The following is a 45,530-nucleotide window of genomic DNA, read 5'->3' as shown; positions in this document are numbered from 1 at the left end:
ATGATGTTCTCCCGTTCTTAAATCGTATGGTCAGTATAACGAGGATTTCTAGTAATGAAAATAGAAAAAACCCGAATAGGTCACTTTTTTTTAAAGTGTCCACTATTCGGGGTTCAGTTCACCCTTTGAAATAACTAATTTTCAATTTTATTACTTCCCCAATAAGGATTTTCACTTTTAAGCCACCATAAGGAAAGGATAAACCAGCTATAGCCAAGTAACCAGCCTGCTATCACATCAGAAGCAAAATGACGAGCCTCTGCTATACGTGAAAGCCCGATTAATATAGCCAATAGGATGGCTATGATCCAAATGATAAACGACGCGCTCTTAGAAGTGATAACTCGGTTCAATACATAGGCGATGGTGATTAAATACAGCAAACCATGCACTGCATGTCCTGAGGGAAAGCTATAAGTTGAGAGTTGATCCACAATATCTGGACGAGGCCGTTCAATTACGCGTTTTAATAACTGATATAATGCATAACCTCCACCTACGGAAAAAATAACAAAAACCATCAATTTAAGGTCTTTTTTACGAATCAAAATAAAAATCCATAAAACGATTGTGACAGCAAAAATAAACTTAGTTTCACCTAAATAATGAAACATTGTAATAAATTTATTACCAAATAATAAATCCGATGCTTTACTGTCAAAAGCTTGAATGAATGAAGTTTTATACGTAGCCCATAAAATACAGAATACAACGAAAGAACAAACTGCTAACACATATGGCATTTTGTTTATTTTTTTATTCCTCTGCACTTGTGTCCTCCATTTCTGGAAATAGATCTTATTATGGCTTAGTTTGAATGAAATATACTATTATTTATCACGTATTGGTATTCCAAATTATAAAGGAATATTGAAATGTTTAATTGAAAACAACATGATATAGACAATGGAGGAATGTTGAGGATGAAATTGATAATCGCTTTTTTAGCACTGATCGGTGGTGCGGCAGTTGCCATACAAAGTCAGATAAATGCACAGTTAAGTAAAAAAGTTGGCTTATTGGAAGGTGCGACTACTTCATTCTTGGTGGGGGCTGTTGCGCTATTCTTTTTAGCTTTCTTTTTTGGGAAAGGAAATTTTTTAAATGTATTTAATGTACCAAAATGGCAGTTAATTGGTGGATTACTAGGAGCATTATTTATTGTCGTTAACATTTTTTCTGTCAACCTTATCGGTGTTGCCGCAACCCTTATGGCAGTCGTTATTGGTCAGATTGTAGTCGGTGCAATTATTGATCATTTTGGACTCTTTGGTGGGGAAGTATTTCCACTAAATACCACCAAATTCATTGCCCTTACGTTAATGTTCGTCGGAATATATTTGTTTAATAAAGCATAATGACGAATGGTGGTTTGGAAGAAAATCGATTCCATTTTATACTTACATATCTTGAAAATAGAATAATTAGAAAGGTCCTGTATCTGATGTATAGGGCTTTTTTGTCATGTACTAAATAACTACCTTCACCTACAAAAAAGGGATGAAAATCCGCTGAATGAATTACCTTATAAATATCATTTTTGTAAAATTTTATGAAACTTTATTTATTTCTGTCCGTAGATATAGTTAAGGGAGACATTGTGCTAATGAAGAGTTAACGTAAGGTGGTATTCTTTTGAAAAAAATATTTTTAATTTTAGCTGTTTCCGTCGCTGTTTGTTTTATATATTTTTATAAATCACCCGTACTAAGTTCAGACGCAGCTTTATTCCATGCAGAAAATTATTTATTAAATCCTGATGAAGAATGGGGAACGGTATCATTCAATGGGCTGGAAGGAATTCCGGAAGAAAATATCGGTGTAAATCTTTCGCAAAAATCTGGATTTTGGAATGAATTATTAAATAGAATGCAGTGGGAAGTGTCGATAAAATCACCTGAAATGAATTCAACTATTGTGTTAGATGCACATACTGGGAAATTCATAGATTATTTTGGGGCATTTAGCTAATTTCAAGTTGAATTTTAGTGATTATATGAAACCATGTTAGATCTTTATTTAAATTAAAGGGGGAATTAAAATGAAGACCAATTACTCGCCTCGTCTAGTTTTATCAATAATAGCCATATTAATTCTGATCAGTACACCTGTTTTCGGACTAATCTTTCCTATTTTTTATGTTCAAACATTTATTTATGATCCATCGACAATTGTACTCTATCCAGGTAGTACAAATTATAGAATAGTAATGGCTGCCTGTTTAATATTAATTATTGGATTGATGATCCCTATAATTAAACAGAATAAATTTACTTATAGCCTCATGACTGCTTTTATAGCTGGTGGCCTCTTTGTTTTTTATTTATCGATTTTAACTTATACCTATATAGGAAAAGAACAGGTCGTTTCAAATCATTTGTTCGATGAAAAAACGTTTCAATGGGCTGAAATTGATGAAGTAGTATTAGAATTTTATGCGGATGACATCGGTAACCATGAAGAATATATCTTTACTTCAGTTGATGGGAGTTCTCTTCGAATTCCTGTAACTAAACAGTATCTACAGGAAGATAAAAGTGAAATTTATAGGATAGCTAAAGAAAATAATGTCCGGTTTATTGAACAGGAAAAGAAGTAAGGGCTTTTCAGTTTGTCATATTTAGCTTTATAAATTTTTAGGAGGTCATCATGGAATTTTATAAATTTAATAAAGAGAGTGGCAAAAAGATTTCACAATTTAATTCGGATTTTATTATTTCCCGTATTATTGAAACAACTAAAGTAACGAACATTGGGTGTATGCACTTCGATCAAAATGGAATAGTAGGCTATCATAAAGCAGTAGTTCCTCAACTCCTCTTAATTTTGAACGGAGAGGGATATGTTCGGAATGAAAAAGAAGAATATTTTAAAGTTACGACTGGGGATGCTGTTTTTTGGGAGAAAGACGAATGGCACGAAACGAAAACGGATGCGGGGTTAACGGCTATAGTCATTCAAAGTGAGGAATTGACTCCTGGTTTATTTATGCCCCTAAAGTACGATAGTAAAAGTTTGAATTCTTAATGCCAAAAGGAGATTCATATGGAGGAATTATTAAATAAAGCGCGGGTAGTAGCAACTAAGGCTGTAATAGATGCTGGGAATATAGCAAAAGACCGTTTTGGTAACGTTACGAGTATGGAAGAAAAAGATGATTTTGGGGATATAATAACTGAAGTAGATCATTTAGCTGAAGCTGTAATATTAAACTCATTAACTAGTGCTTTTCCTGATCATAAAATACATAGTGAAGAAGCAGGGGATAATGGCTTACAAAGTGAGTGGTTATGGCAAGTGGACCCATTGGACGGAACGAATAATTTTGCTATTGGGCTACCTGTATTTACTTCTTCTATAACGCTATTATATAAACACGAACCGGTTCTTGGTGTTATCTATGAACCTATGGTAGATCGGTTATTTATATCTAGTGTAAACGGTGGTTCATTTTGTAATGATACAGCATTAAAAGTTATGAAGAGAGATCATCCGAAAAAGTTTACGATTGCTTGGATACAAGGTCACAAAGTGCAGAATGATGAAAAGGCTGTAATATTACGACAATATATCGATGTGAATTGTAAAAGGATGATGAGGCTCTGGGCTCCTACTCTGCAGTGGTGTATGCTTGCAAAAGGCGATATAGACGGAATTATCCTTTACAACTCTGAAGGGGATGATTTGTATTCTGGCATACTGATGGTAAAAGAAGCAGGGGGTATTGTCATTGACTTTGAAGGTAATGACTTTACAGGTATGAGCAATGAACCTTACCTGATTGCTTGCCATCCAGACAATAAGGATTATTTCATAGATATGGTTAGAAAAGGATTAAATAGTTCTAGATAATCGCTACATATATTTTAAAAAATATGGGCTGTTTCTTAAAGAGTGGTGCTATTAGACAACCCTTTTTTAAAATCAAGGAGGTTGGATATGACACAGCAAAGAAGTGTTAAAGGTCTATTAATTTATCTCTTTATTGGAATTATTGCAATGTTTCCCTTATATCTTCTGGCACTATCGACATTAACGGCAAACCCGATCCAATTAGAACAATTACGTGAAATGATGGGGATTTCTGTACAACCTAAATTGTTAGCGTTAATCTCCGTAATCCCCAATTATATTTTATTAATTATTGCACTTGTTATTGGATTTTTTACTGCACATAAAGTTGGTTTGAAATCTGTGATTATTCATCCGAATGCTAGAGCACAGTCAAAGGCAGAGTGGATAAAAGGGATTAAACTAGCCATAATATTAGGTTCGATTGCAGGTGTCGTTATAAGAGGATTCGATTATCTTTTAGAACCTCTCTTAACAGAAAGTATAAAAGAATTAATACGACCTTATAGTGCTTCAGAATTTATGACCGCTTTACTCTACGGAGGGATTGTTGAGGAACTACTAATCCGGTTTGGTTTTATGAGTTTGCTAGTTTTTATTCTCTGGAAACTATTTGATCGAAAATCAGTAAAACCTGCTAACTGGATCTTTATCATTGCCATCTTTGTTAGCACATTATTATTTGCATTAGGTCATTATGGCGCAACCGCAAATGCAACAGAAATGACAGCATTCATTTGGTTCCGAATGATTTTCTTGAATGGTTTTGCCGGCTTGTTCTTTGGGTGGATTTATTGGAAGCACAATCTGGAGCTTGCCATGCTTGCACATATGTTTGCACATATTTCCATGAATTTACTTATGTTGATTTACTCTTTTTTTATATAAAAATATCAATAAAGGACATAACTTTATCACCAAATAAGTTATGTCCTTTAATATTAGCTGAAATAAGCATCTCTATAAGCGCTAATCATAAGTCTGAACTAAAAATCCATTTTCCTCATCCCATTCAGCATAATATATTTTCTTGAGGTTTTCATAGCCTTCATCTTTTAATGACTTAATGACCCATTGCTCATCTTTCCCTATTTTATCCAGGGCCTTTTCTTTTACACTACCTTTATCAACAAGAAGATGGGACAAAACATTACTTGAATTCTCCTTGGCTGATTCCTTTTTCATTATACTAATTTGTCCGCCAGGCTCTAAAAGAGCATATTTCACCTCTCTAAGAGTAAAAACCCCTTGCTGTCGCAATAAGGAGCGAAGCTGTTCGGGATCAATTCTCTTTTTTTGTAATTCTTTAATCTCAATGCAGCCATTATTAACGACAATGGCTGGTTCCCCTTTAATGACCGGGCGCAGTTTTTCAAACATCCGGACAAGGAAATTGACTATAACGTTAAGTACAGTCCATGCTCCAATAGTGATAAGAATAACCCAAATACTAACCTTATCATCATAAATAGCACTCGTAAGTATTCCACCGAGAATAATGATAAAGACAAAGTCGAAAGGGGTAACTTCAGAGAGTTCCTTATTCCCTAACAAGCGGATGACTAGCATAAGAGCTAAATATCCGACAATGACTTTAATGATAATCGTTGTTATCAATCCTCTTCACTCCTTTATCATCTTTGAATACCCTAGAAAAACTTCCTTTAATCTATTTTATTTTTTGGGAATTAAATGGGGTTAACTTAATTCTCATTTAGCCAAGCAATTAAAAAACAAAGGTTAACTCTCGCTATTTTGGGAAAGTAATTAAATATGACCGAAAAATATAAATAGGCTCTCTAACTGGCAAGTTAGAAAATCTATCAAGGAGGTTCATATTTTATGGATAATAAAGAGAGAACAGTTGGTGAATTGATGCTGGACCAACTATCTATGTTTGGCGTTAAACGGATATACGGGGTAGTGGGAGATACTACTTTCGGACTCATAGATGCACTGGCTAAGCAGAATAAAATACAATACATTGCTGTTAAGCATGAGTCGACAGCTGCTTTTATGGCGTCTGCAGAAGCAAAACTGACGGGCGGGCTTGGGGTATGCACCGCGACGATGGGACCTGGTGCAGCTAACCTTTTAAATGGGCTTGGTGATGCACATGCAGATAGAGCACCTGTACTCGCCATTACGGGACAGGCCCAAAGCGATAAAATCGGGACGGAATATCCACAATATATTGACCAACAGGAGCTAATGAAGCCCTTTGCTGCTTATTCTGCTAATCTGGCAAATCCAGATGCGACGATTGAGGTTCTGCAAAAAGCGGCAAGAACATCACTTGGACAGCGTGTAGTCACACATCTATCCATACCGAAGGACATTTTCATGATGCCGGCTAAAGGGGAGCCGCGTCCATTGCCTAATGTAATAGAAGGGGCTTCCAACTTCACGAAAGAAAGCTTGGAACACGCAATCGGAATAATGAAAACAGCCAAGCAGCCAATGATTCTAGCAGGCTTAGGCGCCACGTCCGTATCAGAGGAGTTGGAAAAATTAGCAGATTTGTGGGGAGCTGGAATTCTGACAAGCTTAGGTGGCAAAGGCTTATTTAATGAATCTTCAGAGCTCGTTCTGCAAGGTATAGGCGAAGGCGGTAATCCTTATGCTGCGGATTTATTTAAAGACTCAGATGTAGTACTTCTTGCGGGCACAACTTGGTGGCCAGAAGGGTATGTGCCAACTAATGCAAGGATTATTCAGATTGACCGCCAATTCGATAAGTTTGTAAAAGAAATTCCAACTGAGCTTGGCATCATGGGGAAAACAGAAGAAGTTGTACCATTCTTATTGGAGAGCATGCAAGAATTCTCCCATTCTGAAGATTGGGTAATCCGTTGCAAGAAAGTTAAAGAAAAATGGGCGGAGCAAAATGAGAAGGAAGGTAGTACTTCTGGTTATCCTGTCCATCCTTCCCGAATTATGCACGCATTGGACAGAACAGTGGCACCGGATGCCATTCTTGCACTGGATACAGGAGATAATACAGTGTGGACGAATCGGAACTTCCGACAAAAGGGGCAATCTGTTTTATTCTCTGGCTACTGGCGGACACTAGGTTTTGGACTTCCAGCTGCAATGGCAGCCAAGCTTATCCAACCTGAAAAACAAGTAGTGGCAATTGTCGGTGACGGAGGACTACAAATGGTACTTGCTGATTTATTGACAGCTACCCGATATGGACTCAATATTACGGTCGTTGTGTTAAATAATGAGAGTCTGCAAATGGAAAGAGACAAATTAAAAGTAGCTGAGAAGGAAGAAGTAGGGGTAGATTTAACCAACCCAGATTTTGTGAAATTGGCAGAAGCTTGCGGTTGGAAAGGACTACGCCCCGCTTCAGATTCTGAACTGGAATCGGTAATGGAAGAGGCACTTAATACAAATGCGCCTACACTGGTAGATGTTCGTACAGCCCAGGTATTTTTCCCAGAAACAAACTAAAAAGAGGTGGTGATCGAATGGATGGTCACCACTTCACTTATTAGAGATATTATCTATTTCAATACAATGCGTAGGATAGCTTTTAGCTGTTTAAAGTGAATGAACACAGGGTATTCAAAGGAATGTAACACAAATTAGTAAAGGAATAGGTTTTCAGATTTTTCCTTACTATCAAAACTAGATTAGGAGATGATTTTTGATGGGAAACACACATCTAACAGATCCACGTAAGAAATATCATACAGGAAACTTCCCGGATCAAGAACAGAACACTCCAGCGCTCCAAAAAGATATGAGCCCAAAACCTGATTGCGGAGAACAATCTTATAAAGGTCACAATCGCCTAGAAGGGCGCAACGCCTTGATTACAGGTGGTGATTCCGGAATTGGCCGTGCCGCTGCTATTGCCTATGCACGTGAAGGGGCAAATGTAGCGATCCAGTTCTTCCCTGGTGAAGAAAAGGATGCTAATGAAGTGAAAGAATTAATTGAAAAAGAAGGCAAAAAAGCATTACTGCTACCTTATGATCTGCGAGAAGATGGCGCAGCGACTGAAATTGTAACAAAAACAGTGGAAGCTTTTGGCGGTTTGGACACGCTCGTATTAAATGCGGCGCAGCAAATTGCACAACCTTCCCTAAGTGAAATAACAATCAAACAAGTGGAGGATACTTTCAAAGTAAACATTATCAGTATGTTTGAGACGGTTAAAGCAGCTGAAGAGTATCTAGAACCAGGTAGTGCCATTATTACAACGACATCGGTTCAATCATTTAATCCGTCCACACAATTACTAGATTATGCCTCTACAAAAGGTGCAATCAGTAACTTTACGGTAACGCTCTCCTCATACTTTGCTTCTAAAGGAGTACGTGTTAATGGGGTGGCACCAGGACCAATTTGGACACCGCTTCAGTTAGATAACGGACAATTGGAAGGTAGTATCCCTGAGTTTGGCCAAAACTCTCCACTTGGTCGTGCTGGACAGCCGGTAGAACTTGCACCGGTATATGTTCTTCTAGCTTCTGATGAAGGAAGTTATATTACTGGTCAAATTTATGGAGTAACAGGTGGCGAGTCAATAGACTTGTAATCTTAATTGTAAGACACAGTAAAAAATCTTAATAAATAGTAGGAAAAATAGTGCTACTTTTTTCTGCTTCAACAAAAGGGCGTTAATCCAACAAGGATTAATGCCTTTTTTGTGGAATTTATTATATTAATGAAATTCTTTGGCTTCCCTAGAAAGAGGTGTGGTAGGCGTTAAGGATTTAACCCAACTTATAAAGAATCTTCAAAAGTAGAAAAGGAGCTAGTTGATGTGTATGGGACTTGAAAACAGACATCTAGAAAGTGATACATTATTACCAAATCATCGAGATATTTTATTGGTAAATGCTTTAAAAGACTTAACATCTGATTCGGATGTTTTAGCAATTTACTTAGCGGGTTCATTAGCAAGAGGAACCTTTGACAATTAACGTTGATTTCTACTTTTCCAGAAATTCTTAGACTGAATAAATATTTGAGTAGGCAAGTTGGTATAGAAGAAAATGAAGAGCATATCAAAAAAATTCTTAAACTGGTGTATTAGGGGGAGCAACAAATTGAACTTATTCAATATCATCAAAAACGATCCGAAATATTGGCTTGTTGATCAAATCAATAAAGAGGATATTCCAAAAGAAGAATACATACATCAATTCACAAAAATCCTGGAGGAATGGGATCATCTGGGGATTGGCTATTTATCTTTACTGATGGATGAACATTTTGAAAGCTGGCTGCTTCAAAAAAAGTTCAGCAAGATTTCCAGTATTGTCGAGTACACAAGGAAACTTGAAGATTTACCACAAATAGATGATCAAATTGTTTGGCATTCACTTTCTGAAGGAATAATGGATGACCGAGAATATGCGGAATTGTATGATCTATGTCGAATGGGTTCTGCCAATAAAAATATAAAGCAGCCCATTGATCAAGTTATGCATTCTATTAAAAATGAGTTGGGACCTGAGTGGCGCAAGTATTGCTATTATTTCACGAAGAATGAAACTTTAATAGGGATAAGTATTCCTCATATTGAAATGGGGACAGATGACGAAGGAAGATTGTTTTACTTCGGCGTAGTGCCGAATTTAAGAGGGCAAGGCCTGGGAAGAACTATTCATAAAATTACTCTCGCATTACTCAAGAATTTCCATGCCAGCTATTACGTCGGCAGTACCGACGTAAGTAATTCTTATATGATTAAAATCTTTGAGGAAAATGGATGCGAACTCCGTGATCGGAAAGGGATTTATAAAATAGATAAAAACAAATTATAATTTTTTAGGGGAGGCATATGCAGTTTAGGGATACACAAGTAGTTGAAAAATGCTGAGAAACCAACAATTCTTGGCTGCTATAACTTAATGTACAAGCGATTTTAGAGAAAGTATAGAGCGGGGGAACACACATTGCTTAGATTATATTTAGTGAGACATGGTCAAACAGAGTGGAATATTCAAAAAAGGATGCAAGGCTGGAAAGATTCAGCGTTAACTGAGCAAGGGGTTAATAACGCAATTGCATTAGGAAAAAGGTTAGAAGGGGTAGAATTTGTTGCTGCTTATTCAAGTACCAGTGAAAGAACAATTGAAACAGCTAAATTAATTATTGGGGAAAGAAATTTACCAATTAGTACGAATGAAAACTTGAGAGAAATGTATTTGGGTGAATGGGAGGGTAAAACTCATGAAGAAATAAAGGTTTCATACCCTGAGCAATATAAAAATTTTGGGAAGAAACCAGCCCTTTATGAACCAGCTGGTGGTGAGACCTTTGAGCAGCTTACAAACAGGGCTATTAATGTATTAAATTACATTATTTCAGAACATGAATCTGGAAATATATTGGTTATTACTCATTCTGTTATTCTAAAATCTTTATTAATGCATGCAAAAGGAAGGAACATTACAGATTTATTGGCACCACCATTTATACACGACACAAGTCTTTCAATAATGGAAATAAAAAATGGAGAATATTGTATTTTATCTGAAGGGGACATAGCGCATTTAGATAAAGTCACTATTTCATAACATTTGAGTGAGATTGGTTAAAAAGATGGGGGGAAATAATTGGAATGCGCAAAGGATAATGGCTTTCAATTTCTGAATTCCTTGTTGTAAAAGAGACAGAAATATATACCTATCACCGATTGGCTGGATCATATGCTGTTATTAAATGTGATGACAAATATCTTTTATGTTATAACACTTTAAGAAAACAATGGGAATTACCAGCCGGGAAAAGGGAGATGGATGAAACACCAAATGATTGTGCAATAAGAGAACTTTACGAAGAAACTGGTCAAATAGTTCTGGATATAGAATTTAAAGGTTTGTTAAAAGTAAAAAACGTAATAAATAATGAAATTAAGTATAATCCTGTCTACTTTACTACTCTTGAAAAACTCCAACCATTTCAGAAAAATAATGAGACATTCGAAATTCGATTATGGGACTTAGAACAAAAGATTGGTCCAATAGATGAAATAGATTTAAAAATATTCGATTTTATAAATTAAGATAGTTCTTACCGGCTTTTGTGCTCACAGAATTTTACTTTTAACAATTTTATCCTACATAAGTCTTAAGAGATTTCATTGCATTTTTTTATAGATTTAATATTACTTGATTTTTCGCTCTTTTTAGAATATTTTTACATCCGTTAAGGGTAAAACTTATTCCAATATATACTATTGACCTTTTAAATTATACTTGATATTATTCTCCTATTGTTTTAAAAAAGAATAGATTTACCTTGTATAAATTCAAGAAGACGGCTTGAAAGTTTCTACCAGCTACCGATATTAGCTGACTACAAGGAATGGGAAATTATTGATTTTTTATTCCGCTTTATTGTAGAAAAAACTTTGGCCGATTGTGGTCAAAGTTTTTTTTTTATTAATAGAAAAATGCAATAGCTGAATACTAACATCAGAATGATTTCCGTTCATTCTTAACTTTGGCAAATAGGAGATTACAACATGAGAAACTTTTTTAAATTTGCAGAACGGAACACTTCCTATAAGCAGGAATCACTCGCAGGAATAACAACCTTCTTATCGATAGCTTATATATTAGTGGTAAATCCAATTATTCTAAGTCAATCCGGGATGGATAGTGGTGCTGTATTTACTGCAACTGCGCTTACTGCAATTATCGGAACACTACTTATGGGCTTACTTGCGAACTTTCCAATCGCTATTGCACCGAGTATGGGATTAAACTCATTCTTTACATTCACAGTATGTATTGGAATGGGTATTGATTGGCAAGTCACTTTAACAGGTGTATTTGTTGCCGGAATCATCTTCTTGATTTTAAGTTTATTTAAAATTCGCGAAAAAATTATTAACATTATTCCAAGTGATTTAAAGTTCGCAATCGCTGCTGGTATTGGATTTTTCATCACTTTTATCGGATTAAAAAATGGTGGCATTGTGCAAGCAGATCCAGACACATTTGTTAAGATTGGTGATTTAACTTCACCGATGACGTTATTAGCAATTCTAGGTATTTTCCTTACGATCATTATGTTAGTAAAAGGCATTAACGGCGGTATTTTCTACGCTATGGTCATTACTACAATTGTAGGTATGCTGTTCGGTAAAATCGAAGTACCATCTTCAATTGTTGGTAGTATCCCAAGCCTTGAACCGACATTTGGTGTTGTGTTTGGTCATTTAGATGAGATTTTCACGCCAGAAATCCTTACAGTTATTTTCACGTTTCTAATTGTAGCCTTCTTTGATACAGCGGGTGCATTAATTGGATTAACGAGTCAAGCAGGCATGATGAAGGACAATAAAATTCCGAATATCGGTAAAGGTTTACTTGCCGATTCTGCAGCGGGGGTAATTGGTGCTATTTTAGGTACATCAACACCTGCGACAAGCGTTGAATCTTCTGCAGGTATTGCTGTCGGAGGGAAAACCGGCTTTACATCTGTAGTCATTGCTGCTTGTTTTGTTGTTGCTTTATTCTTCTCGCCACTTGTTAGTGTTATTTCAGCGGAAGTAACTTCAGCTGCATTAATTATTGTAGGTGCACTAATGGCTATGGAGATCCGTAGAATTAACTGGACGAAGTTAGAAATCGTGATTCCTTCATTTTTAACAATTATTATGATGCCGTTAACTTCTAGTGTCGTTATCGGAATCGGATTAGGTTTTGTTCTATATCCAATTTGTTTAATCGCACAAAAGCGTTCTAAAGAAGTACATCCAATAATGTACGTGCTTTGTTTATTATTCATTTCATACTTTGCGTTTATCGTTTAGGAAAGAGAGTAAACAGCGCTAAATAATTTAAGGTTTCGTTACAAATATAGAAGAAAAAAGTACGGATAGATGAACAGGAAATAACTCCTGCATACATCTATCCTTTTTTTAGCTTTACGGAGACTACCTCAACAGTTAGCTACGTGTAGTCTTTCTCCACCCCTAAACCTTCATAACTTCTTTTAAACATAAAAATCATTTCAATTCAAAATAAAAGGATTTTAATATTTAGGAAAGAATATAACTATCAGGCACGATATTAATTAGCAGAAGAGGGCTCAAATGTGGAAAAAATTAATAAAATTATAAATTTATTAAAAAGTAATTATTTAATTAGTACAGATTTAAAGGCAGAAAATCTTAATAGCGGTACTACAAATAGCATTTTATATTTACTACTTGTCAATAAAAAACCAACATATGTGGTAAAAATGGATACAGCAAATATTATAAAGCCGACGCAACAATTTCTTACGGCTTATAGTGATACGAACTTACTTCCTAATATTATTTACACAGATCCAGAAGAACAATTTATTGTGTATGACTATATTGCAGGAGAAACACATTTTAATCGAGGCTCTAAAATAGACTGGATGACAATTTTAATAAAGCAACTATTTGATAAATATAGGAAGGTAGATGAAGATACCCCTTGGGGAAGAATAAACGGTACTTCTAAAAGCAGTTGGTCTGATTTTAATCAAAGTAGTCTGGAATATGCGCAGCAAAATATAGGAAAGGTTCTTTCATTAGATGATCATAAAAGGGTAGAACTTTTAGTAAATAAGTTAAAAGGATATAGCCATTTGGAAGAAAAATATTATTTACATGGAGATACTGGTGTACATAATTTTGTTTATTTAAATAACCAATTAAAAGGTGTGATTGATCCTTCACCAATAATTGGACCGAAAATTTATGATTTTACATATGCATTTTGTTCATCACCAGACAATCTAGATTTGAATACATTGCTTACATTGTTTGAGATGTGGAACAGTGATCTTAGCTATACCGAAGAAAGACTTTTAGATGAAGTGATTTTTCAATTATATACACGTATAGGGATATGTATTAAAGTGCACCCACATGATTTGCCGGAATATTTGGAAGTATGGGATCAATATAAAAAATATTTACCAAATAATTGAGTGTAACAATTAACTATTTACTTCCTCTATTTTGAAGCGACAAAATCCCTGGAACCTTTGTTATTTATTTCCGTCAAAATTACCAGTGATTTGTTAAATAATTATATAGGGGGAGTGTAGTTGTTTAAGTATGCACTGCAAATTATAATAGGAATCTTAACTTTTATGGTAGCAACTTTTATTGCATGGTATGAAGGAAGTGCACTTATAAATAATTCAATCGAATGGAAGTATTCCACACCGTTCACCAAATTGTTTAATATAGAGATAACGGCTGGACAGGATATTAGCCAACTTGATTATTTTGTTTATGCAGTAAAATTTCAACCTTTATTTCCAACTTTAATGATAGTAAGTATACTTTATATTCTAGGTGTAACTGGCTATTATCTCATCAAAAGTAAATCTAAATGGGCAATTGGTTTTTGGGGATTTATAGGTTTTATAATGATATTATTTAGTAGTTTGACTTTTAATGCATCAACGACTGGAGGTAGTATTTTCTTCTGGATTACTTCAATAAGCGGACTTTTATTTATAGCAGGTGCCGTTTTACTATCGTTAAGAAAGTTCAAACATAAAGGGTCGGGTCCTAACTTAATTAGTTAGTTTTACTAATATCAATTCTATGAACGGAAAAAGGTGAGTATTAAATGGAGTGTAAATCTTCGTTGAAAGAACAGTTATTTGCACTAGAGCAAAAATTGTTAAAACCAGAAATCAGGACATCAAAAGATGAGCTAACGAATCTGCTTGCAGAAACTTTTTTTGAATTTGGAAGTTCGGGGCAGGTATTGTACAAAGATGCGAATATTGGCGAGATGACACTAAGTTTAGTACGAATGAAAATAAGTGATTTTGAAATTCATTCATTATCTGAAGAAATAATTTTAACGACCTACCGAATTTATAATGAAGTAAATAACCAACATTCACTACGTAGCTCGATTTGGAAATTAATCGACGGACATTGGAAAATGCATTTTCATCAAGGGACAAAGGTTATTTCTTAACTTTAGCTTTGCAAGAAGGAGACGGGCTATGAAAAAGTTAGCGATTATTACAGTGGGTAAAACCCATTCTGGAAAAACGACATTTGCTCATGCTTTGGAAAAACAGTTAAGTAACTCTTTTGTGATGGATCAATGATAACCATGCTGAATTTATTAATACATACTATAAGAATTTACTACCGACACAAGGCCCTAATATACTTTAGCATTCCATCTCAAAGCATATACAAAGTTTGAGGAAGTACTTGCTAGACAACAGGCTGAAAAGGAAGATATAGTTAATCCAACAGAAGATGAAGCGGATTATTTATTTGTCATAAGAGACAATGATCAAGTTAATACAGTTATTCAAAAGATTATTCATATTGCTGAAAGGATGTGATGACTTTGAAAGCAGTCAAAAAAAATGAGTTTTTGGAATGGATAAAAGTGATCGGGATCGCACTTTTATTTGCCGTGGGAATTCGGATGTTCATATTAACACCTATTGTGGTGGATGGTGCTTCTATGATGCCAACAGTTGAAGATGGGGACAAAGTAATCGTAAATAAGATTGGGCCAAAATTAACAGAGTATAACCGATTTGATGTGATTGTATTTGAAGCAAAGGAAGATACAAATTATATCAAGCGTATTATCGGTATTCCTGGTGATCACATTGCCTATAAAAACGATGAACTTTTTATTAACGGTAAGAAATATGAAGAACCTTATTTAGAGGAATATAAAAAGGCGTTGATGGACAATGGTACACTCACTGAAGATTTTACAATGGAAGAGTATTTAGGTGAGGCAATCGTTCCAGATGGATACCTTTTTGTGCTAGGAGATAATCGTCGGAAAAGTATAGATAGTAGAGACCCAAACGTTGGTTTTGTTTCAAAGGATAAAATAATAGGTACAACAAATATTGTTTTCTTTCCATTAGATAAATTAAAGTTAATAAAATAATACAAAAAAGCTGTGTTAAATCTGGTAATGCCAGATTTTTTGACACAGTTTTTTTGTACTTTTAAATTGGATAGTTCGCGCAGCTTAACTTATCCCCATTCAACACGTGACCCATAGCAGGGAATTGGATATTTATGTTAAAATGTTGGAAAGTAGTTATGGGGGTACGGAAATGGAGAAACTACATGAAAAGATAAAGGAAATAGAATCAGATGAAGTGGGGAATACAAATGTGGAATTATGTATGGATGAAAAACGGAAGGAAGAACTGAATATTAAAGAAAATAGATTAATGATGAGACAAGCGGGCTTTATAGCTTTAATGGTAATCGTTTTTATACCATACTTTAAATTTTGTGCATACTTGTCAAATTTATTTTGGTTCAGTTATTTTACGTTTAACATTACAATGTTACTAGGTATTCCTTTTTCATACTTTGCTGCAAAATATATCGTTCGGGTAATAAAAAAATTATATAAATAAAGTATCTAGTATAGCGATAAATGGTTATTTAAAATTAACGGGTGCAATTGTAGCACTCTTTAAAAAGACCAACTTCTCAATAAAGTCTTGAGAAGTTGGTCTTTTCGTTATTATTTCCGATTATTTGGGGGTTGTTAATTTTTGTAGGAATAATTTATTTTTTTGTTCGAATTGTTATTTATATTTTAGGCTTTGTTAAATAATATTGTCTCTTTATGGTAAAAATAGGGGGACATCTGATTTGGACATTCCCCTAAATATTCATTTAAAGAACCTGTTATTTCCGGTTAATGAATGAACTGAACCAGTCCTAAATCAATACACATCCAAAACTAATATTTGGTTTTAAAATTTCTTATAAAGTAGCTACATCACGGGCTATTCCGATAAGGTACCATCTTCCTCCTCTTTCTTGGTAAATGAACCGCAATGATTGGAATGAATGCTCATTAATTCCCGGCGAATGGTATTCCACGTATTTGGCATCCGGATAATATTGATGAATGGTATTGAATACACCTGCAAAATTCTCTGCAGGTTCATTAAAAGTAATGATACTATATTCTACTTCTTCCATTCCCCAACTTTGTAATAGCATTTGTTGAACATATTCATTTAAGGACATTTCAATTTCTTTTTCTGATTCATCCATTCCCCACAAATACTTTGTATCATTATTTTCACTTATTTCCTTTTTTGATAAATTTACATATTGCCCTCCATAGCCAGCGGGATTACCAAAATCAGCATAAAAAGCAAAAGTGACGCCATGTTCTGGATCAACCATTTCAGAGATTTTTTCAAAATCAGACTCTTTTAACAGCGAAAGTATTTCTTCAGACAGTGCTAATAATTCCTTTTTTGTTTCTTTGGCTGGATGTATTTTTCCCATGTCATTAGCGGAAGAAACTGGCTTTTTGTCATCCCCGGCACAGCCATACAGCAATAGAAAACTAAGAACTATATAAGAGAGAACTCTAGTATTTTTCATTTTATCTCCAATTATTAACTAACATTTTTGGGGTATTTATAAGGCCATTATAAAGTATGATTTCTAAAAAACCATATTTTATTCTATAAATCTATAGGTGATTAAATGGGTGCTGCTCCGTATTATATTGGAAACATATTTAAAATACTCGGAAAGTTTATGTTAAAATTTGGTTATGTAATATTTTTCAAGAATGAGGGAGAGGCCCTTCATAAAATTTAATTCGATAAAATCGAGGTGGCATAATTGCAAAGAGAAAAATCAGAAATAATAGAGCATCATCAAAACTTTCTTCTATTTTTGCAAAGAATGAAAACCTTAGATGAATGTCTACTAAGAAAACCAATTGGAGAAAGAAAATGGTCCATCATCGAAATAGTTGGTCATTTTTACCCTTGGGATGAATTTGTTTTACAACACAGAATTCCATATTTATTAGCAGGTAAAAGCTTACCGAAAGCTCCAAGTGCCGAGGACTTTAACATTCATTCTTCATTTATTGCTAGAACTGAGACGATTGAAAAAACATTTGAAAAATGTATACGCATTCGGGAAGACTTATTAAATCAGTTAAACCAAATACCTGAAGAGAAATGGTTGATTAAACTGCAGATTAAGGATTCTACTTTAACACTTTATGAATATTTAAAAGGATTAATGGAACACGATATCCATCACATAAACCAAATGAAATTTACTTTAAACAAGGTGGATGAGGAGTGAAAGAGTATGAAATATATCACAGTAAAAAAATATAGTGGCAAATAGACCAAGTTGTATTTGTTGCTATCATTAATGCTGATAGTGAATTTCAATATTTTATATAGATAAGAATAAATAGGAATCTTAATTAGTAGCGGACACTTTTCTGTAATAAGAGAGGCGTCTTTTTTCATGCAATGATGGAGGGAAATTTGAATTTGAAAAATAATTGGTAAATTTTTAAGCCAAATGCTCTTCTTGTTTGTCTAATAAGTGTAAGACAAAAATGAAAGGAGGAATTGCGATGAATATTGGACGCTTAGTAAAAAAAGCTCAAAAAGGAAATGACAAAGCGTATTTAGAGCTTTTCCAACAATATGAAGCAGATATTTATCGAATGGCCTATGTCTATGTGAAAAATAAAAATGACGCTTTAGACGTCGTTCAAGAAGTAGCTTATCAGTCATTTAAAAATATTAGCACTTTAAATAAACCGGAATATTTCAAGACATGGCTTATGAAAATTACGATTAATTGTGCACTGAACGTAATAGATAAAAATAAAAAAGTGGTTCAACTCATTCCTCAATTTGAAGTACATACAAGGGAGGAAGTAGAAGATATTGAAACTTCTTTATCTTTACGAGAACTTATGGATACTTTGCATGAAGATGAGAAAAGCGTGATTTTACTAAAGTATTATAATGACCGGACGTTAAAGGAAATTTCGGAGATTTTAGAAATTCCACTTGGAACCGCAAAGTCCATATTATATCGTGCCTTAAATAAACTTCGCCAAAATTTAAAGGAGGTAGAGAACTATGGAAAATAATTTTAAACAAGAAATAGAAAAAATTGAAATCCCATTTCAACTTCATGAAAGAAGTAAGAAAGGTATCCAGGAAGCTAAATCGGAAATGGGTGGAACAGTGAAACGTTTTGTGAAAAAGCGTATAGCTATTACCGTCATTGCAGCTTGTTTAATGGTACCTACAGGAGCATTTGCGTATCAGTCGTTACTTGCGGATGATTTATATGGTTCTTTCGATAACGTGAAAAAGCATATCGCAAATATCACAATGAAAAGTTATTTATTATTTGATGCCAAATTATCTCAAGCAAAAGGTGACTTAGGAAAAGAGCAATACGAACAATTTAAAGAAGTACTATATGTAATTACAAATGCAAAACTTGAATTTGGCGATAAAAATGGAAATATCGATTATTCTCAAGTCCCAAGCGAAAATCTGGAGGAAATTAAAGCAGCCCTCTATGACATCCAACCTTACTTTGATAAATTAAACGATGAACTATCTAGTAAAGAGGTTTTGACAGCTGAAGAATTTGAACAATACATTCAGGCTTTAATAACATATGAAACGGTTATGGCTAAAACCGGCGTCTCCTCACCACCAGAAATCGAGATGGTCCCAATAGATTTACGAGAAGCGTTTATGAATGCTCGAAATGTTCTGGAATATGTGAATGAAAAACAAAGGAAAAATTAACTGGGTACATCAACTTTCAATATTTGAAATATTGATAATTATTTATTTTCAGATTATAATATTAGGAATTTAAGAAAAGGTGGTCATACCTATGGAAAAATTACGAAAAAATTCTTCTAAATAATATTTTAGGAGGATAAAAATGGAATTTAAAATAAAAGACGAAAAAAACATTCCCATCAACCAATTGAAGGCCTTATATGTAGATGTTGAATGGTATGCGTATACCAACGATTTAGATTTATTACAGCAAGCATGTTTGCAATCACTAGATGTCATCTCAGTTTGGCAGGAAGAAAAACTACTTGGCTTAGTTCGTGTTGTTGGTGATGGACTAACGATTATCTATATTCAAGATATACTCGTATTAAATGCATATCAAAATCAGGGAATTGCAACATTGCTTATGCAACATGTTCTTAATAAATATAAAAGTGTTAGACAAAAAGTTTTGTTAACGGAAGAAGCGCCAGACGTTCGGCACTTTTATGAGAAAAATGGATTTATTTCATGCGATCAAGGCACTTTAGTCTCTTTTGCTAAATTGGATTGATATGTAACTGTATATAAATATTTTAATTTATTGGGCGCGATTCTATATAATAGAGTCAGCGCTCATTTTTGTTAATAAATTGAAAATAAATAGGGAATTTATGTTAAAATCTACAGGGATTACTTTTATAAACAGAAAAAATTACATTATAAAAGAGGTGTTTTTTTGGGAAATTTTAATCTTCATATAGAAACAGAAAGATTGGTAATCAGACCTCTTGAAATAAAAGATTATAGTACGTGGTTATCTGAGTTTGAAAATAGGTCTCCTTCACAACATAAATACGATGAAGGAAGAATTGATATGAGTATTTGTACAAAAGAATGGTTTGAAGATTTGGTAAATAATCATCAAAGAATGGCTCTAGAAGATAATGCATATGTTTTTGGGGTTTTCCTGAAAGAAGATACTACTCATATTGGTTCAATCGATTTTTCTACAATTATGAGAGATGACTTTCAATGGGCAAGATTTGGTTACACGATTCATAACCAATTTTGGAGGCAAGGATATGGAAAGGAAGCTGTAAAAGCAGCGATTTATCTAGCTTTTGACAAGCTGAATTATCATCGTATAGAAGCACACATAAATCTCGATAATACAGCTTCGATAAAATTAGCGGAAAGTGTTGGGTTGCAATTTGAATGCATAAGAAAAGGTTTTATTTATGAGTTTGGCGAATGGACTGATAATCTAATTTACTATATTAATAAAAACTAAATATGCTTTACTATAAAAAGGGGATTTAATTAGTTGGAACGATTCATCTAGGCGATACGCCGGACATCCATTCTTTTGACAGATTATTAGATTTTTTTCATAATCAGAGTAATTAGTATTACACAATATTAGAATACAAAACAACACTCCAAAAGGATATTTGGAAATTAAATGGGGGATAAAATGAACAAGCTAGGAGTTCTTTCTTTACTGATGGTTATTGCGAGTATCATTTCATTTTTAATTATACGAGGGCCTAATGCGAATTTGCTGATGGCTATTATCGTACTTGGGACGCTTTCGCTATTTGGTATTATATTTGCAGTACTATCAAAGAAGTGGTTGTCGGGAATATTAGGTGTTTTATTAAACGGAGGAGTCTTGGTTTTTGTATATTTAATTGTGCTAGCTAGAGGAATCGCTGGTTAACTAGTATTAAGTTTGTTGAAGATAAGGTAATCTTATCCAAATAAAAGGCACTTTCCTGAACCTGAGGAAAGGCCTTTTTTCTAATTCAAACGGATTACTTAGATTAGCTTTTAATAATGCTAGCTATAAACTGCTCATAATACTATTTAATTGAAGTGGTGTGATTGTACCTTGGTGGAAATAAAGTTGCCATTTTCCATCAATGAATTTCCATATTGAACTACGAAGTGTATTTCTTTCCCTTGTAGTATCTACAAGAAAATATGTTGTTAAGACAACGTCGTGAGCAAGCGGATAGATTTCATAATTATGTAGCTTCATTTTTGTCAATACAACACCTGTTTCAAGACATTCTTTCTTATCATACATATAACCAGAGCTGCCAATTTCAAAAAAATCCTCAGCTAAAATTTCATCGAGTTTTTCTCTACTCATTCTTACTTCCATACCGGTATGACTTTCCTCTAATTGTTGTAAATGCTCTTTTAAATTCTCTATCATAATTATAACCACCTAACTTTAATTACTTACATCTAAACTTATTTCTATATTACTCAATTAAAATCCTCTAAATCATAGGGGAAAGAATATGCCATTTGTAAGGAAATGATTTTATAGGAACATATTTACTGTATAATAAATATAGGGAATTTTGTATTTAAAACTGTTAAAAGTAGGTGGACTAAATGAGTAGTAAAAAGAAAATGAATAAGACCAATATAGCCAGTCTTGTTTTTTCTGCATTAGCGCTAATTTTATTATTACTAAATTATTTTTTATTTGATTCAAATAAGAATACAATTTCTGTCGCTGAACTAACAGACAGAGAAAATGCGATTCTGTCGAGTAGTGCTGATCAATCATTTGTATATGATTTCAATACAGACAAAGAATACAAAGAAGTAACTATATGGATAGAAAAATATGAGTCAGGAAATCTGATTGAGGATAAAATTGGCGAACTTTCGACGCAGGTAGAGGGGGATGGATCAATTATATTCACAACTTCCAAAAACTCTATCTCAAAGCAACCGACATTTAATATGGCAGTTGGCGGTAAGGAAGGCGTTAGTTCAATCAGTGCATATGACGCAAATTCAAAAGATTTAGATGATATGTCAAGTGTGTGGGGGAGTTTCCGGGGGGATAATACATCTATTGAAGACGAAGTTGTATTAGGCAGTATTTGTTATTCAAATGATGGAAGAATGAATTCCCTTAGCGCTGAATTTTATCAGGATGTTAATGGTCATATTAATGAAATAGAAAAATATGATGTTGTTTATTTACTTAAAGCCAATTTTAATAAAAATATAAAATGACATTTGATAATTTCAAAAATCAACAATGTGTCCAATTTTGTTCGTTGCTATCATTATTGATTCGACTTAAACTATAAATAGAAATCAACAATATGTTGAATTTTGAGGAGGACACAATGATGAGTAAAAAAGCAAAAGTGATGATGTCTATTGCTACTGCAATTATTATAGTAATGATGAGTAAAGCGTTTATTTTAGATGAAGCGGTGAAAGGTTATTTAGTTATTTTCTTTTTCGTTGGGGCTGGATTAGCAGCATTACGTTTATTTATTAATGGGATGATTCGTAAAATGAAAGAAAAGCATATTGGTGTGAAAGTGGTATTCTTTGCTGCCCTTTTAAGTGTCGGTATACCGTTCCAAAGCTGGTTCCGTACAGATGTCTTATTTGCGATGAGTAAAGCATTTATATTTCCGAGTATTACAGTGATGGTGGCAAGTGTGGTATTAATGACGATTGTATACGGTATCATTTATCAACGTGTGAATGTGTCATATTTACAGGAAGAACATGCAGGATAATATCGTGATCCCTGAAAATTAGTATGGATGGATACTAGTTTTCAGGGGTTTTTTTGTTTATTCCATTTCAATAGAATTAGTAGTAAAGTTATATTCCAAGCCTTGGGTAGATCTTTCAAATACCATGGCTATAGAGATTCTGTTCTCATCTATCCACACAATATTGTATCGTTCCTTAGTATTTGATTCGCGGAAGTTATCAACTTCAACTCTTTTGAAGTTTCTAGTCCTTCCATCCTCTTTAAAATAGATTTTAATTTTATTGGAACCTCCAATAAACCAATTTCCAACTTCATTAATAATTACTTTTTTATCGTCAAAAGGAGACTGGCTTTCAACTAATAGGTCCTCTTCAAAATAAATCCAGTAAATGATGGACGATAAGATGCCTAAGAAAATGATAGTCAATACTTTTAGTGTCTGCTTTTTTATATCCCTAATTTCTTCTTCAATTGATTTTTGTTTATTAGGACTATTCATTGAAAACCTCCTCGTTTATTAATCGGATTTAAATGAAAGGAAATTAAATTTCTTTTTTTCACTTAGTTTAATAATCGCTGCTGTTTGAATGCATAGATGGATTTTTTTTAATGTACCAATTTACTCCAGTTTTTAAGTATAACATTTACTCATCTGTCTAATATGTAGTTTAGTAAGCCTTCTCCACTTTGATATATAATAACGGTTTTTATAATAAATCTAGCGAAGAAAAGATATTAATGTACAATAATTAATAAGTATTAGATAACTAGTTCAAATAACAAAGTTTCGTCGAATGGAGGTTCATACTGTTTGAAATAAGAAGTCTTGTAGAACGCGATATACCCTTCTTATGGGATATGGTGTATGAATCTGCGTTTGTACCAGAAGGACAAAAACCTTTTCCTCGAACAATACTTAACGAACCGTCTGTTTCGAAATATGTAGAGGGTTGGGGGAAACAAAGTGGTGATATAGGCTTGATTGCGGAAAATGAACAACAGGCGATTGGGGCCATTTGGTTGCGACTGTTTGATGAAGCACAAAAAGGCTTTGGTAATGCTGAAACGCCCGAAATCGGAATTGCCATCCTGAAAGAATTTCGTGGTAAAGGAATTGAACATGCACTAATGCGTGCGCTCGAAGCGGAAGCAATAAAATTTGAGTATCAGAAACTATGTTTAAATGTAGATCCAAGAAATTCGGCTTGCCGCTTATATAAACAATTAGATTATGTGCATGTTGGTTGGCATGATACTTACTGGATAATGGAGAAGAAATTAGTTTAAATAGGTTTGGTACATATGCCGAGGGAAAGCCTCCAAAATAAAGGAACAAATTCCGCTTATTTTAAAATTAAAGTGAAAAATAACCAAAATAAACGGAGATATTTCCCTTATTTATAAATAAAACGTAAAATTTAATGATTTTATCGTAAATAAGCGGAAATTCTACCCTTATTTTCACTGAAATGAGCACAATTTTAAAAATAAGAGGAAATCCTCCGCTTATTTTTCTTTAACCATATAAATGCATTAATTCCTTTATGGATGTCAATTCTAAATCAACAAAGCAAAAGAGGTGAAAACACATGGAGAGAGAGGCTCACTATTTTTGGGCAGTGCGTATTCCGGATGATGTGAAACAAACAATTTATGATGAACTGACACGAATTAAACCGATCTTCCAATTTAAACGTTGGGTGGATTTACGTGATTATCATATAACCCTTGCTTTTCTTGGTTCCGTTAATCCACATCAACTTCAATCTGTTATTCATTCAGTTGGGGAAGCTCTTAAAAATCAAAAAGCGTTTATGTTAGATATTGAAGGACTGAATGTGTTTGGTCCTCAAAAAGCTCCTCGTATATTTTGGGGAGCGGTGAACAAAGTGGAACAGTTATTTCAAATTCAGGCAATTGTTTATAAAACTTGTCTTGCTGAAGGCTTTACTCTTGAAACACGTCCTTATCATCCCCACATCACTTTGGCGCGGAAGTGGGGGAAGAGTGAAGATTTTAAAATGGTTGATTTAGAAACGCATAACCCTTTTAGAGAAAAGGCCTTATCTTTTCAAGTAAATGAAATTGTATTATATAAATCAAATTTAGAAAATACACCAAAATATGAACCAATTGCGGTGTTTGCATTGACGAAATGATTAACATTATCTGCATCGCATACTTTGCCCTTAGTTGCCTATGCTAGTATTAAAGGAGTGATTCGATGGCAAAGAGAAACAGAAATAAATTACTTGTACCCGAATCTAGACAACAGCTTGATCAATTAAAAGCGAAAGTATCCGGCACTAGCAAACCAGAAGATGCAGCATTAGAGGTAGCTAAAGAATTAGGTATTCCCCTTAAGGAAGGATACAACGGGAAACTTACTTCTGAAGAAGCTGGTAAAGTAGGTGGAAGAATTGGCGGGAATATGGTCAAGGAGCTAGTAAGGATGGCTCAGGAAAGCATAAAGAAAGATCAGTAAATAAATGGACTGGCCCCTGGATAGCGGACACTTTCAAATGTGTATCTATTCGGGGTTTTTATCTTTCTAATCCAGAAGGTTGAGAAGGTAAAGAATAAATTGGATATTTATGTTAAAGTATAAAGAGGATTAAGATTACATAAACGAAGTGGCAGCTTTAAAGAAATCATTAGGAGGGATAAATTTGCTATATTTATCTTTATTATTAGGTTTGACTATAATTGTATTTACAACGAAGCTTACTGAAAAGCTGAAATTATCAAGTGTTTGGTTGTTAGTAGGTCAAATTAGTGCATCATTGGTCATTATATTGCTTGGTAATCTTGAAGTTAGTTATATTACCCATTTTAATCAAATAGAATTAGGCTATTTAACGATTCCATTTGCATTATTATTTCTTGTTGGCTTTACAAATGTACTAAATACTGAAAAACAGCAAAAACCAATAATCTTGCTGATACCATGTATTTCTTTAGTTTGTTTTTCTATATCAGCTCTAATTATGGGGTATTCATTTGTTTCAATCATAGGCATGTGTGCGGCTTTAACAATTATGCTGGTACTGCTTTTAGGTAAAGGAAATATGGGAAGAACATTTACTACATCTATCGGTTTTGTAATTGCAGTACTATCATTAGCCTTGCTTCAGCACACTTTTGTGATGATTTATATTCCGATTTTCACACTAATATTGCCGTTAGCATTGTATCTCATCTTACAAAATAAATTACCGAGTGTACAATCCATTATAATTAGCTCTTTAGTGGCGCTTTTATTTAGCTTAATCATGTTTGTGATCTCTATTAATATAGTGTGGTATTTGGTTGTTGGGTTCACTATTATTTTGGCTATTTCACAATTATCAAGTAAATATCGTTTTATTTAGTAAGTAGTAAAACAAAAGGGCTCGATTCCTAATTCGCGGAATCGAGCCCTTATAAATTGTTTTTGGCGTTTTGTATTATGACTAGTTTGATTTATTGAGTTCTTTAAATATAACATACTTTAAAGCAGAAAGTTCATCTTCGGACAGTTTACCTTCGATTTCGGCTAATAGTGCGTCCTTATTGATTGCACCATTTTGCGCTTGTTGCTGAATATCCAGTAAACGAGTAACGCCCACTTTTTTTATTAACAAACGTGTCGCTTCTTCCTTCGTTTGGAAGGGAAGAGAATCTGGATTTGTAGTTGCTGCCTCGCTAACCATTTCCTGAAGCTTCGGATCGTTCTCAATATAAGTATTTACTTCTTTAAGACTTTCATCATCTAAATTAGTTTCCACTTTTTCGATAATTTTTTCGGATGCGATATTTGTTCCAAAATGCCACACAGCATAACCAGCTGCTCCAAGTAAAACAAGAATTATTGCTGTAAATGTTAAAAACTTTTTCATCAACTCACTCCTGACATAATGAATATAGCACAACTTTTCAAAAACCACGAAGGAAAGTTATTTACTCGAATGGATGTAATTACAAATATTTGTGAATCCAAGGGAGTAAATGGATATTTATACCATATGTTGATACAATATTCTTACAATTAGATATTTTAAAACAAAAAGGGGTGGGGTAGTTGAAAAAAATGTTATCCATAATGGTTTTACTGGGAATTACCATTTTAGCAGGATGTATTTCAAATGAAGAAACCTTGGAAGGTTTGACTGAAGAACAAAAAGAAGAATATTACAATCAATACGTAAAGATTTTAGCAGACCTTAAGCTGGAGTATCCATCAGTGGAAATGGAAATCACACCTTTAGATGAATTTCTTGATGAAAATTGGATAGAACCAGAGGAACTTAAAGAAAAATTAGTTGATTTTTTGAAGAATGGCGAAGTTGTATATAAGTAGGGATTGTAAAAGAACGAATATTAAACGGAGGGGATATTTTTGAGGTTAAAATACAACTTTATCTGTATAGTCACAGCTATTGTTTTTATATCAGGTTGCTCCAATGCCAATCCATTTGACAATTCATCAGCAGATTGGGCCCTAACTTTGTTGTTTGGGATGGGTATATTTATCAATTAACCGACGAATATGTAGAAAGCGTAGATGAAGAAATCGGCGAAGTGACAAAGTACTCTGACATGGAAGGGACTTATTCTGGAAACTTTTCGAATGCGTATGAAAAAGGAACAAAGTATTACGCTATACAAGGGATAAGTACAGATGAAGCAATTGCCATAAAAGATGAAGGTAAATATAAAAAGGCAATTAGGGATGGTAAGTATAGGGAGAAATAATGATAGTCTTTCGCAATCGCTGCGACTCTGTACTATAAAATAATTTTGGGAGTGATGGAGATGATTTTTTTGAGGAAAGCAATGATACTTCTTACTTTCATTTTTATTATAGGTTCTTTTCCTTCAATAACAAGTGCATGTTCCTGTGCAGAATTATCAAGTGTAGAAGAAGAACTTGAACGTTCAGACGCAGTATTTAGCGGGAAAGTGTTAGATATTAAAGAGAAAAGGAGTCTAAAAGGATATACATATAAATCGGTTCTTTTTGAGGTAACGAATACTTGGAAGGGTGTTGAACAAACACAAATTCTTATTACCACTGGTGAAGGTGATGGAGATTGTGGTTTTAATTTTACTGAGGGAAATGAATATTTGGTTTATGCCAACGAATCAACGATGTATGGGGCAAAATCGCTTGTATCAATCATATGTAGTCGTACGAATGAGTTGAGTTCTTCCCAAAACGATTTGGTGGTACTAGGAGAAGGTGAGATTCCGATTGAAGAAGTTAATTTAAGTGGTGAACAAACTAGAAATCAAATTTTAATTTGGACTTCACTGGGATTAGCCATTTTCATTGTCATTTTAATCATTTTAAACAGAAGGAAACGACGTAAAAACTAGGAGATTAACTATGGGAGAAAATCAATTCTTTGTTTATCTTATTTACGCGAAATAAAATGAGTTTTTGGCAGATTTTGATGAAAATGAATATAACACCTTATATCGATTCTTCCACATACACGATGGTGAAAAGTAAGTTTAACATAAGAATTCAATCCTTATTTTGTAACTTTTCAGTGACTAATTCGTAAAAATAATAACAACATTTTATTTAAAGGGGATGGTAAAATGAAACCTATTAATTATAATAATCCCGTCGTTGCAGGCTATTTATTCGCAGGTGTTATTTTCACTATTATCGGGTTATCCAAAGGGTTCGTATTTTTATTATTAGGAGTACTTTTTATTCTTTATGGTATTAAAGAAAATAATAAATTTTCTTAAAGCGAAACAAACCATCATTTGTCCAAAGGGGATGAATGGTGGTTTCTTTTTGTTTAAAAATAGAGGATAAACTAGGAAATACACCCATGAATTGATAGTAATAAAATGCGATTATAACCGCTAAGTCTAATAAAAAACTGCTATGATGAAAGAGTTTAAGTCTGTAAATTTTGTAAAAGGAGATGTAGAATTGGCGAATTCAGTAAGAGCAGTGATGGCGCTTATAATTTTGTTACTTTTTATTAATATTTACCCCTTGGCTTCAAGTGCAAATGGCGCTAATCTTTTACCGTTTGAAGATGAAACGTTAGGGAGAAATAGTAGTGCTTATTTATCGACATACGAAGTTCCATCGATACAAAGGAAAAAAGACTTTATTAATGAAATTTCTACATATGCAATGAAAGCAAATGAAAAGTGGGGGATCCCTGCTAGCGCTATTATTGGAATGGCTATTATTGAAAGTGGCTATGGAACAACAAGAATAGCAATCAATGCCAATAATCTTTTTGGAATAAAAGTATGGGGATATAATCCAGAGAATGCTTGGCAACTACAAGGGCAGCCTGATGAAGATTATGAACGGGTACCTGTGCTCGCTGATTACGGAGAAGATCGCAAAATTTACGATGAAAGCAAAAGAAGAGATAACTGGTATCGTGCATTTAGTACTTATAAAGAAGCGGTAAACTATTTAGCAGGAAACTTACTATTAAATCAGAGATATCTTTTCGCAAAAACAAATTATGATATAAGAATTAAAAAGGGATGGAGTTTTGATCGAGCATCTAAAGAATATCTATACGACATTGCGAATGCCGGATATAACCATTTGGGAGGTGACTATTATCGAAATAAAGTAGGCGGGGTAATGGATGAATGGGATTTATATCAGTATGATAATAAAAAATTCAAAGACATAAGCGAACATTGGGCAGAGGAACAGATTATGTTCTTAGCTGAAAAGGGCTGGATCTCCGGCTATTCTGATGGTACATATAAACCGAATAACAAGAGCTCAAGTTGCTGCTATTCTAAGTGAGTTTTTATCGTTGCCCCCACTAAATAAAACTACTTCATTTATTGATGTGGAGAAGAGTTTTTGGGCATTAGAATCGATTCATTTAGTAGCGCAACATAAAATAATCAATGGTATTGGCGAAGGTCGTTTTTCACCTCATACTATTTTAACAAGAGCACAAATGGCACAGGTACTCTACAATGCAGGATTCTATAGCCAATCTGCGAATAATGGTGCGAATTCATTTGAAGATGTAAACAAATACTATTGGGCATATATTGCGATTGAAACGATGAAACAAGAAGGAATTATGGCTGGCTATACTATTAGCCGTTTTGGCCCGAACAACCCTGTAACAAGAGCACAAATGGCAGCTATGATTTATCGAATACATGAAAAAGGCTTAAACAAATAAACCAACAACCAGCGCTATTCTGTAATAAGGATAAGCGCTCTTTTTCAATAAGTGTGTTACAAGATTATATTATAAAAAGAGTTCATCACCATAAGTTGGGGATGACAAAATTGAAAAAATAAGATTCGCTACGGGAAAGCGCGTTGAAGCAAGTGTTTTTGAAGCTCGCATCCATTGTACTACATTCCGGGACAGACTTTCCGAACGGCGTGGCTACAAAGCTTTTGTAGATTGTATTGGTTATGAAAAAATAGTGGAAGGAATTTCCGTTATTTCGAAAATGACATAAAAAATAGTCAAAATAAGGGGAGAAATTTCCGTTATTGACCTAAAAAGCATGAAAATTCAGGATTTTATTTAAAATAACGGTAAAACGTTCCCTTATTTACCCCAAAATGAGCTATATCCTTCAAATAACGGTAAATTCTTCCCTTATTTTGGGCGGGTACTGAAAAACTTAAATAAGGCACTTTCTATCTACTAAGGCGTTTTGCCAAAAATCAACACCATGTTATGGTGATGAACCATAAATCGAAACCTTTTCCAAAATATACCGTCTAATTCACAATAAGAGAGTTGTTGTGGAATATGCTTTTACTTTTGGACTTAAGGGGGAGGGTTATATAATGGGTTGGCTTAATATTGGTAGTCTTGTGCTAGGGCTTATTGCTTGGATACTTCCTGTTGTTAATATTTTTCGAAGCCGTAACAATAATAATTGGGTAGTTCTTTCCATGCTAAGTATTTGTGCCTGTGTTATTTCGTTATACTTTCAGCTACTATATAATAACTATTTAGTGAAAATTGAGGATTGGTCTGCTCTTATGGATACAAGTGGGGGTGTCGTGGTTGCAGGATCAGTACTCCTTGTTATTACACTCTTTTTAAACATCATGACATTCGTTGTATATCGTAATAGAACGACAACAGAAAGTAGTAAAAGAATTTAAATTAATGCAACTAACTAAAAAGTAGATGCTTCAACATATGACATGTGAAGCACCTACTTTATTTGTTTTAGTTAATGCTTTTTATCCTTTAGTTTCCGGTTGCATGATTTGTGGTGGATATAGCCTTTGTCCCAGGAGCACTTGTAAGATAAGACATAGTCCGCCGACAGACCAATACAACGGTAGAGCTGCTGGGGCATTAATAGAAAAAATCACAATCATTATCGGTGACAGTAATCCTATAAATCTTGTTTGTTTTTGCTGTTCGATTGGCATTGCAGATTGTGAAACTTTAAATTGAACAAAATATAATATTCCCGCTATTGCCGTGACAAATAAATCTGGCTGCCCAAGACTAAACCATAAAAATGAATGGGTAGCAATTTCTTCTGAACTCGTAATGGCGTAGTATAAGCCCATTAGGAAGGGCATTTGAATAAGAAGTGGCAAACATCCGATATTTAAAGGATTAATTTCATGCTTTTGATACACTTTCATCATATCCGCCTGTATCTTCTGTTTTTCTTCAAGATTTGTTGCTTCTTTAAGTTTTCGTTGAATTTCTTCTATTTCGGGCTTTGCCAACGCCATCTTTACTTTCATTTCCTGCTGCTTCTTCTGTTGTTTTAACATAAAAGGCATAATGATAAGTCGAATAATGATCGTAACAATAATGATAGCGAAACCGTAGTTATCACCCAATATTCCAGCAAGTCCGTCTAAACTGCTTATAAACGGATTGACAAAGACTTTTTGAAAGGTGCCATCTCCATTACTTTGCTGGCAACCAGATAAGGATAATGCGCTTAATGCAATACCCATATATAAAAATAAATTTTTTGATTTGTACACTCTATTTCCTCCTAGTAATGATCTTTAAATGATTGTAGGAAGAATAGAGATGTCGCCCTCCTCATCGGAGTACTCGTATCTTTTCGTTGACCTTTGTAGCCAAACAATAACAGGAGAAGTAATAAAGTAATTTTCATTAATTACTATTTGTGCTAATGTATTGAGCTGATCATAGATCGGGTAACTTATTTCAAAATATGTAAAATTTCTATTTGATAATAGAATATAGACTAGAGCAAAATTTAGTAAAATACTTGAGTATACCGTAAGCATGACGGGTAGATTCATAAATTCGAGCAATATATCTAACAATGAAAACACCTCAATATAAATTCATATAATCTTATTACGTTTAGCGCTAAGAAAAGTTTCAACATTCAATACAATTTATGGAAATGGTGCTGATAAAATAAGCGTTGTTTAAATAATATTTAAAGGCTTGAGCTTGAGGAGCTTACAAAAAGAGAGGGAGTAGCTAGGTACTTAAAATAAGGATTTCTTTACTGTTAAATAAAGGTATTGTAGTATGTATTTGTAAATGTTAAGTTGAAGAAAGTGAGGGTACAGTTATGCTTGAGTCTATTTTCTATATTTTTCCTGCTCTAGCTTTAGTTATAGGTTTATTATTACTTATTGTAGGTAAAACAAAGAAAAATATTAAACTTGTTGGTGCTGGCATAGGTTTTATAATCTGTCTGATTCTTGTTGAATCACCGGATTTTATTCATGGATTTATTCGTGGATTTGGTGATGGATATAATGGCTAACTAAGGCGCGTTCTGCAAAAATGCAGGGACGCGTTTTTTCTTTTTTCCATTATAATCAAATGAAGATTACCTTTTTTAAAATTTAATGAATATTTTTGAGAATAAAAAGGATTAGCTTTCGTTGTACGGTATGAAAAAGCTTTTTCAATAACATAGGGAGCGAAGTAAATGAACAGTTCATCAACAAACTTTATTAAGCGATTAAAAAAGCAAAAAGAAGATGCACTCGAGTATATTATTGATGCTTATATGCCACTTGTCAAAACAATCACTACGAAAATTTTATACAATATGAAACGACAAGATATTGATGAGTGTATCAATGATGTTTTTTTAACTGTTTGGCAAAATGCCCATCAGTTTCAAGGAGATGCTCAAGATTTTAAGAAGTGGATTGGCGTAATTACAAAATATAAAGCAATCGATCGGTATCGCCAAACTGAAAAACAAATTGCTCGAGAACAATCAGATATGCTACTTGAAGAAAATGCTGGTAGTTTACAGACCGATCAATTCATCTTGCAGCGTGAGGATAAAAATGAAGTATTACTGGCTATTAGTCAATTAACAGATATTGACCGCGATATTTTCATCATGAAATATTATTTGGAACTGTCTAATAATGAAATAGCTGAGAATTTAAATCTTTCAAAAGCAGCTGTTGATAATCGCTTATATCGAGGGAAAAAATTATTAGCGACAAATACAAAATTAAAGGAGCGATTTTTATGAGCCTGAAGAAATGGACGGATTTGGACATTGATCATCTCGAACTGCTCGAAGTGACAGAGATGGAAAAAGCTCGTGTTAAACAGCATGTATTAAAAAAACATAAAAAAGCACCTAGATGGCGAAATATTGTCGTTGCTTCAATAATAGTTCTTAGTGCCACGATAACAACTGGGTTTGCCTTTCCTACAATCGCATCCCAAATTCCGTTTATGGAAAATATTATAGGTTATTTTACGGAAGATGAGCGTTCTAGTAATTTTGAAACCTTCTCTACTGATGTGGGACTTGTTGAAACAAGTAATGGGACTACTGTAATGATAGAAAATGCTGTTTATGATGGGACAAATATTACCGTTTCCTACGCAATTGAAACTGAGCATTCATTTGGTGATAAAATGGATATACTTTCTCATGGCTGGTTTGACGTGAAAGGTTCCATTGGTGGTGGAGGTTCGGGGGAAATGAAAAGGATTTCTGATACACGTTATGTTGGCATTGCCAGTATTACACCCCATTTCAAGGATGCTCTATATCCTGAAATGGTACAGGTAACTTGGAAGCCTGAAAAGTTTACAGATTTCGAAGGTTCAGAAATAAAAGGTGACTGGTACTTTGCCTTTTCATTAGAACGTTTAGAAGGAAATCTAGAACTTCTGAATGAAACAGTTCAAAACGAAGACGTGACATTTACGCTTCAATCGATTGAATATACTCCGGTATCAACCGTTATTTCATATGAACAAGTGGTGACTGATGAACTGCTTAAAACCTGGGAGAGTGTGACACCTACATTTAGAGTAACAGACGACCTTGGACATGTGTATTTAGATGAGCTTGGTGGTGGAGGTATGTCTCACGATAATGGTAAAACATTTATGGGAACAACGGAATTTAGTACGATTCAAGAAGGTGCAAGTCAATTGATCATTCAGCCAATTGAAATTGCCAGTCTTAATTTTGGGGAAGGTCACATAAAAATAGAACTCGATCCTATTGTAATTGACTTGAAGAAATAATTGAGCCAAAGGAGTTTATGAGCGCGATTCTGTAACAAGAATCAGTGCTCATTTTTATTTAAGGCTACCTAACAATGATTATAAATGTTATACTTTTCCATATTTGAGAGGGGGTACTAGTCCAATGGTAAACAACTAATCTGAGAAAATCTTAATTTATTTTATTTAATATAAGATAAACATGAAGATTTTCTCTTTTATCTTACTAATATCTAGAAAAGAGGAAATAACATGTTAAACAAATTCAGCGAAACTATTTATTATATGCCCAATCAAGATGAAAACGATCGACCGACATTAGGACTGGTTTGTGGTGACCAGTATAGTCTAATAATAGACTGTGGTAACTCAACTCAGCATGCTAAGGAATTTATACTAGAAATTGAGAAGCTAAATGTTCCTCCAGTGAAATATGCGGTAATTACCCATGCGCATTGGGACCATTTCCTAGGCATGAATGAATTTGATGCAACTATTATTGTTAATAGTCAAACAAACGAATTATTAAAAACATGGCAAAATTACACATTTGATGACAAGTCACTACAAACGTATGCGCGGACAAAATTGATGAGCGCTAAGTGTATTGAGATTATTCAAGAAGAGATTCCAAATAGAGATAGTTTTAAGTTAAACTCTCCACATATAATTTTTGAAAAAACGTTAACGCTTGATCTAGGTAATAAAATTTGTGTGCTTGAAAAAATTAGTAGTACCCATTCAGACGATGCGACCATCATTTATATCCCAGATGAAAAAGTCCTTTTTTTAGGGGATTGTGTATATGGTACAACGACCAATTCTCTGTTTCAATATAAACAATCTTTATTATTACCAATGATTGAAGACATTCAAAAATATAATGCTGAAGCGTTTCTGATAGGTCATGAATCAATTTGCGATTTAGAGGAAATGACGACATTCTGGAGAGAGTTAAGAGCAGCAAGTGAAGCGGTTAAATCACCTTCATTAGAAAGTGCAATAGAATCCTTCAAGCTTGAAAATAACAGAACCCCAAATGATGATGAGTTGTTCTTTATAAAAGCATTTGTAAATAATCAGATTATCCGATCCCAATAAATTTAGTACATTATCTACCTGTTGGGTGGTGACGATTGGTCCTGAGGGGAACTTAAATTTCGTCTCATATATTTGAAAGGGGTAAATATTTGAATCAAATATTATTAATTATTGATGCACAACAAGAGTTAATTGATGGAAATCAAAAGGTTAAGCCGGTTTTCAATAAAGAGCTGCTTGTTAGGAATATTAATAAAGTGATTGAAAAAGCAAGAGAAGCAGATGTTCCAGTTGTTTTTATAAGGGATCTTGATGTTGCTGAGGGAAAAGGTGATGGATTTCAAATTCACAATGAAATTAATGTTCCCACTGAAGCAAAGATTTTCGATAAAGCTGCAACAAACTCCTTTTATGGAACGGGTCTTTTAGAATATTTAAAATTACAACACGTTAAACACCTTGTGATTATGGGCTGTGAAACACAGCATTGTATAGATAGCGCGGTGAGAACAGCAACTATAAATGGGTTTGATGTAACATTAGTTGGTGATGGGCATTCAACCATTGGTAATGATGTTTTAAGTGCAGAACAAATTATAAAACATCATAATGCTACACTTCACGGTCATTATAATGTTGATCATTTTTCAATTGTCAGAAATTCAGAAGAAGACTTGTTTAGTCCAATTCACGATTCATATAGGTAATTATTTTAAATTTTTAGACGTGCGCGATTCTGCAAACAAGGATCAGCGCTCGTTTTCATTAATAGACATAGTACGAATAGAACATTAAGCTACATACAAAGGAGAAAGTAATGATTGTTTATACCGTACAAAAACTATCAGCCTACAAATTAATGCGAGAACAGGGTTACTTAACAGGAGATATTAAATACTCAATGTTTCCAGAGGCATATAAGTGGATGATGGAACAAATGGAAAAGCGGCTACCTAACTATATAAGTGAAATACCGCCAATATGGGTATGGGAACGTCAAGTTAATCGTAATGAAAAGGCAATTTTTAAAAAGGGAACAAAAGGCATCATTTTAAAGTTAGATATCCCCGAAGAGAACATTCTTTGGTCTCCTTTTGAAGTATGGCATAATATATTAAACGAAGGTCCAATTACATTTGATGAAATGGAATGGGAAGAGTTTGATAAACGTGGGTACTTATTACATGAGATAAAAGAAACCTGGGAGAGGTTATTTGATATGGATTGGCTTGCGAGTCGTCCTAAAGAATGGGCAGGCAATTTTGATGATGAGTGGATGCAAGGTGTCACTCCAAAAATTACAATGGATCAGATTGTCAAAGTGGAACGATTTATTGCGAAATAGTTTACTTTATAAATTAGAGGTAATAGGAATTAACGATGGAGCGCGGTTCTGTAATAAGAATCACGCTTTTTTTTCATTAAGGAGCAAATGGTGTATATATCCTTATGGTAAAATATAGTGAATCAAGGGAGGCTACACTTATGGAAAAGGTTGAACTAAAGCATTTTTCGAAAGAATATTTAAATGTATTAAATTCTTTTGAACTTCCAGAAGAACAAGGTACCAAGTCAGATTTTAAATGTGACAGAAGGCCAATACCGTATTGTTATTTTAAGCGAAAATGAACCGGTAGGATTCTTTTTATTGCATTCAACTGAACGAGTAAAGGAATATTCTGATAACTCGAAAGCTATGTTGTTAACTGCATTGTCAGTTAATCATGCGAAGCAAGGGAAGGGGTATGCTAAACAAGGTATGCTCTTATTAAGGGGGTTTGTAAAAACTGAATTTCCTAATTGTGATGAGATCATTTTAGTCGTTAATCATAAAAATATTCCAGCTCAGAAACTATACTTAAGAGTAGGTTTTGAGGATACAGGTAGGAGAAAAATTGGTCCTAAGGGTGAACAGTTTGTAATGAATTTATTGTTGCAAAATACATAACTCTGCTTCAACTGTAAAGTGCTTTCTTAGATAAGGTTATTTGATATTACATTCGAAATCCAGATTGTGGAATAACAAGTTATTATTAAAGTGCTTTTTTTTGTTAAATTAAGTAACTATTTTAGGAGGAAGTAAGATGACTATAAAAAGTCTTAATCATCTCTTGTTTTCAGTTTCTAATTTGGAAAAATCGATAGAATTTTATAAAAATGTATTTGATGCAAAACTATTAGTTAAAGGTAGAAGTACAGCATATTTTGATTTAAATGGTATTTGGCTTGCTCTTAATGAAGAAAAGAATATTCCTCGTAATGAAGTTAAGCTATCTTATACACATATAGCATTTTCGATAGACGAAACAGAGTTAGATGTGATTTATCAAAAGCTTGTAAATTTAAACGTTAATATTTTATCAGGACGAGCGAGAGATGAAAGAGATAAAAAATCAATTTATTTTACGGATTTAGACGGTCATAAATTTGAATTTCATTCGGGAACCTTACAAGATAGGCTTGATTATTATAAAGAAGATAAAAAACATATGGAATTTTACGATTATTAAACAAAATAATGTTCATAGTTATAGAAACAATTAATTAATGCGGACCTTAGATTAGATAACTAAATAATCTGTTTGTGATAAGATAATAGGAATAAGTCTATGTTTTAGGAGGACCACATGAGCTTGATAGCGCAACATCCTTATATAAAAGTAGAAAGAAAAGTAACAGGTATTGAACAGGTTGAAATTGAGCATGAAAGAATTATTTTCTTATACATTGATAAGGTCATTACACAGCATAGAGAATTTCCGATTAAGGTGGTAACGGATTTTTCTTATCGGGAAATTGCAAATCAAGGTGGTATTCTCTATTTACACACGTTACAAGGTGTATATACGTATAATGTGAAATCTTCACCAGAAGCTTTTATCACAGCATATAGAGAATATTTCAAGTAAATAATTTTTCTACTACAAGCGGACTTTACAGAAGTTCGTTTTTTTTGTATGCAGGCTGTTTTGCAATAATTAAGACCACACGTATGGCTATTTATTATCATTGAATAAAACAAAGAAAAAAGTTACAATTTATGGTAATGAACTTAGTGAGGAACGGATTCTTACAATTATTAAAGGGTGGTTGTTTATGAGGAAATGGAAAACAATAAAATCAGATTATATACATAAAAGTCCATTCGGCAATATTAGAAAAGACCAATGCGAGCTTCCGAATGGAATTGTGATTGATGATTATTATGTAAATGAATACTCAGATTGGGTAAATGCAGTGGTTATAACAAAAGAGAATCAGATTGTACTTGTTGAACAGTATCGTTACGCAGGAGAAGATTTTTACCTAGAAGTCCCTGCTGGAAAAATCGAAGAAAATGAAACATATGAGGAAGGGATCATTCGGGAAGTAATAGAAGAAACAGGTTATATTTCAGTGAAAAAGCCTATCTATTTGGGAGAATTCATGGTGAATCCCACACAAAATAACAAAGTAATAACTTATCTAATTCTCGATGCTTTTAAAGAATTTGAACAGGATCTAGATGATACTGAAGAACTAACTGTTAAATTAATAGATTTTAATGATATGGGAAATTTAATTCGAAAAAAAGAGATTAACACACAACTTTTTACAGCACATGCTTATATGATGGCTAAAATGTACCTTATGGAAACGTAATGGTTCTTCTTAAGCGAATGGTGATTTAAAGGGGAGGAGATAAAAAATGATTGAATTACGAAGAATAGACGGGGATAACATAGATGAAGTAATAGCGCTTGATGTTGGAGAAAATCAGAAAGAATTTATATTAGAAACTACTAATCTTAGATGCTTCGCAGACGCTCATATGTTGAACACAGATGGTATACCAACGACTCCATTAGCCATTTATGCTGATGATAATATGGTGGGATTTTTGATGTATATTTACGACACGACAGATCATGAATCATTTCAAAATGAAGATTTTTATGGGGAGAAGACCTATTTCATTTGGCATTTTATGATTGATAAGCGTTATCAGGGGAAAGGATATGGCAAGCTTGCCTTTGAAAAAATGTTGGCGGATATTGAAAAGATCCCATATGGGGAAGCACAACATGTAGACCTTTTTTATCATAAAGATAATGTCGTAGCTAAAGAATTATACGCTTCATTAGGTTTTGTAGAAACAGGTATTATTCAGGATAATTCGGTGCATGCGATTAGAAAACTGGATAAGAAATTAACAGCAACCATAGTGGAATAGGATTTCTCGGAAAGAAGTCTCGCTTGGGATGAGTTATATAAAGCTGAGGAGATCAGGTTAAGCGACAAAAATAGACGGAGAAATTCCGCTTATTTGAAAAATATTGAAAAAAACAACCAAAATAGAGGGAGAAATTCCGTCTATTTATTAAAAAAACATAAAATTTCATGATTTTGTTGTAGATAAGCGGAATTACTCCCCTTATTTTCCCTGAAATGCTTAGAATCCATCAAATAACGGGAAATCCTCCGCTTATTTTTAACTCCGCTAATTGCTTAATTCGCATTGATATGGGTTTTATATAATTGTTATGACAGGTAAGGGTAAAGGAGTGGCGTATTATTTTAGAGAATTTTATCGGTATATTAATTGTTTTATTGATACTGGGGATATGTTTTTCAATCATGTTATGGGGCTTCAATCTAATTTATAAAAATATATTAAAACCAAAAAAGAATAGTGATGTTAAGCTTACATACGAATTGAATTCTTTAAAAGAACGAGTAGAGGCACTTGAAAGAAAATTAGATAACTTAGATAACAAGTAAACGCCTCAAAAAAACATAAAGCACACACAAACGCTCTCTTGATTAACAGGGGAGCGTTATTTGTTATTTATAATTTATCACTCGCTAAATTCTTAACTTAAGGAAGGTATTAGTGTAAGTATACAACGTATTAAAAGTATACCAATATAAGGAATATACTGGAAATCCTTCTATAGTTGTTATTTTAGAATTATCTTATTTAATGTTAAAGAGTTTATATAAAGTTTATATTGGCGAGCTATACTTCTGTAAGAGAAGTAGATAACGTGAATTTTTTATCCAAACTCGATAAAGCTATTTTTAGTTTTTTAGAGAATTTTATTATATAAAGATAGTTTTTAAGGTATGGATAACTTATTTTCATATAATCTATTTCTATTCGACATATTAATAGGGGGAACTAAGAATGTTTTTAGCAATAAAAGAAATGAAACATTCAAAAACTCGTTTTGCAATGATTGGCGCTATTATTATGCTAATCGCATGGCTTGTTTTTATTTTGTCGGGCTTAGGTAATGGATTATCAACATTAGCAGCGGCAACGATGAAAAATATTGATGGTGATCTTTTCATTTATGAAGAGGGTTCTGAAGGAACGATGATGAAAACGAAAGTGTCTGGAACAATTGCAGATGATATCGAAGGTAAATACGGTGTCAAAGAAGCAGCGAAATTTGGACAATCTACAATTATCATACACAACCCTAAGATTACAGACTCAAAAGTAAATGAGGACGTAGCCTTTTTAGGGATTGAACCAGGGAAATTCATCGAGCCAAAAGTAATTGAAGGTAAACAGCTTTCAAAAGACGATTTATTCGGTGTCGTTATCGACGAATCTTTAGCAGATAAAGGCTATTCAATTGGTGATAAATTCGAAGTAACATCTTCTGACATTACGTTAGAGGTTGTTGGTATTACAAAAGGTGAAACTTTTAACCATTTACCAACAGTATTTGTAAACGTTGAAACTTGGCAAAGCTATGCATTCGCAGCACCTGGCTCAGACAACGGGTTAGAAAGCCCAGTAGCTATGATTGCGCTACAAGGTGAAAATTTAGATGCAGATGCGATTGCAAGCAACTATGATGCAATTGAAACGGTAACAAAATCAGACGCTATTATGGGTATGCCTGGTTATAAAGAAGAAAGTGCAACAATTTATATGATGCTGGCATTCTTGTTTGCCATTTCAGCAGTAATTATCGCTGTATTCTTCTATGTATTCATCTTACAAAAAACACAACAATTCGGTGTAATGAAAGCAATTGGTGCTTCAGACCGTTTTATCAAAAATTCAATTATCTCACAAGTATTTGTCTTATCATTAGGAAGCATTATCGCTGGTATCGGATTGACATATTTAACGGCTTTAGTCTTCCCAGAAGGAATGCCATTTAACTTAGACTTTAAAATGGTACTGATTTATGCCGTTGTCTTACTAATTGTTTCTGTTTTAGGTTCCGTAATTTCAGCTCGTCAAGTAACGAAAATCGATCCATTAACAGCGATTGGGAGAGTGGAATAAATGACTGGTTTAGTATTAAAAAATGTTACAAAATCATTTAAAGAAGGCGACTCAACAGTTGATGCATTAAAAAATGTTTCACTATCTGTAAATCCTGGTGAATTCATAGCTATTATTGGTCCATCCGGTTCAGGTAAAAGTACATTGTTATCTATTGCTGGTGCGCTTCTTCAACCTTCTAAAGGTGAAGTATTAGTAAATGAAACAAATATTGGGCAAATGAAAGAAAAAGAACTTTCTTCATTCCGTTTAACAGACATCGGCTTCATCTTACAAACGTCAAACTTAATTCCGTATTTAAATGTATTGGATCAACTTCTGCTTGTATGTAAGATGAAAGGCAAAGTAACTGCTAAAGAAGTCAAATTCGCGAAAGCGTTACTAAAAGACTTAGGTTTAGGGCAAAAATTATCGAAATTCCCGAATGAATTATCAGGGGGAGAACGTCAACGTGTTGCGATCGCTCGTGCATTTGTTAACAACTCAAACGTTATTTTGGCAGACGAACCGACAGCAAGTTTAGACTCTAACCGTGCATTTGAAGTAGTGAAACAAATTCGATATGAAGTAAAAGAACGTAATAAAGCAGCCGTTATGGTAACCCATGATGAGCGTATGCTAGAGTTCTGTGATAAAGTGTACCGCATGGAAGACGGCGTATTAACGCTAGAAAGATAATAAACTAAGAAATAGCTTATGAAATCAAATTTGATTATCATAAGCTATTTTTATTTTTGAATATAAAATAGAATTTCTCATAAAGCGATTCCATGTTGAATAAATTGATTACCAGTGTGAAAAAAGGGGATGTAAATAGCTTTTCGCTAATAATGTTGAAGAATCAATAAAACTTTTAAGGGCCTTCAAACTATCGATTATTGAACGCCATATAACAAGTGAAATGAAAATTCATTTAACACCTACTTTCATAAATCATATGGTAAATGAATTAGAAGAATATTTACGTATATTAAACTATCTCAAACAGGGGGAAATACCACCAATATTTCACGAGTTACATCATCATTTAATCTGGTTGTTAGATGCATCGGGTCATGCAGGTGCCATTAATGACCAATTGGATGGTGTAGAAAGACGGTTAAAGGAAAAAAGCAGTACTTTTACAAAACACTTTGATCAATTTTATTTGAAAGCTGTAGAATTAACTGGCTATTTACGTACAAATATACAAAAATTCCCGGCGATAAATAGATTTAACGATGAGGTTGAAGTAGAAATGGGTTTATTTAAGACTTTTCTAAATGAACTTGAAGAAATGGAGTTAAGTGCGGAAGTGTTAGGGACATTTACAGCGTCTATGGCTGACCACATGGCGAGGGAGGAACAATACTATTTAATGAAATTAGCAGAGTCGACTAAATAGTTATTTTGAAATACTAATAAAATCATAAATGAAGAACGTTAATCTAAATGATTAGCGTTCTTTTTTATGTCGGATACACTCGTTTGAATAGCTTAAAAATAGGCTCATGTAGCATGGATTCTGAAGGATGAAAAACTTCAACCGTGTAGTGGCTAGTCATAATTGTAACGTTTGTAACACAAATGCAAAAGAGGCGCCATTCATTCCCTAATGATTTTAGAATAGTTTTCTAGTAAGCTTGTAATAGACAACAAGAAAGGAATGATTCAGTAATGTTGAAAAAAAGTATCGTGTTGTTCTTCGGTATTATGCTTTTAGCGCTGCCAGCCTCTGCATCTGCAGCTACCTATACAGTAAAAAGTGGGGACACGCTTTGGAAGATTGCTTCTAAAAATCAAATCGGTCTAAGCGAATTAATTTCTCTAAACCCTACACTAAAAAATCCGGACATGATTTATGTTGGAGATAAAATTACTATTTCTGAAAATGAACAACAAGCAGTAGAAGAGCAAGTAGTTAACTTGGTGAACAAAGAACGTGCGAAAGAAGGGTTAGCCCCACTTACAATGGATTGGGAGCTTGCACGTGTAGCAAAATATAAATCACAAGACATGCACGACAAAAAATATTTTAGCCATACAAGCCCAACTTACGGGTCACCATTTGATATGATGAAAAAATTTGATATCAGCTATAAATCAGCCGGTGAAAATATTGCACAAGGTCAAAAGTCAGCCACGCAAGTTATGGACGCATGGATGAATAGTTCAGGCCACCGAGCAAATATTATGAATGCGCAATTTACACATATTGGTGTAGGCTACGTTAAAGACGGTAACTACTGGACACAAATGTTTATTAAAAAATAAAATTATCATTATTCAAAACTATAATTAAGGCTTGAAGTAATTACATATTTTCAAGGCAAATATTTTTAGTTAATTATTGAACAAGCGGGCGCTAATTCTGTAACAAGAATCAGCGCTTGTTTTCATTAGAGGGCAGTGAAAAAGAACGAATTCTATGATCAGGAATTCGTTCCTTCTTAGCTTATATGGTACAAGACCTCTGCATTGATAGAATTAGCTAGTGTAAAAGACTATGTTTTTTTACAATGGCTAAATATATTGAAGATGCTATGCTTTGAACGAAGAAGACTAACATTACATAAAAGATAAAAAATTCACGATTAAATAACTCAAATATTGCTACTAATATTACTCCAATGACTATTCCACTAGTTAGAAGAGTGTAAGAAAACGACTTTATTTTAAAAATAATTAATTGTCCTCTTTCATCTTGGGATTCCTTGTTACGCTCGAATTTCATTTTATAAAATTCGGATACCATTACCATTACAACTAACGCCAAAATAATAAATGTAAAAATATTAGCCAATTTTAATCCTCCCTATATTCAAAAATATTTGTTATTTCCTTTTCGAGTGCCGCGGCAATTTTAAAAGCTAACACTAAAGAAGGGTTGTACTTATTTTGTTCCAGAGCCACAATAGTTTGACGACTAACACCAACTGCATCTGCTAATTGCTGCTGTGTCCATTTTTTTTCAGCTCTACCGATTAAAATTCTATTTTTTAGCATATTTTCCCCCTTCTTAGCACGTTTATTAGAAAAAGAAATTTCCCTATTGTAATATATTTTATACATATTGTAAGAAAAACACTACATTATTTTAATAAAATTTTGAAGAAATTTACATCTCATCAAAATTTAGCCTAAATAAAATTAGAGTAAACAAGTGTGTAACCCCAATTGAATAGGACGAGCCAAAATAAACGGAGAAATTCCCCTTATTTTAAAAATGAAGTAAAAAATCACTAAAATAAGGGTAGTAATTCCTTCTATTGATTAAATAAACATAAAATTTAACGATTTAAACGTAAATAAGGGAAAATTCTTCCCTTATTTTCATCGAATTGAGCAAAGTTCTGCAAATAACGGTAAAACCTCCGCTTATTTTAATCTCAGCAAGTGGATATTTCCGTCGCTTTGCGGATGAGTATTTTTGTAACTTTTTAGGAACTAATCCGTAGAAATAATAAGTAACTTAATTTAAGGAGATGGTAAAATGAAACCTATTAATTACAATAATCCCGTTATTGCGGGCTATTTATTACTTGGTGTTATTTTCACTCTAATAGGCTTCTCTAAAGGGTTTGTGTTCTTTTTGTTGGGGGCATTATTTATTATTTACGGAATTAAAGAAAATAATAAGATTATTTAGTCACGTAAAGATTCATCATGGTTTATACTAATTAACAATTAATTAGGATTTAATTATTCAAAGTATCCTTACTAAATGACACGGAAATTTTGGTTAGTAAATAAAGGTTTATCATTTTATGGGGAGATG

60 protein-coding genes, 3 pseudogenes and 1 riboswitch are annotated in these 45,530 nt (G+C 33.6%); of the genes and pseudogenes, 54 read left to right on the top strand and 9 right to left on the bottom strand.

All coding sequences use genetic code 11. The features are described 5' to 3' along the window. Positions 1–134: 134 nt before the first annotated feature. The gene (locus SNE38_RS14100; RefSeq protein ID WP_336046728.1) at positions 135–770 is read right to left on the bottom strand and encodes a phosphatase PAP2 family protein; all 636 of its coding nucleotides are present in this window, start codon (positions 768–770) and stop codon (positions 135–137) included. A 153-nt stretch (positions 771–923) separates the two neighbouring features. Here SNE38_RS14100 and SNE38_RS14095 point away from each other — a divergent pair, with 153 nt between their 5' ends. The 6 genes from SNE38_RS14095 to SNE38_RS14070 all read left to right on the top strand — a co-directional run bounded on the left by SNE38_RS14095 (position 924) and on the right by SNE38_RS14070 (position 4,740). Then, positions 924–1,358, top strand: coding sequence for a DMT family transporter (locus SNE38_RS14095; protein WP_336046727.1), 435 nt, complete (start codon positions 924–926; stop codon positions 1,356–1,358). Positions 1,359–1,635: 277 nt separating this feature from the next. Continuing rightward, positions 1,636–1,971 carry a hypothetical protein gene (locus SNE38_RS14090; protein WP_191703926.1) on the top strand — a complete coding sequence of 112 codons (336 nt, stop codon included), beginning with the start codon at positions 1,636–1,638 and terminating at the stop codon, positions 1,969–1,971. A gap of 70 nt (positions 1,972–2,041) precedes the next feature. Then, positions 2,042–2,599 (top strand): hypothetical protein, encoded by a 558-nt coding sequence (locus SNE38_RS14085; RefSeq protein ID WP_191703925.1) that lies wholly within the window; start codon positions 2,042–2,044, stop codon positions 2,597–2,599. Between the two features lie 50 nt (positions 2,600–2,649). Continuing rightward, positions 2,650–3,027, top strand: a complete 378-nt coding sequence (locus tag SNE38_RS14080; RefSeq protein ID WP_336046726.1) for a cupin — start codon at positions 2,650–2,652, stop codon at positions 3,025–3,027. Positions 3,028–3,045: 18 nt separating this feature from the next. Continuing rightward, on the top strand, positions 3,046–3,852 hold the full coding sequence (locus SNE38_RS14075) for an inositol monophosphatase family protein (protein ID WP_336046725.1): 807 nt from the start codon (positions 3,046–3,048) through the stop codon (positions 3,850–3,852). A gap of 87 nt (positions 3,853–3,939) precedes the next feature. After that, a complete protein-coding gene (locus SNE38_RS14070; protein ID WP_336046724.1) occupies positions 3,940–4,740 on the top strand; it encodes a CPBP family glutamic-type intramembrane protease in 801 nt (266 codons plus the stop codon). An 81-nt stretch (positions 4,741–4,821) separates the two neighbouring features. On the opposite strand, the gene SNE38_RS14065 is transcribed toward SNE38_RS14070, so the two are convergent. Beyond that, the gene (locus SNE38_RS14065; protein WP_191703921.1) at positions 4,822–5,469 is read right to left on the bottom strand and encodes a DUF421 domain-containing protein; all 648 of its coding nucleotides are present in this window, start codon (positions 5,467–5,469) and stop codon (positions 4,822–4,824) included. Between the two features lie 225 nt (positions 5,470–5,694). Between SNE38_RS14065 and SNE38_RS14060 the strand changes: the two genes are divergently transcribed. The 13 genes and pseudogenes from SNE38_RS14060 (at position 5,695) to SNE38_RS14000 (ending at position 16,242) form a co-directional block, all read left to right on the top strand. Further along, positions 5,695–7,311, top strand: a complete 1,617-nt coding sequence (locus tag SNE38_RS14060) for a thiamine pyrophosphate-binding protein (RefSeq protein ID WP_336046723.1) — start codon at positions 5,695–5,697, stop codon at positions 7,309–7,311. Between the two features lie 199 nt (positions 7,312–7,510). Further along, positions 7,511–8,404: an SDR family oxidoreductase gene (locus tag SNE38_RS14055; protein ID WP_191703919.1), complete on the top strand. Its 894-nt coding sequence runs from the start codon at positions 7,511–7,513 to the stop codon at positions 8,402–8,404. 226 nt (positions 8,405–8,630) lie between these two features. Then, positions 8,631–8,792 (top strand): hypothetical protein, encoded by a 162-nt coding sequence (locus SNE38_RS14050; RefSeq protein ID WP_336046722.1) that lies wholly within the window; start codon positions 8,631–8,633, stop codon positions 8,790–8,792. Positions 8,793–8,918: 126 nt separating this feature from the next. Then, positions 8,919–9,638: an N-acetyltransferase gene (locus tag SNE38_RS14045; RefSeq protein ID WP_191703917.1), complete on the top strand. Its 720-nt coding sequence runs from the start codon at positions 8,919–8,921 to the stop codon at positions 9,636–9,638. A 132-nt stretch (positions 9,639–9,770) separates the two neighbouring features. Beyond that, on the top strand, positions 9,771–10,394 hold the full coding sequence (locus SNE38_RS14040; RefSeq protein WP_336046721.1) for a histidine phosphatase family protein: 624 nt from the start codon (positions 9,771–9,773) through the stop codon (positions 10,392–10,394). Positions 10,395–10,513: 119 nt separating this feature from the next. Continuing rightward, positions 10,514–10,882: an NUDIX domain-containing protein gene (locus SNE38_RS14035; protein ID WP_225223776.1), complete on the top strand. Its 369-nt coding sequence runs from the start codon at positions 10,514–10,516 to the stop codon at positions 10,880–10,882. 216 nt (positions 10,883–11,098) lie between these two features. Continuing rightward, positions 11,099–11,198: riboswitch (purine riboswitch) on the top strand. 146 nt (positions 11,199–11,344) lie between these two features. Further along, positions 11,345–12,640 (top strand): NCS2 family permease, encoded by a 1,296-nt coding sequence (locus SNE38_RS14030; protein WP_336046720.1) that lies wholly within the window; start codon positions 11,345–11,347, stop codon positions 12,638–12,640. Between the two features lie 284 nt (positions 12,641–12,924). Further along, positions 12,925–13,794 carry a hypothetical protein gene (locus SNE38_RS14025; protein ID WP_191703914.1) on the top strand — a complete coding sequence of 290 codons (870 nt, stop codon included), beginning with the start codon at positions 12,925–12,927 and terminating at the stop codon, positions 13,792–13,794. Positions 13,795–13,914: 120 nt separating this feature from the next. Then, positions 13,915–14,403 (top strand): YjdJ family protein, encoded by a 489-nt coding sequence (locus tag SNE38_RS14020; RefSeq protein WP_191703913.1) that lies wholly within the window; start codon positions 13,915–13,917, stop codon positions 14,401–14,403. Between the two features lie 44 nt (positions 14,404–14,447). Continuing rightward, on the top strand, positions 14,448–14,807 hold the full coding sequence (locus SNE38_RS14015) for a nuclear transport factor 2 family protein (protein WP_191703912.1): 360 nt from the start codon (positions 14,448–14,450) through the stop codon (positions 14,805–14,807). Between the two features lie 28 nt (positions 14,808–14,835). Then, positions 14,836–15,189 (top strand): annotated as a pseudogene (locus SNE38_RS14010) (hypothetical protein). 5 nt (positions 15,190–15,194) lie between these two features. Beyond that, the gene (gene lepB / locus SNE38_RS14005; protein ID WP_404829018.1) at positions 15,195–15,758 is read left to right on the top strand and encodes a signal peptidase I; all 564 of its coding nucleotides are present in this window, start codon (positions 15,195–15,197) and stop codon (positions 15,756–15,758) included. Positions 15,759–15,930: 172 nt separating this feature from the next. Next, the gene (locus tag SNE38_RS14000) at positions 15,931–16,242 is read left to right on the top strand and encodes a hypothetical protein (protein ID WP_191703910.1); all 312 of its coding nucleotides are present in this window, start codon (positions 15,931–15,933) and stop codon (positions 16,240–16,242) included. Positions 16,243–16,597: 355 nt separating this feature from the next. On the opposite strand, the gene SNE38_RS13995 is transcribed toward SNE38_RS14000, so the two are convergent. Further along, a complete protein-coding gene (locus SNE38_RS13995) occupies positions 16,598–17,233 on the bottom strand; it encodes a hypothetical protein (protein WP_191703909.1) in 636 nt (211 codons plus the stop codon). A 246-nt stretch (positions 17,234–17,479) separates the two neighbouring features. On the opposite strand from SNE38_RS13995, the gene SNE38_RS13990 reads away from it, so the two are divergent. The 6 genes from SNE38_RS13990 to SNE38_RS13965 all read left to right on the top strand — a co-directional run bounded on the left by SNE38_RS13990 (position 17,480) and on the right by SNE38_RS13965 (position 21,145). Continuing rightward, positions 17,480–17,956, top strand: coding sequence for a DinB family protein (locus SNE38_RS13990; protein ID WP_191703908.1), 477 nt, complete (start codon positions 17,480–17,482; stop codon positions 17,954–17,956). A 283-nt stretch (positions 17,957–18,239) separates the two neighbouring features. Then, positions 18,240–18,767 (top strand): sigma-70 family RNA polymerase sigma factor, encoded by a 528-nt coding sequence (locus tag SNE38_RS13985; RefSeq protein WP_336046719.1) that lies wholly within the window; start codon positions 18,240–18,242, stop codon positions 18,765–18,767. Continuing rightward, on the top strand, positions 18,757–19,443 hold the full coding sequence (locus SNE38_RS13980) for a DUF3600 domain-containing protein (RefSeq protein ID WP_336046718.1): 687 nt from the start codon (positions 18,757–18,759) through the stop codon (positions 19,441–19,443). Before SNE38_RS13985 ends, SNE38_RS13980 begins: the two co-directional genes overlap by 11 nt. Before the next feature lie 142 nt (positions 19,444–19,585). Beyond that, positions 19,586–19,996, top strand: coding sequence for a GNAT family N-acetyltransferase (locus SNE38_RS13975; RefSeq protein WP_336046717.1), 411 nt, complete (start codon positions 19,586–19,588; stop codon positions 19,994–19,996). Between the two features lie 165 nt (positions 19,997–20,161). Then, positions 20,162–20,716, top strand: coding sequence for a GNAT family N-acetyltransferase (locus SNE38_RS13970; RefSeq protein WP_336046716.1), 555 nt, complete (start codon positions 20,162–20,164; stop codon positions 20,714–20,716). 183 nt (positions 20,717–20,899) lie between these two features. Next, the gene (locus SNE38_RS13965; protein WP_191703903.1) at positions 20,900–21,145 is read left to right on the top strand and encodes a hypothetical protein; all 246 of its coding nucleotides are present in this window, start codon (positions 20,900–20,902) and stop codon (positions 21,143–21,145) included. A gap of 123 nt (positions 21,146–21,268) precedes the next feature. Here SNE38_RS13965 and SNE38_RS13960 read toward each other — a convergent pair whose 3' ends face one another. After that, the gene (locus SNE38_RS13960; RefSeq protein ID WP_191703902.1) at positions 21,269–21,646 is read right to left on the bottom strand and encodes a nuclear transport factor 2 family protein; all 378 of its coding nucleotides are present in this window, start codon (positions 21,644–21,646) and stop codon (positions 21,269–21,271) included. A gap of 185 nt (positions 21,647–21,831) precedes the next feature. Here SNE38_RS13960 and SNE38_RS13955 point away from each other — a divergent pair, with 185 nt between their 5' ends. Both SNE38_RS13955 and SNE38_RS13950 read left to right on the top strand, forming a co-directional pair. Beyond that, entirely contained in the window at positions 21,832–22,467 is a 636-nt protein-coding gene (locus tag SNE38_RS13955) for a hypothetical protein (RefSeq protein ID WP_191703901.1), read from the top strand. A gap of 119 nt (positions 22,468–22,586) precedes the next feature. Beyond that, complete coding sequence (locus SNE38_RS13950; protein WP_191703900.1) at positions 22,587–22,988, top strand: MFS transporter permease; 402 nt, start codon at positions 22,587–22,589, stop codon at positions 22,986–22,988. 57 nt (positions 22,989–23,045) lie between these two features. Here SNE38_RS13950 and SNE38_RS13945 read toward each other — a convergent pair whose 3' ends face one another. Next, a complete protein-coding gene (locus SNE38_RS13945; protein WP_191703899.1) occupies positions 23,046–23,468 on the bottom strand; it encodes a hypothetical protein in 423 nt (140 codons plus the stop codon). 359 nt (positions 23,469–23,827) lie between these two features. On the opposite strand from SNE38_RS13945, the gene SNE38_RS13940 reads away from it, so the two are divergent. The 4 genes from SNE38_RS13940 to SNE38_RS13925 all read left to right on the top strand — a co-directional run bounded on the left by SNE38_RS13940 (position 23,828) and on the right by SNE38_RS13925 (position 26,340). Next, positions 23,828–24,256 (top strand): GNAT family N-acetyltransferase, encoded by a 429-nt coding sequence (locus tag SNE38_RS13940; protein ID WP_191703898.1) that lies wholly within the window; start codon positions 23,828–23,830, stop codon positions 24,254–24,256. A gap of 302 nt (positions 24,257–24,558) precedes the next feature. Continuing rightward, positions 24,559–25,128, top strand: coding sequence for an RNA 2',3'-cyclic phosphodiesterase (gene thpR, locus SNE38_RS13935; protein ID WP_191703897.1), 570 nt, complete (start codon positions 24,559–24,561; stop codon positions 25,126–25,128). Positions 25,129–25,193: 65 nt separating this feature from the next. After that, positions 25,194–25,454: an alpha/beta-type small acid-soluble spore protein gene (locus SNE38_RS13930; RefSeq protein WP_191703896.1), complete on the top strand. Its 261-nt coding sequence runs from the start codon at positions 25,194–25,196 to the stop codon at positions 25,452–25,454. A 148-nt stretch (positions 25,455–25,602) separates the two neighbouring features. Continuing rightward, positions 25,603–26,340 (top strand): MraY family glycosyltransferase, encoded by a 738-nt coding sequence (locus SNE38_RS13925; protein WP_336046713.1) that lies wholly within the window; start codon positions 25,603–25,605, stop codon positions 26,338–26,340. Positions 26,341–26,421: 81 nt separating this feature from the next. On the opposite strand, the gene SNE38_RS13920 is transcribed toward SNE38_RS13925, so the two are convergent. Next, positions 26,422–26,847, bottom strand: coding sequence for a hypothetical protein (locus SNE38_RS13920; RefSeq protein WP_191703894.1), 426 nt, complete (start codon positions 26,845–26,847; stop codon positions 26,422–26,424). 182 nt (positions 26,848–27,029) lie between these two features. On the opposite strand from SNE38_RS13920, the gene SNE38_RS13915 reads away from it, so the two are divergent. The 7 genes from SNE38_RS13915 (at position 27,030) to SNE38_RS13885 (ending at position 31,097) form a co-directional block, all read left to right on the top strand. After that, entirely contained in the window at positions 27,030–27,308 is a 279-nt protein-coding gene (locus SNE38_RS13915) for a hypothetical protein (RefSeq protein ID WP_336046712.1), read from the top strand. A 134-nt stretch (positions 27,309–27,442) separates the two neighbouring features. Beyond that, entirely contained in the window at positions 27,443–27,703 is a 261-nt protein-coding gene (locus SNE38_RS13910) for a hypothetical protein (RefSeq protein WP_336046711.1), read from the top strand. A 60-nt stretch (positions 27,704–27,763) separates the two neighbouring features. After that, positions 27,764–28,327, top strand: a complete 564-nt coding sequence (locus tag SNE38_RS13905) for a hypothetical protein (RefSeq protein WP_336046710.1) — start codon at positions 27,764–27,766, stop codon at positions 28,325–28,327. Positions 28,328–28,555: 228 nt separating this feature from the next. Next, positions 28,556–28,711: a hypothetical protein gene (locus SNE38_RS13900; RefSeq protein ID WP_336046709.1), complete on the top strand. Its 156-nt coding sequence runs from the start codon at positions 28,556–28,558 to the stop codon at positions 28,709–28,711. Positions 28,712–28,901: 190 nt separating this feature from the next. Next, positions 28,902–29,753, top strand: a complete 852-nt coding sequence (locus SNE38_RS13895) for a glucosaminidase domain-containing protein (protein ID WP_336046708.1) — start codon at positions 28,902–28,904, stop codon at positions 29,751–29,753. Further along, positions 29,701–30,147, top strand: a complete 447-nt coding sequence (locus SNE38_RS13890; RefSeq protein WP_336046707.1) for an S-layer homology domain-containing protein — start codon at positions 29,701–29,703, stop codon at positions 30,145–30,147. Before SNE38_RS13895 ends, SNE38_RS13890 begins: the two co-directional genes overlap by 53 nt. 626 nt (positions 30,148–30,773) lie before the next feature. Next, positions 30,774–31,097 (top strand): hypothetical protein, encoded by a 324-nt coding sequence (locus SNE38_RS13885; RefSeq protein WP_408022383.1) that lies wholly within the window; start codon positions 30,774–30,776, stop codon positions 31,095–31,097. Positions 31,098–31,178: 81 nt separating this feature from the next. Here the strand turns inward: SNE38_RS13885 and yidC are convergent, their stop codons facing one another. After that, the gene (gene yidC, locus SNE38_RS13880; protein ID WP_318247691.1) at positions 31,179–31,949 is read right to left on the bottom strand and encodes a membrane protein insertase YidC; all 771 of its coding nucleotides are present in this window, start codon (positions 31,947–31,949) and stop codon (positions 31,179–31,181) included. 569 nt (positions 31,950–32,518) lie between these two features. On the opposite strand from yidC, the gene SNE38_RS13875 reads away from it, so the two are divergent. From SNE38_RS13875 to SNE38_RS13805, 15 genes and pseudogenes are all read left to right on the top strand, one after another. Beyond that, complete coding sequence (locus SNE38_RS13875; protein ID WP_191703891.1) at positions 32,519–32,716, top strand: hypothetical protein; 198 nt, start codon at positions 32,519–32,521, stop codon at positions 32,714–32,716. A 168-nt stretch (positions 32,717–32,884) separates the two neighbouring features. Next, positions 32,885–33,448, top strand: coding sequence for a sigma-70 family RNA polymerase sigma factor (locus tag SNE38_RS13870; protein WP_191703890.1), 564 nt, complete (start codon positions 32,885–32,887; stop codon positions 33,446–33,448). Next, positions 33,445–34,464 (top strand): DUF4179 domain-containing protein, encoded by a 1,020-nt coding sequence (locus tag SNE38_RS13865; RefSeq protein ID WP_191703889.1) that lies wholly within the window; start codon positions 33,445–33,447, stop codon positions 34,462–34,464. Before SNE38_RS13870 ends, SNE38_RS13865 begins: the two co-directional genes overlap by 4 nt. Before the next feature lie 231 nt (positions 34,465–34,695). Continuing rightward, entirely contained in the window at positions 34,696–35,544 is an 849-nt protein-coding gene (locus SNE38_RS13860) for an MBL fold metallo-hydrolase (protein WP_191703888.1), read from the top strand. 89 nt (positions 35,545–35,633) lie between these two features. Next, on the top strand, positions 35,634–36,191 hold the full coding sequence (locus SNE38_RS13855) for a cysteine hydrolase family protein (RefSeq protein WP_191703887.1): 558 nt from the start codon (positions 35,634–35,636) through the stop codon (positions 36,189–36,191). Between the two features lie 110 nt (positions 36,192–36,301). Continuing rightward, positions 36,302–36,829, top strand: coding sequence for a DUF3841 domain-containing protein (locus SNE38_RS13850; RefSeq protein WP_336046706.1), 528 nt, complete (start codon positions 36,302–36,304; stop codon positions 36,827–36,829). Between the two features lie 140 nt (positions 36,830–36,969). Next, a pseudogene (locus SNE38_RS13845) lies at positions 36,970–37,432 on the top strand (GNAT family N-acetyltransferase). A gap of 136 nt (positions 37,433–37,568) precedes the next feature. Beyond that, positions 37,569–37,994 (top strand): FosM family fosfomycin resistance protein, encoded by a 426-nt coding sequence (gene fosM / locus SNE38_RS13840; protein WP_191703884.1) that lies wholly within the window; start codon positions 37,569–37,571, stop codon positions 37,992–37,994. A gap of 117 nt (positions 37,995–38,111) precedes the next feature. Continuing rightward, entirely contained in the window at positions 38,112–38,393 is a 282-nt protein-coding gene (locus SNE38_RS13835; RefSeq protein ID WP_191703883.1) for a hypothetical protein, read from the top strand. 187 nt (positions 38,394–38,580) lie between these two features. Then, positions 38,581–39,126, top strand: coding sequence for an NUDIX hydrolase (locus SNE38_RS13830; RefSeq protein WP_336046705.1), 546 nt, complete (start codon positions 38,581–38,583; stop codon positions 39,124–39,126). A 46-nt stretch (positions 39,127–39,172) separates the two neighbouring features. After that, the gene (locus SNE38_RS13825) at positions 39,173–39,697 is read left to right on the top strand and encodes a GNAT family N-acetyltransferase (RefSeq protein WP_336046704.1); all 525 of its coding nucleotides are present in this window, start codon (positions 39,173–39,175) and stop codon (positions 39,695–39,697) included. 954 nt (positions 39,698–40,651) lie between these two features. Further along, positions 40,652–41,773: an ABC transporter permease gene (locus SNE38_RS13820; RefSeq protein WP_336046703.1), complete on the top strand. Its 1,122-nt coding sequence runs from the start codon at positions 40,652–40,654 to the stop codon at positions 41,771–41,773. After that, on the top strand, positions 41,774–42,451 hold the full coding sequence (locus SNE38_RS13815; protein WP_336046702.1) for an ABC transporter ATP-binding protein: 678 nt from the start codon (positions 41,774–41,776) through the stop codon (positions 42,449–42,451). 154 nt (positions 42,452–42,605) lie between these two features. Next, positions 42,606–43,157: pseudogene (locus SNE38_RS13810) on the top strand (DUF2935 domain-containing protein); the annotation flags it as partial. A 272-nt stretch (positions 43,158–43,429) separates the two neighbouring features. Beyond that, on the top strand, positions 43,430–44,026 hold the full coding sequence (locus tag SNE38_RS13805; RefSeq protein WP_336046701.1) for a CAP domain-containing protein: 597 nt from the start codon (positions 43,430–43,432) through the stop codon (positions 44,024–44,026). Positions 44,027–44,243: 217 nt separating this feature from the next. Here SNE38_RS13805 and SNE38_RS13800 read toward each other — a convergent pair whose 3' ends face one another. Both SNE38_RS13800 and SNE38_RS13795 read right to left on the bottom strand, forming a co-directional pair. Continuing rightward, a complete protein-coding gene (locus SNE38_RS13800) occupies positions 44,244–44,555 on the bottom strand; it encodes a hypothetical protein (protein ID WP_191703877.1) in 312 nt (103 codons plus the stop codon). Between the two features lie 2 nt (positions 44,556–44,557). Then, entirely contained in the window at positions 44,558–44,758 is a 201-nt protein-coding gene (locus SNE38_RS13795; RefSeq protein WP_336046700.1) for a helix-turn-helix transcriptional regulator, read from the bottom strand. A 487-nt stretch (positions 44,759–45,245) separates the two neighbouring features. Between SNE38_RS13795 and SNE38_RS13790 the strand changes: the two genes are divergently transcribed. After that, entirely contained in the window at positions 45,246–45,401 is a 156-nt protein-coding gene (locus tag SNE38_RS13790; protein ID WP_191703678.1) for a hypothetical protein, read from the top strand. Positions 45,402–45,530: the final 129 nt, after the last annotated feature.

It is taken from the genome of Solibacillus ferritrahens (genome assembly GCF_037027585.1).
Taxonomy (GTDB): domain Bacteria; phylum Bacillota; class Bacilli; order Bacillales_A; family Planococcaceae; genus Solibacillus; species Solibacillus ferritrahens.
This window is presented reverse-complemented; position numbering and strand designations above follow the sequence as displayed.

Coding starts and splice junctions, on each gene's coding strand:
- SNE38_RS14095 (WP_336046727.1), top strand. CDS start 924: ATGAAATTGATAATCGCTTTTTTAGCACTGATCGGTGGTGCGGCAGTT.
- SNE38_RS14085 (WP_191703925.1), top strand. CDS start 2,042: ATGAAGACCAATTACTCGCCTCGTCTAGTTTTATCAATAATAGCCATA.
- SNE38_RS14080 (WP_336046726.1), top strand. CDS start 2,650: ATGGAATTTTATAAATTTAATAAAGAGAGTGGCAAAAAGATTTCACAA.
- SNE38_RS14075 (WP_336046725.1), top strand. CDS start 3,046: ATGGAGGAATTATTAAATAAAGCGCGGGTAGTAGCAACTAAGGCTGTA.
- SNE38_RS14070 (WP_336046724.1), top strand. CDS start 3,940: ATGACACAGCAAAGAAGTGTTAAAGGTCTATTAATTTATCTCTTTATT.
- SNE38_RS14060 (WP_336046723.1), top strand. CDS start 5,695: ATGGATAATAAAGAGAGAACAGTTGGTGAATTGATGCTGGACCAACTA.
- SNE38_RS14055 (WP_191703919.1), top strand. CDS start 7,511: ATGGGAAACACACATCTAACAGATCCACGTAAGAAATATCATACAGGA.
- SNE38_RS14050 (WP_336046722.1), top strand. CDS start 8,631: ATGTGTATGGGACTTGAAAACAGACATCTAGAAAGTGATACATTATTA.
- SNE38_RS14030 (WP_336046720.1), top strand. CDS start 11,345: ATGAGAAACTTTTTTAAATTTGCAGAACGGAACACTTCCTATAAGCAG.
- SNE38_RS14015 (WP_191703912.1), top strand. CDS start 14,448: ATGGAGTGTAAATCTTCGTTGAAAGAACAGTTATTTGCACTAGAGCAA.
- SNE38_RS14000 (WP_191703910.1), top strand. CDS start 15,931: ATGGAGAAACTACATGAAAAGATAAAGGAAATAGAATCAGATGAAGTG.
- SNE38_RS13995 (WP_191703909.1), bottom strand. CDS start 17,233: ATGAAAAATACTAGAGTTCTCTCTTATATAGTTCTTAGTTTTCTATTG.
- SNE38_RS13985 (WP_336046719.1), top strand. CDS start 18,240: ATGAATATTGGACGCTTAGTAAAAAAAGCTCAAAAAGGAAATGACAAA.
- SNE38_RS13980 (WP_336046718.1), top strand. CDS start 18,757: ATGGAAAATAATTTTAAACAAGAAATAGAAAAAATTGAAATCCCATTT.
- SNE38_RS13975 (WP_336046717.1), top strand. CDS start 19,586: ATGGAATTTAAAATAAAAGACGAAAAAAACATTCCCATCAACCAATTG.
- SNE38_RS13965 (WP_191703903.1), top strand. CDS start 20,900: ATGAACAAGCTAGGAGTTCTTTCTTTACTGATGGTTATTGCGAGTATC.
- SNE38_RS13960 (WP_191703902.1), bottom strand. CDS start 21,646: ATGATAGAGAATTTAAAAGAGCATTTACAACAATTAGAGGAAAGTCAT.
- SNE38_RS13955 (WP_191703901.1), top strand. CDS start 21,832: ATGAGTAGTAAAAAGAAAATGAATAAGACCAATATAGCCAGTCTTGTT.
- SNE38_RS13950 (WP_191703900.1), top strand. CDS start 22,587: ATGAGTAAAAAAGCAAAAGTGATGATGTCTATTGCTACTGCAATTATT.
- SNE38_RS13945 (WP_191703899.1), bottom strand. CDS start 23,468: ATGAATAGTCCTAATAAACAAAAATCAATTGAAGAAGAAATTAGGGAT.
- SNE38_RS13940 (WP_191703898.1), top strand. CDS start 23,828: ATGGTGTATGAATCTGCGTTTGTACCAGAAGGACAAAAACCTTTTCCT.
- thpR (WP_191703897.1), top strand. CDS start 24,559: ATGGAGAGAGAGGCTCACTATTTTTGGGCAGTGCGTATTCCGGATGAT.
- SNE38_RS13930 (WP_191703896.1), top strand. CDS start 25,194: ATGGCAAAGAGAAACAGAAATAAATTACTTGTACCCGAATCTAGACAA.
- SNE38_RS13920 (WP_191703894.1), bottom strand. CDS start 26,847: ATGAAAAAGTTTTTAACATTTACAGCAATAATTCTTGTTTTACTTGGA.
- SNE38_RS13905 (WP_336046710.1), top strand. CDS start 27,764: ATGATTTTTTTGAGGAAAGCAATGATACTTCTTACTTTCATTTTTATT.
- SNE38_RS13900 (WP_336046709.1), top strand. CDS start 28,556: ATGAAACCTATTAATTATAATAATCCCGTCGTTGCAGGCTATTTATTC.
- SNE38_RS13890 (WP_336046707.1), top strand. CDS start 29,701: ATGGTACATATAAACCGAATAACAAGAGCTCAAGTTGCTGCTATTCTA.
- SNE38_RS13885 (WP_408022383.1), top strand. CDS start 30,774: ATGGGTTGGCTTAATATTGGTAGTCTTGTGCTAGGGCTTATTGCTTGG.
- SNE38_RS13875 (WP_191703891.1), top strand. CDS start 32,519: ATGCTTGAGTCTATTTTCTATATTTTTCCTGCTCTAGCTTTAGTTATA.
- SNE38_RS13870 (WP_191703890.1), top strand. CDS start 32,885: ATGAACAGTTCATCAACAAACTTTATTAAGCGATTAAAAAAGCAAAAA.
- SNE38_RS13865 (WP_191703889.1), top strand. CDS start 33,445: ATGAGCCTGAAGAAATGGACGGATTTGGACATTGATCATCTCGAACTG.
- SNE38_RS13860 (WP_191703888.1), top strand. CDS start 34,696: ATGTTAAACAAATTCAGCGAAACTATTTATTATATGCCCAATCAAGAT.
- SNE38_RS13850 (WP_336046706.1), top strand. CDS start 36,302: ATGATTGTTTATACCGTACAAAAACTATCAGCCTACAAATTAATGCGA.
- fosM (WP_191703884.1), top strand. CDS start 37,569: ATGACTATAAAAAGTCTTAATCATCTCTTGTTTTCAGTTTCTAATTTG.
- SNE38_RS13835 (WP_191703883.1), top strand. CDS start 38,112: ATGAGCTTGATAGCGCAACATCCTTATATAAAAGTAGAAAGAAAAGTA.
- SNE38_RS13830 (WP_336046705.1), top strand. CDS start 38,581: ATGAGGAAATGGAAAACAATAAAATCAGATTATATACATAAAAGTCCA.
- SNE38_RS13825 (WP_336046704.1), top strand. CDS start 39,173: ATGATTGAATTACGAAGAATAGACGGGGATAACATAGATGAAGTAATA.
- SNE38_RS13820 (WP_336046703.1), top strand. CDS start 40,652: ATGTTTTTAGCAATAAAAGAAATGAAACATTCAAAAACTCGTTTTGCA.
- SNE38_RS13815 (WP_336046702.1), top strand. CDS start 41,774: ATGACTGGTTTAGTATTAAAAAATGTTACAAAATCATTTAAAGAAGGC.
- SNE38_RS13805 (WP_336046701.1), top strand. CDS start 43,430: ATGTTGAAAAAAAGTATCGTGTTGTTCTTCGGTATTATGCTTTTAGCG.
- SNE38_RS13795 (WP_336046700.1), bottom strand. CDS start 44,758: ATGCTAAAAAATAGAATTTTAATCGGTAGAGCTGAAAAAAAATGGACA.
- SNE38_RS13790 (WP_191703678.1), top strand. CDS start 45,246: ATGAAACCTATTAATTACAATAATCCCGTTATTGCGGGCTATTTATTA.